This is a genomic window from Aminobacter anthyllidis, from assembly GCF_018555685.1.
Taxonomy (GTDB): domain Bacteria; phylum Pseudomonadota; class Alphaproteobacteria; order Rhizobiales; family Rhizobiaceae; genus Aminobacter; species Aminobacter anthyllidis.
Window position 1 is genome coordinate 55,751 of sequence record NZ_JAFLWW010000014.1, and the last position, 57,671, is coordinate 113,421.

The window sequence follows — 57,671 nt, forward strand, 5'->3', positions numbered from 1 at the left end:
AGCCAAGCCATGCGCCAAGCATCGCCCCGCTTTGCACTCGATTACATGGCGACCCCCGGACTTGACGTCAGGGCACTTTTCGCTTTTGCCCGCGACCAGGGCCTAACCGATGTCCAGATCCGCAGCCAACCGGGCAGCAATGCTGTTGCACGCGGCATGCCGGCGGCGGACGTCCGGTCTGCGGCCGCCGACACAGGCGTTGGGATTATTTCCGTCAATGCCTTGCAGCGCTTCAACGAGTGGACCCCCGCCCGCAGGGCCGAGGCGAGCAAGCTCGCCGATTATGCGGCGGCCTGCGGAGCCAAGACGCTCATGCTGGTGCCGGTCAACGACGGCTCCTGGCCCGCCAATGTCGAGCGCCGGGGCGATCTCCGCGTCGCCTTGAAGGCGCTCAAGCCGATCCTCCAGTCGCGCGGTCTGATCGGTCTCATCGAGCCGCTGGGCTTCCGGACCTGCTCGCTTCGATCGAAGAACGAAGCGGCCAAGGCCATTGCCGCCATTGATGGCCAATCCGTCTTCCGCCTCGTGCACGACACGTTCCACCACACGCTTGCTGGGGAGACGTTCTTCTCCTGCGATCTGACCGGTCTCGTCCACATTTCAAGCGTGAACGATCCGATCCACTGGATTTACCCGGATCGCGTCCTGGTCGGTTCCGACAATGGCAGCCAGATCCGGGCACTGCTTGATGGCGGCTATGGGGGGCTCTTCTCATTCGCACCGTTTGTCGACGCAGCCCACCCGCTGGACGACCTCGCAGGCGCACTTGCCGCGAGCATCGCTCTCTTCCGACACGGGCTATTGACGCGAGTGCCGGCGTGAGACGCGGGAGTAAATTAGGGCTGCTTGGGGCGCCTTTTGGCGTCCCCCGGAGAAGTCATTCGAGACGCCTCCTGTAGCAATATCTCTCGCAGCCAGATGCTTGCCGGATCACTGTTGTGGAGGGCGGGCCATTGAACGGCCTCGGTGAATGCGGGAAGCGGCAGCGGAAGGTCGATGATCCGCAGGGGGAAGGTTTTTTTGAAATGCTGAACCAGCCGGAAGGGCATGGTCGCTATACGAGCTGTGCCTGAGACCATCGGCGGGATCATGCTAAAGGCCTGCACGACGATCTCGACACGTCTCTTGAGACCATGCTCAAGAAAAAACCGTTCCTCGATGGAGGGCTTCAGCGTCCGCCCGAACTTGACCGCAACGTGCCTCATCGACATGTATCTCTCGAATGTAAGCTGCCGTGGCAGCTGCTTGTTCGTGGAGCAGCCCACGCACACGAGCGTCTCGTCGAACAGCGCCGCTCTTGGATGGGCACCTGACATGAACAATTCTGGAAAAATCAGAAAATCGACGTCACCGCGCCGGAGAAGCTCATCGGGGTCGTCGTCGATAGGCAACAATTCGAAGCTGACGGCGGGTGCTTCGCGTGCAACCCGCTCCACGACCTTTTCAAAAAACACGAGTGTGGCGAAATCGGAAAGAATGATCCTGAAACGGCGATCGGATTGAGCCGGATTAAACGGATCCCAAGAGATAATCGAGCACTGGATTTGCAAGAGTGCGCTGCGAACTGCGGGGGCGAGTGTTTCCGCACGCGGGGTTAGAACACGTTCGCGGCCGCTCGTCGTAAACAGTTCATCGTTGAAATAGTCGCGCAGCCGGGCGACGGCCGCGCTCATGGCCGGCTGACTAAGGTTGATGCTGCTTGCCGCCGCCGTGAGGGTCCGCTCGGTCAGCAGTGCGTCGAGCACGACGAGAAGGTTCAGATCAAGGCCCTTGAAGCGCATGGCTTTCACTTATCCATAGCGTGGATGCTCGCGATCTAAACAATCGATTTTACCAAACTTCCAGGGCGCTGCATAGATGACCGCACTTGGCATGCGCCCGACCACGCCACTGCTTCTGCAGCGTGTGCTGGGAAATGACTTGCAAGTAGCCGGTCATGTCGAACTCTCCGCCTTCTTCCAAAAGGCCCATGGGCGACAGGGGCTTTCAGGCGGTTATAGCTGGGCCGGTGCAGGGCCGGAGGTTCGCGCAATCGGCTCTGATGTGCACGGCGTAGCGGCTCACTAGGACCTGCTGCGCCATTTCTTCACGGTTGGCGAGGTTGATTTCTTGGTAGGCGAACTCGGATCGTACAGGATGCATCCGGATCTTGAGAGACTCGGAATGAGCCATTCTATCCGCGTCACGCGTCCGGTGCTGCAGCAGCGTGGCATTCCATTCGCTTTTGGCATGGTTCGGCACCGGCTGCGAAACCATCTTGAGAGGTTCTGCAGAGACGGCCAGACGACCATAGTGCCGGGCGTTCCCCATCGCCACACATGATCGCGACCGCCAATGCGCTCGAGGTTTGCGATCAGGCACTGGGATTTTGTCCGCTCGGTTGCACCCAATCGGCCCTCCATACCACGCCGCGATCCGCGTGATTTTCGATCCTTTGCACCCCGCTCGCCGTGCCCAGAAACGGCAAGTAACAACTGCAACAGATAGGCTGGAGTCTGATGCTTGATCACATAAGAGCCGGAGCGAAGGGACGCGGCTCGTGCCCAGCAGGGACAAACAACCGAGACCTAAGCTTTGATTTCGCCAAAGGCATACTCATTACTTTGGTGATAATTGGGCACTTGTTACAATATTTAATCTACCAGGGCACCGACGCTTTCTGGCTGTCGCCGTATTTCAAGTCGATCTACATGTTTCATATGCCTCTTTTTATGGCGATAAGCGGATATCTTTCTTCTGGGGCAATTTTGCGAAAATCGTTCACCCAAGGTGTCGGTGAGCGGGCAATGCAGCTACTACTGCCAATGCTTTTTTGGTGTACGTTGATTTGGACGTTAAAGTCCGCAGTTATTTTTCCCATGAAGAGTTTAACTGATACATTGTTGGATTTGCCGACGGAGGTTATTGGAACCTACTGGTTCATATGGGCGGCATTTATTTCGTTCATTCTGATTAGAGTTCTTACAACTTTCAACCGTCTGTCGATATGGATCATAAGCGCATCTGCAATTGCGGTTGCATTCGCACCCATCACGTTATCAATAACCCCCTTGTTAAAATACACTTACCCATTTTATTGTTTAGGGTTCCTGTTTGCCCAGCCGATCGGATGGCAGAATGGAATCATCTGGCGTTACAAATCGATTTTTGTTGTCTTATTTTCGATAGCGGCTTTCATATGCTTCCTCGGGTGGGGCAAGGAGACTTATGCCTACAACAATCTCGTTTTAATTCATGATGAACAGTCAGCTAAACAAGTTTTGCTGATGTTCGCTGGCTCTTTAGCGGCTTCTGCGGTAGCAATGCAGTCTATGTTCCAATGCTGGAGACTTGTCTATTCGACTAGATTAGCTCGCTTTGTCGCGGTGCAGCTTGGTCAGAGCACGCTGCTGCTTTACCTGGTCCAGGGTGCCGTGTTTCGCCTCATGGATTTGATACAGTTTGGGGAAGTCTGGAATCTCACGACCAGATTCGCCTTCGCAACTGTGCTTGGAGTGGCGATTGTCGTCATAGCGATGGCAATTCGCAGGATTGCGCGCGACCTCGGATATGTGTCGCGGATCGTTGTCGGAACGCCGCCACGCCCAAGTCTGCTCAAATCTCAATCTGTAATCAATTAGCCACGTGAAAAATTCGCATCTGTAATCAACATGTTTCATAGCTCCGGACCTATCCGATCGACTGTTGTACCGGTCGGCCATTCGCTCATCTGCCGCGCAATCCCCATAACCGCGACGAGTACGTCCTCCACGCGCGCGGGCGGCAGGTCGGGACACAACACCTCTGAGTGGGACCGTAAACGAGCGCCCATAATGGTCACGATGACAAACAACCACGTTACGGACAGATGAGGCATGCGTTTCAAAGGCCTTGATCTGAACCTTCTCGTCGTGCTCGACGCACTGCTAACCGCGCGCAACCTCACGGCCGCGGCAAGCAGCATCAACCTTAGTCAGCCGGCCATGAGCGCGGCCGTCGCCCGGCTGCGCGACTATTTCAACGATGAACTGTTTACGATGAGCGGCCGCGAACGCGTTCTAACCCCGCGTGCGGAAACACTCGCCCCCGCAGTTCGTGGCGCACTCTTGCACATCCAATGCTCGATTATTTCTTGGGATCCGTTTAATCCGGCTCAATCCGATCGCCGCTTCAGGATCATTCTTTCCGATTTCGCCACACTCGTGTTTTTTGAAAAGGTCGTGGAGCGGGTTGCACGCGAAGCACCCGCCGTCAGCTTCGAATTGCGGCCGCTCGACGACGACCCCGATGAGCTTCTCCGGCGCGGTGACGTCGATTTTGTGATTCTTCCGGAATTTTTCATGTCGAGCGCCCATCCAAGAGCGGCGCTGTTCGACGAGACATTCGTGTGCGTGGGCTGCCCCACGAACAAGCAGTTGCCACGTCAGCTTACATTCGAGAGATACGTGTCGATGAAACATATTGCGTTCAGGGTCGGCGGTGCCCAGATGCCATCCATCGAGGAACAGTTTTTGCTTGAGCATGGTCTCAAGAGACGTGTTGAGATCGTCGTACAGGCCTTTAGCATGATCCCGCCGATGGTCTCAGGCACAACTCGTATAGCGACCATGCCCTTCCGGCTGGTTCAGCATTTCAAAAAAACCTTCCCCCTGCGGATCATCGAACTTCCGCGGCCACTACCCACGTTCACCGAGGCCGTCCAATGGCCCACCCTTCACAACAGTGATCCGGCAAGCATCTGGATGCGGCAGATAATGTTGCAGGAGGCATCCCGCATGTGAAGTCGCGGGCACTCCTGGTCTTAGTCTAGATTTACTCAGCGCCTCATACGGGTGCGAACCGGCGTGCAAAATTGGGTCTGACTCAAATTCGATGATTTTGCATGACGGCGTGGCACGTGTTTCCCCACGCTGGCAGCCGGCAACACCAAAAACATGAAGTGGAAGAAGTACTTTTACCGCAAGCTATGCGAGGCTGAAGGTTTTCGCCATGCGCGGCACCGAATTGCGGGGATCCTGAGCGTGAGATAACTCCTCTCGTCGTCCTGCCGAATTCCGGTAAGCCGCCTTACCGAGGGCAGGCGGCGCTTGAGATTCCGCCGCTGGAAATCCGCCGCGCGGGGCTGTCGACGTTCAATCGCGGCTGGATCACAGTTGGTGAATACAACTACGATATCGCCGAACGATCCTCTATTTCGGGCCGAATCAGAAGCTGCGGGGCATGTTCGGCCCCGAGCTTCATGTAAGAGATCAGGCGCGCGATCCGCCCGATGCTCGCCGCAAGACAAAGCTGCATAGACCGCACGTTCTGACCGTTAGCAGCGGCCTTTGTGGCCACGTCGCGTGTTCTCGCCTGTTGGAGGATCTTTCAGAATTCAGATGGTTATACCCACACTGCAGCGGCATTGTCGCCATGCCAGAGCGGTCGACGGCGAGGCGGTCCGGTTCGGCACTCTCGTAGTTTCTCTCGTCGGCACCATCATTCGAAACGCCCCCGCCGGTCGAAATCGACCGGACAACAGCGTCCGATCACCCGGAGACGAGGCCTGCAACCGCCAAAAATCGTGCGTAGGATCGCACCGCGCGGCTGATGATTGCATCTTTCCCGCGCTGCACTGATGGCCTCTCTGTCAGGTGGTCTGAGGTTCGCGCTTCGGGCCGAGCAAGAACACTGTCAGGGCGCCGAGAAACGAGGCAACGGCGCTGTAGGTAAGGGCACTGGCGACGCCGGCATTGTCCATCAGCAGTCCGCCGAAAATCGCGCCCGCTGCGATGGCCACCTGGAACGTTGCGGCCATCAGCCCACCGGCGCTTTCGGCCTGCTCGGGAGTGGCGTGCAGCACCATCCATGTCTGCAGTCCCACCGGCACCGCGCCGAAGGCAAAGCCCCATACGGTAACCGCAATCGCCGTGGCCCAAGCCGATGCTCCCAGCGTCAGCAGCGAGACAGTGGCCATCGCTATAAGCAGGGGCGGCAGGGCCGCGGCTGCCTTGAGGCTGTGCTCGGCCAGGAGTCCGCCGGCCAAATTGCCGAAGAAGCCGCCGATGCCAAAGGCGAGCAACACGAGCGAGATCGTCTCGATATCAAGCGCGGGAAACTTCTCAAGGAAGGCGCGGATATAGGTGAAGCCGGCGAAGTGCCCGGACGCGACCAGCAGGACGACCAACATCGCGACTTTGATCATCGGATTCTTGGCCACATCCAGCAGACTGCGGAAGCTCGTCACTCCAATCGGAGGCAGCCTCGGAATGGTTATGAGTTGCACTACCAGCGTAACGGCGCCGACGACCGCAGCGATCATGAAGGCGGTTCGCCATCCCCAGATGTCGCCGACATAGGCGCCGATTGGAGCCGCGCAAACGGTAGCGCAGGTAACGCCGGTGAGGATGATCGACATGGCGCGCCGCAGGAGGTGACTTGGAACAAGCCGCATCGCCAGCGCTGCCGAAATTGACCAGAACCCTCCGAGTGCTATGCCGAGCACGACGCGGGCGGCTAGGAGAACCGGCAGCGACCCCGCGACGGCCGATAGAACGTTCGACAGGATCAGCAGCAGCGTCATCGCCCATATGACGATCCTGCGGTCCAGGGGCCTTGTGATGACGGCCATCGTCGGCGCCGAGATCGCCCCCACAATGGCGGTCGTTGTCAGCGCCTGTCCAACTGCACCCTCGGTGATAGAGAGATCATGCGCGAGCGGCGTCAGCACGCTGGCAGGCAGAAACTCTGCCGTCACAAGCCCGAAGGTGCCTAAGGCAAGCGAAATGACTGCACCCCATGCGGGACCAGACCGTTGATCTGGCTGTTTTGGGTCATGCAGAATTCCGTCCATGAAGCCCGTAGCGGATTCGGTCATCAACAGGGTCTCCAGTTTGGATGTGCTGCAAACTCGGGTTGCTGCGTTGACCCGCATTAACGCCAGAAGCGCCATTCCCTGCGGCATTGCACGGACGAGGGGATGTTCATCGCTTCGCGATATTTTGTGACGGTGCGGCGCGCAAATCGATGGCCCTTTCCTTGGGCCGGACGACGATGTCGTCGTCGGAAAGCACGTCGCCACCTTGGGAGGACGCGCTCGCGACGGTGAAAAAATACTTCAGTTCGAACACTTCGCGCGGGGTCTGCATGTATGTGTTCGACGTCACCCGGCTTACCGTCGCCTGATGCACGTCGATCGCGTCGACGACAGTCCTGGGCCCGAGAGGCCGCACTTGGTCGATGCCGTGTTCCAAAAAAGGCATCCTCCTGGCGGAGGCGGGTAAGCGACAATTGGGTGAGCGCCACGGCTCCGTCAGTCTCGAACCAGCCATAGCAAATCAGATACCGGAGGAGGGACGTCTGGAGGGGACGTTCGGCGCCAATGTGCACGGTCTCCTTGGGCGCTTGTATGGAACTTCGCGTTTTTGCCATGGATCTGTTCATAGCTTTCTACGTGCTTTGGTGGGCTCTAACGGATAACAGCAAGCGCTATGCCATTTCACTTGGGGGCACCGAATCGGACTATCTTTTGCCGAAGCCCTGTCGGCTTGAGCAGGGGCGCCGTGCCTTGACCGAGACCGAGCGCGCCGCACAATCGCGTGGTCACCCGGACCGAGCAAAGGTGCTGTACTGTCGGAGTAGTCAGAACTTCCGCACCGGCTAGGGAAGGCGAAAACCGTTCCGGACGGGCCGAGCCGATGCATTGCCGCACGCCGGCGGGCACTGCATCGACCGCGTAAGGCTTTGTCTCTAGCGTGTAATTGCGTGCGCAGGCTGCGATCTGCGAAGACGCGGCCGTCGCGCCTCTACCATCGCGCTGTTGATGTTCCCCCTGTCGAGGAAGGCCTTTGACACCTTCGAGCTCTTCAGCACGGCGCGCCGGTCTCCACGCGGTGAGGATCGAGTCCGGTTGGGCGTCCCGGCGCTCGCATGATTGAGATTCCTTGATTTGCTCCCTCGTGCGCGCCTATCCGAAAACATTGTTGTGTCCCGAAGGCTGACAAGAATGTCGCAAGCGCGACCAAAAGATCGCCACGGCCCACAGGGGCAATTGCGACCAGTGGCCTTCTTCGGAAATCGGGGGAGCAATACCCTTTCCTCGTCGACTTCGGACGCGGGCTCAGCCGTGCCCGCCGCGCCGCTAGGAACGACCTAACCTTGGCGGATGGCGGCTGGCCGATCATCCGGGTATGTCCGCGTCGATAAAAGAAAAGCGTCTGGTCTCAGCCAGGCGGACCTCGCGAAGGCCATCGGTATCAATGTGGTCGAATTCCTCGATCACGCCGAGACGATCGGTTTCGCTCCAATGGAACCTGCTGGCGCGGATTCGACCAAGTTCCCAACCGAAAACACACGAAACGCGGTGGCTTCCGACCGCCGATCAATGGGCCAAGGCCCGGTCGCTGTTTACCCCCGAATCGTCCGCCATGCCGAGGCGGCTCGTCGATAGCCGCGGGTTGGCGCCTCTCCGGGGCGCGTTGGCTGCACGTTCCGCCCTCTTGGACTCCGCCTCCGGCAACAACATCGCCGCCAAAGCTCGCCCTTGTCAGTGCTCGATTACCACGCCGAGATGCCTGCTGGAGCTTCCGGTGCACGGGCACATTTATCGATCCGGCACGGTGTTGAGCGTGCGGAACCCGCCGCACGCGTTCCGATCGCCTGTTGTGCTCATCCGATCACGCGACCTGTCCCCACACGTCTTGAGGACCATTCCCCTGCGGCTGGCTCATTGACCTATGGGCGGTTCCAGCCCGCCCGAAACCCTCGCCACCAGCTTTTTTCCCCGCCGCGTGACGCGGCTTCCTCGCGCCGCTTCGCTTCAAAAAAGCTGCCCGCTCGGGTCCTTCGCTGCCGCTGCGGCCCTGCCGGGTTCGGGCGGTCCGGACGCGCCCATCACGGTCCGCCATCGCAGGGGAATGGTCCCCGGCGACAGCAAAAGGAGACAGGAAAATGACCGCGATCGGTTACGTCAACAAGCAGGAAAACGGCAGCTACAAAGGCCAGCTCAGGACGCTCAGCGTCCGCGCCGACATCGATATCGTGCCCAATCGGAGCAAGTCCGCCGACAACCATCCCGACTTCCGGGTGCTGACGCAGGGCGTGGAGGTCGGCGCCGGCTGGATCCGAACCGGGGAGACTTCCGGCAACGACTATGTGAGCTTGTCCATCGCCGCACCGGAGTTCGGTCCGCGTAAGCTCTACGCCAATCTCGGCCGCGCCGCCGGCCAAGACGATCAAGACACCTACGCCGTCATCTGGAACCCGGCCGACTGACCGGCCGGCTCAAGCCCTCGCGCCGCAACTCGGCGCGGGGGTTCTCGCCGACGCTCGCCCGAAGGGGCGGCGAAAACTCCCACCCGACTCTTCGCCCGTCCCCAGGACGACCTCGCTCGCCGATCCTCGCGGTCGCTTGTCCGAAGCGAAACGAGGACCATCATGGACGACGAAAACGACCGCGCGGCCCGCGCCAAGAAGGGCAGTCCGTTTCTGAACACCGCGCAGGCTGCCTTCTATATCGGCCTGTCCCAGCGCACCCTGGAAAAGATGCGGCTGACCGGCGGCGGCCCGAAATACCGCAAGCACGGCCGCTATGTCCGCTACCACATCGACGAACTCGACGACTGGTCGAAAGGCCGCCCGCCAGAACCTGGCTCCGACGATGACAAGGGCGGTTCCGGCTCAGCCGACGAGGGAGACCGCTCATGAGCCAGCGGCCTTCCATCCATCTGATCGGCAGCCGTTTGCGGCGCGTTCGGGCGCGCAAGGCAATCGCCATCGCCGCGATTGGCCTGAGCCTGACAGGCTTCACGGCGCTCCCAAAGCCGTCTCCCTTGCTGGTCTGGAACGCCTCGGCTAGCGCGCCGGTCGGTCTCTATCGCGTTGGGTCTGGCACGCCTGCGCGTGGCGATCTTGTGCTCGCCCGCCCGCCTGGCTTCGTTGCCTATCTCGCCGACCAACGCGGCTATCTGCCTCGCGATATACCGCTGGTGAAGCGTCTCGCCGCGCTGCCGGACGAGCATGTCTGCGCCTTTAGTAATGCCATCATCATCGGCGGCGAGATCGTCGCCCGTCGGCTCAAAATCGACACGCAAGGCCGTCCGCTGCCCTGGTGGAACGGCTGCCGAGCGCTCGCCCATGACGAGGTTTTCCTGCTCGGCAACGAGAAAAATCACTCCTTCGACAGTCGCTATTTCGGGCCGGTGCCGGCCGAAAACATCATCGGGAGGCTGGTGCCGCTATGGACCGAGTGACCCTCCTGATGCTCGGCATGATCGCCGTCGCGCCATGCGCCTGTTCCGCCTCGACCGGCGCTGAGCCAGCCGTCATCTCCCAAAGTCCGCAGCTGCAACGATGGCAGCACTTCGTATCGGAAGCAAGCGCACGCTTCCACATTCCCCAGGCCTGGATTTGCGCCGTCATCGATGCCGAAAGCCGCGGCAAGACCGTCCTCGATGGCCGTCCCATCACCTCCCGCGCCGGCGCCATGGGCCTTATGCAGGTGATGCCCGGCACCTATCAGGAGATGCGCGTCGAGCACGGTCTGGGAGCCGACCCGCACGATCCGCGCGACAACATCTTGGCCGGAACCGCCTATCTCAGCGCCATGTATAAGCGTTTCGGATTCCCCGGCCTGTTTGCCGCCTACAACGCTGGACCCGAGCGCTATGAAGGCCATTTGAAGCTTCGAAGGCCGCTGCCGAAAGAGACCGTTGCCTATCTGAAACAGCTTGAGGCGACGGGGATTTCGGCGGCCGACATGAACGAATTCAAAGGCCAACCCACAACTTCAAAGGGGCGGAACGCTCCCTCCGGACGCTCTTTGTTCTTCCTTCGCGGCGGTGTTCGCGCCGGTGAAACGAATGGCGGCCTTTTCGTGCCGCTCGGCAGGGATCGCCCGCGGCCAAAGAAGCACAATGGCTAGCGATGTTGAGGGCATCCGGGAGGGGCCAGGGACGCTTAAGGCGAGGGGCGAGGGGCGCGTAAGGCAAGATAAAGGCACCGCCTCCAGAAGGAGGCGAAGTGTTTGTCTGCACATCGTTTTTCCCGGAGGCTGCCGGTTGTGCCAGGAGGGTGGGTCGCGGCAAGCCTCGATTTTGCTTGAAGTTGGCCGGAGGCCCCGATGCAAGATGACGAATTCACGCCGAAGCTGGGCAAAATCGGCTCGCGCGACTCGAAGGCTGGCAAACGTTACGCCGGCCAGGTCCGGGCGGCGATCAACCGAGCCGGCGGCAAGCCCCAGCACGGGGGACGCTTCAACGGAAGCCGGACGGGGCGAGGTGGAGCGGCCGCTACGCTGCTCAAGTCACGCGACCGGTATGCTGCTTTTCGGCAGCGGCGGGTTGTCGTCAAGGCTCGCGTCGTCAAGCTCGCCGGCAACGGCCAAAACGGCGCGCGTGCGCACCTGCGTTACATCCAGCGCGATGGCGTCACCCGGGAAGGTTCGCCTGGCGAGCTCTACGGCGCCGACAAGGATCGCGTCGACGGCAAGGACTTCCTCGACCGTGCTGATGGCGACCGGCATCAATTCCGATTCATCGTCGCGGCAGAAGACGGCATCGAGTATGACGACCTCAAACCGCTCACGCGGCGCCTCATGGCGCAGATGGAAGAAGATCTCGGCACGAAGCTCGACTGGGTTGGCGTCGACCATTTCAACACTGGCCATCCGCACACCCATATCATCGTTCGCGGCAAGGACGATCGCGGCGAGAATCTCGTCATCGCGCGGGAGTATATTTCAAGTGGAATGCGCGAGCGGGCGGCGGAGCTGGTCAGCCTTGATCTCGGTCCTCGCACCGATCGCGAAATTGAACATCGTCTGCGCCAGGAAATGGAGCAGGAGCGCTTCACCAGCATTGACCGGCAGCTGCTACGCATGCGCGATGACGACGGACATGTCACGCCGGACGGCCGGGACGCCTTTCGCCAGACGCTGCATCAGGGACGCCTGCGCAAGCTCGAGCGGATGGGGTTAGCCGATGAGATCGGCTCTGGCAGGTGGCGTCTGGACGACGAGCTTGAGGCGACGCTGCGCTGCATTGGCGAGCGCGGCGACATCATCAAGACCATGCATCGCGAGCTGACCGGCAAGGGGCTCGCCCGCAGTGCTGCCGATTACATTGTGCATGATCGACCGGAACCGCTGGCCGCACCTATTGTCGGTCGCGTCGTCGTGCGTGGGCTGGCCGACGAGATCAGCGACCGGCATTACCTCGTCGTCGACGGTGTGGACGGGAAAAGCCATTATGTCGATATCAGCAAGGGCGAGGCCACTGGGCCGACGCCCGACGGCTGCATCGTGCGTGTCACCCCGAGGAACATCGAGCCCACGCGGGTTGACCGGGCGATCGCCAAGATCGCCGCTACTCATGAGGGCCGCTATTCCATCGACATTCACCTCAAGCATGATCCGTCCGCCACCGAACGCTTCGCCGAAACCCATGTGCGGCGGCTGGAGGCGATCCGCCGCGCGACCGGCGGCGTGGAGCACGAGCCGGACGGAGCCTGGATCATCGCGCCAGATCACCTCAACCGTGTCGCTGACTATGAGCGCCAGCGGGCCAGGCCGAGCCTGTTGTTGTCGACAAGCTCTCGTCAATGCCGCTGGAGCGACAGGTCCGTTCTGACGGCGCCACCTGGATTGACCGGCAGCTGGTTGCCGACCGACCGGAAGCCTTGCGCAACTCCGGCTTTGGCGGTGAGGTACAGGAAGCGCAAGTCCGCCGGCGGCAGTGGCTGATCGCGCAAGGCCTCGCGTATGAAGAGCAGAATCGGACCGTCTACCGCGCCAACATGATTTCGATCCTGCGCCAGCGCGAGCTGAACCGTGTCGCCGGCCAGCTGTCGGATCAGCTCGGTCTCGCGTATGCCGAAGCGCAGCCTGGAGATCGAATAGAAGGCACGCTGCGCCGATCCGTCGACCTTGCCAGCGGCAAGTACGCTGTCATCGAGAAGTCGCGCGAGTTCACGCTGGTGCCATGGCGACCAGTGCTTGACCGACATCTCGGCAAGGAGGTTTCCGGTGTGGTGCACGGGGAGGCCATCTCATGGACCCTCGGACGCCAGAGGAGCGGACAGAGCGTTTCGTAGTGGCGGCGCGGCGTGAAAGAAGGTACTGCACGTCTCATCGAAACCGTGTCACCTTTGAACCGCCGTGGCAGCCTCAAAACCGAACGTTAACGGGCTTCGAATGACAATAGGATCGTCAGGAGAGGGGCAGCTTTTTGCACCCTGCCTCTGGCGCTGGTTGCCAATTGGCTTATCATTAATGGGAAACAGCGCCGCATTGGGGACGAGTCGAGCGCGGAAGGTAACGGAACAATGGCGCGAACCGGCATCGCACGGAAGGATGACGATCTTGGCTTTTCCAGCGACCGTGCCTCGCTGCCGCTTCAGGCGCTTGTCGCCGAGGCGCGGGCCCAACAACAGAACGGAATCGCTGAGCGACTAGTCGACGCGATCGACGCAGATCGTAGGAAGAGGTCCAGTGCGCCGAGAATGCGTGAATACGCCATCCCGCCAGAATTGAGTGACGCACTGGTCGAGCTCAAGCCGAGCCGTAGGCTCAAGGATCTCGTCCTGGCACCGGAGACGTCGGGGGAAATCCAGGAATTCATTGACGAGTATTCGGAAATCGGATTGTTGCGGTCCCACGGTCTCGAGCCGCGGCATAAGGTGCTGTTGGTCGGGCCGCCCGGGACGGGCAAGACCAGTCTGGCTGAAATACTCTCGCACGAGCTGCGGCTGCCATTTTATGTCGTCCGGTATGACGGACTTATCGCCAGCTATCTCGGCGAGACCGCGTCCCGCCTTCGCCGGCTCACTGATTTTGTCGCCGGGCAGTCCTGCGTGGTGTTTTTCGACGAATTCGACACGGTTGGCAAGGAACGGGGCGATACCCAGGAGACCGGAGAAATCAAGCGCGTCGTGAGTTCGCTTCTGTTGCAAATGGATTCGATACCCACGAACTGCGTGATTGTGTGCGCCACCAATCACCCCGAGCTCTTGGACCGTGCCGTGTGGAGGCGCTTCGAGCTTCGAGTGGACGTGCCACTTCCACGTCCGCAGGAAATATCCCAGTGGTTTCATCGGCTCCGGAAAGACTACGGTGACTCTATTGCCTTTATTGAGGAAAAATTCGTACGCACATTGAACGGCCTGAATTTCTCAGATATCGAAGCCTTCACTTTAGACGTGAGAAGGAAGGTCGTTTTGTCTCGCGGAAAACTTGCCGCCGACCAAGCGCTGCTTGAAGGTCTGGCCAAGCTCCGGCGGAAACGGTCAATTCAGGGGGGGGCTGAAGATAGTAGACCGGCCGATCATACGCATTCGCCGAAGCGAAAACGTGCTCAAGCGCTTAAAGGGGAGCCGAAAGGCTCGCTTCCCGAGGGCTCGCTCCTCTGAGGAACAATCCAGGAGGCTGGCTCCGGGCATCGCCCTCCTAAAGGAATCACTAGAAGCGGGGGCAACCACGAATGCAGCGTTCGCTTCTCCCGAACGGGCCTTGGTGTTCGAAACCATCGGTCCGGTCGAGCGGTTCGTTGCGGCCGCCGAGCAGCTTGGATTCGAGTGGCTGACCGAGGACTATGTCGGCTCAGACCCCGACCCTGTCACTGATGACGATGCGGACCAGGACGACGCGGGAGATGCCGACTCCGCTATGTCTCGCCTCTACCTCACCATGCCGACCGAAAACGGCATGCGCCAGCTGCTTGCCATGTGGCGGCGGTTCGAGTCGAAGCTATCGCCTCGCGAAGACGAAAAGGATTGGTGGAAAATATTCGGCTACCTTTCCAAAATCCGGGTGTGGAATGCTTCTGACAGGATTGAACCGGCCACCCAGTTCTTCATCCACCGCCGTCTCGCGAAGGATCCGCAGGCGCCGGTGCGGCTTGAACTCGATCTGTGGTTCCACGAGAACGAGGAACTCCGCAAGAATGCGAAGCAGGCGCTCGAGGGCATCCTTTCAGCGGTGGGTGGCAGAATTGTCGATTTCGTGACGATCGAGCCCATCCGGTACCAAGTGGCACTGATTGAGGTCCCGGCCCAACAGGCTAGCGCGATCAGCTCCCGCACCGGGCGCTTGGCCAATGCCGACCCGATCATGTCGATCCGGCCCCAGTCGCTATACGCCACCAGGCCTCTCTCCGAGCCGGACTCTGCGGTGACTAGCCTGCGTGAGGGCGCAAATGACGGACTGCGTCCCGCGGTGGCCGCGATCCTGGATGGCTATCCAATGCAGAACCACGCCCTGCTGGATGGGCGGGTGGATGTCATCGAGGTTGACGTGCCGAGCGCCTCGGTTCCCGTCGCTCGGCGATATCATGGTACTGCGATTGCTTCCCTGATCATCCACGGCGATCTGGCAAATGGAGAGGCGCCACTGACGAGAAGGCTCAAGGTGGTTCCTGTCCTGGCCGCACCACAGCATCTCAATGACGAGCGTACCCACCAGGACCTTCTTCCTATCGGCATCATCTTTCGGGCGGTCTTTGCCCTGAAGGAAGAGCACCAGCAGGCTGGGCCGGCGGGGCCTGACGTCCTGATCATCAATCACTCCATCTGCGACGCAGAAGGGCCTTTCGTGCGTCGGCCAACTCCCTGGGCGCGACTGCTTGACTGGCTATCGCACAAATACGGCATCCTGTTCGTCGTCAGCGCCGGAAACATAACAGCACGGTTTCCCTCCGGATATCAGGATCAGGCATCGTTCAACGCAGCTTCGCCCCTGGAACGACAGATCGCGCTCATTCGTGCGGTCGAGGCAAGCAAGGGCATTCGCGGTCTGCTCAGCCCTGCCGAGGCCATGAATGTCCTAAGCGTGGGTGCCGTGCATGCGGACGGGGCTGGCGCCTGCCCTTCGGACACTATTGACCCATTCGCGCCGATTGGCGTTCCAAATCTCGGATCGGCGATCGGCCCCGGGATCAATCGTTCACTCAAGCCGGAAATTGTGGACATTGGAGGTCGGCAGGTCGCTAGGGCGGCCGATCACGCCGATGGGCACCTCGTCTGGCCGGACGAGATCGGACACATTGGCCTGGAGACGGCAGCACCCGACCCTTCGGCAGGATCTGTTACGCGTACCCGTCGCTCGACCGGAACGAGCAACGCAGCAGCTCTCGTAACGCGTTCGGGTATCCAGATTGTCGACGCTCTCGAGGAGGTCCTGGCCGAAGATGGGGTCAGCCTGCGGGATTTCAAAAGGGCGGCTCTCGCCACGAAAGCATTGCTGGTGCACGGCTCCCAGTGGGGCGATGCCGGGACCTTGCTGGACGCCTCCTATCCACCGCCGGGTACGAAACAATGGCGGCGGCGCAGGGCAACGGTCACGAAATTCCTAGGATACGGCAAGCCGACGGTCGAGCGGGTGATATCAGGTGCGGTCAACCGTGTCACCCTGCTTGCCGATGATGAGATCAGCCACGAGCAGCTTCACGAGTACCGCATTCCAATCCCAACGAGCATGATCCGCTCAAGGGAGATCCGTAGGATCACGATGACGCTCGCATGGCTGCCCCCGATTCATCCAACCTCCATCGCCTATCGAGGTGTGATGCTGGACGTCGTCGACCAGGACGGAAAGCGTAAGTTCTGGCGAGGTGTGAAGACGATCATGCAGCCCCATCCGGATGATATAAGGCGCGGAACCGTGGCGCACTTCATCCTTGAGGGAAGCAACAGCACTGCCTTCATGGACTCCAGCGGGCTGTTCATAGGAGTCCAGGCGCGCGCCAACCACCGGAATTTCCAGCAGGCTGCGGTTCCCTATGCGCTCGCGGTGACGTTGGAAGTCGGCGCCACCGTGCGGGAGGATATTTACGCCTCCGTTCGCGAGGCCATCCGGCCAAGGCCGCGCGTACGTGCTTGAAAGGGGACCGAATGGAATTCGACAAATCAGATTGCATCGGAGCCAAGCATCCTTTGGAGATCGCCGCCTATCTGGAGGAAATCGGCGATCACGAAGCGGCTTCCCGTTTCCATCAGCTGGGGGCTCGAAGTCAGGCGATCAGCGTTCCCTTCTTCACCAACGACCAATGGGCTAACACTGGCGCGGCGATCGGGTTCATTCCCGAGAATGGATCTTCGGCGGGAGATAGACTGGACATCGTTCACGCAACGTCGATGGCGCCCGATGAAAAGCTCCAAGGCGCGAGTTTGAAAATCACCCTCGATCGGTTCTACGTTCACAACTATCCGGGCTCCGGCCGCCACGAGATACTGTGCGAATTTACGGGGAAGAACCAGGCTGGGAGCAAGTCGGAGGAGATGCGATTTGCGTTGAAGACCATCGCCACTGACGGTAGCGCAGCCCCGTTGCTAAGCTTGCCCATCTTCGTCGGAGTGAACATTGGCAACGACGGCCTGAGCTTCGAAGGGCGCACCATCAACGTTCGCAGCGGCGGAACCGACATGCTGGTGGAAGCGCTGGATAACTCTGCTTTCAAGGAAGGGCTATCGCTTCTGACCACCGCGCAGCCCGTGCTAGTGCCCTTCGTTCAGCTCGCCAAGGGCGTTGTTCGTGCGATCGAGAAGCAAGGCAACAACCGGCCTGTCTTTTCATTCGGTCTGGGCTTGGATTTCTCGAAAACTGCCACTTCCGCCAAATTGCGGTTAGGCTCATATGTCGTTGTGCAGACAAATGAGGTCGGCTGGAATTGGAGCGATTTCGTCTTTAGCAGGCAGAGCGGAACTGTCGCTCCCAAGCTCAGCGGCGCTTCCCCCATCGCTCTCAATTACATGATCTTTGGGGTCACACGAGCCGGTCAAGCAGCGCCTTGAGCGTCCAGGGGGGAACATGATTCAATGCAGCAAAATCACAGAACCGTGTGAGAAGCTGTGCTCGATCATGTCCTATGATGACTCTATTGACGGATTTGGCAAGACGGGTTTGAGCGTCCGAGAATCCGCATCTCTCCTCGGCAGGAAACCCAATTCCATCTCCAAGAGTCGTAAGCATGAGGAGGTCCTGGACTGTCTGGGGGGCATCGCCACGTTGCCGGCTGAGCTGCCTATCCTCGATGTTCAAGTCAGCCCGGTTTTCGCACGAGTAGGCCTATCGGCTAAGAAGCCACGCGGCGCGGCAGCCTTGGCGAGTTCGGTGGCGACAAACAGATCGGCTGTAGTTAGGCGCATGGGATTTGCACCCGATCTTACACGCACACGGACGCAGCCCGGTGCTCCTTGGCAGTGCGCGAGCCTTACCAAAAAGCCGTATGCCGCTGGGGCTCCTGTTTATCACAGGCTTGTTCAGCTAAAGGTCGGTCGATCACTGCGTGATAGCCATGACGTAGGCTCCGCAAGGATTCGTCGAATCATTGTCGATCGGACCCCGGTGGCGTTAACGGCTGGTCTGCTCCTTTGTCGACTCGCTATTGCCAAGCCATTCCACAGCATGAAAGCCGCGGATGATCCTGCAGCCAGAGGATTGGCGTGATGCAGGGCGAACTGTTCGAGCCTCCGACAATGCTTCTCCGAGAAGCTGTGCTCGGTCGCAACGGCGTCGTTCCACTCATTGTCATTGGCTGCGGCCGAAAGAAGCGCCAAGAAGCCGCCCCCGCAGATCAGCTCTATACTTCGGACCGATTCAAAAGTTGCATCAATCTTGTTCGATCGCTCGGCGCGCCGTACGCAATTTTGTCGGGCAAACACGGGATCGTCGCGGGCGAGATGGTTATCGCGCCGTATGATCTCCATCTCCCCGATCTGCCTGAAGCCAATCAACGCGATTGGGCTGAGCAGGTGCTTGATGCGCTTGCTGCTCGTGCCGAAAGCAGGCAGGTGACGCTGCTTGCTGCTAACGAATACAGTATGCCGTTGCTGGAGCTGAACAGGGCCAGGGCCTCTCCGTTGGATATCGTCGCGCCCTGGTTGGGCCTTGAATACTCTGACCACGCCATTTGGCTAGCGGAAGCAAAACGAATGGCCGCAAGGATACAGGACCTGGATCGGCTCTATAATTGGATTGGTGAAGAGCGTATAGCGGACCGTGTGTTCTCGTTCAGGGAACTTTCATCGAGATCCGTGCCAAAACGCGGGGTCTACATATTCCTGGACGGCGCCGAACGGAACTTCCGAGGCGCTGGTTTCCGAGTGGTGCGGATCGGTACCCACGCAGTTAGCGCTGGCTCGCAGGCTTCCCTGCGGGGTCGATTGCGCAATCACCTGGGACCTTCCAGTCAGATCGGCAACCATCGTGGCTCCATCTTCCGTCTGCACATTGGTATAGCGATGCTGGAGGCCGGCCCCGGCCATGGCAGCCTTGCGACTTGGGGTGAGGGTCAGGACGCGCGCCCCGAGGTGAAGAGTTTGGAGATTGCGCATGAGCTTGCGGTCTCGCGATATCTTCAGGACTTAGAGGTGGTTCTGCTTGAAGTTGATGACGAACCTAGCAAGGAAAGCTTGCGCGCTAAGGTCGAGATGCAGTTGATTGCACTATTTAGCGAATCAATGCGCACAATTGATTGTCCCGGTCCTGACTGGCTCGGCCTCAAATCTCCTGTAGCGCAAATCCGCCAATCTGGACTATGGAACATCCGTGGGATCGGGGGGAAATATGATCCAGCCGCAGCGGGCTCAGTCGCCTCGATATTTCGAGGTCTGAATAATGGTTAGTGACCTTCATGCCGCCATCGCGCGACAGCCGCGTCTCCCGCGATTTTTGTGCCACCTCTACCAGAGGCTGAGACTGCAACGGCTGAACCTGGTGACTGGAGCCGGAATTTCAATCGACGCCAAGGTGCCCGGGTGGCAGGATCTATTGAAAAGGCTTGCGGAGATTCAGGGCGGCCTCCCTGATGATTTAGCAGCACACGTTGCGGCGGGACTCCAACCTGAATATCTCGGACAGATCATCTATCATCGCTTCAGGGGGGCATGTCCTGTCACGGAGCCGGCAGAGCTTAGGTCCGCAACGGTCGAATATGAATGGGGCGACGCTATTCACAAGGCGATCTATGAGAAGGTCCCGCAAACAATCGCCGAGGTCATACAAACGCATCCCTATCTCGCACAGCTGCGTGATCTGTCTCGCAAAGTATCACTGGTAATAAATTTCAACTTCGACGATCTTCTGGCTGATGCGATAGGGGAGCAGGTAAAGCAAAGCGCTTTTGGCAGCGAGTCCGGTAACGCCCTAAGCGTCACTTGGCAACCGCCTCTTACCGATCGAGGGAATCTGACGACAGTTTATCACGTCAATGGAATATTGCCCCGTGTCAGCCTTAAGAAGCGCAGCCCCCAACTGATATTCACGGAAGATTCTTTCGCGGATGCTCGTGCACGTTCCCCCGGTGTCAGTTCTGAGTATCTGTTCCTTCGCTTTGTTCAAAACACAATGCTGTTGATTGGTCATTTGCTTGCCGATAGCTCACTCAAAAATTACCTACGCCTCAACCGGGATAAGAGCCCAGCTAACCATCACTATATGATATACTGGATTAAAGAAGAAGGGGTCCTATCAGAGGCGCGAAGACAGGACATATTCGAGGCCAATCTCAAGCTCTATAACCTGGTAACGATATTTCTCACGTCTGCTGAGATCAGAGATTTTCTCGATATTCTTAATCTTGATGAAAGAGGGTTCAGCGAAACCGTGGAAACGCTTGGAAAGGATCGGCGCTCTCGGTATCACTATTATATAGTGGGGCCTGTCGCCTCCGGGAAATCGACATTGCTCGAGCACTTGCGATGCTTTCAAACACACGAAGAATGGACACGGCCACCTCCTCGTGAAATGTATATGGCGTCAAGTAAGATCACTGAAGATCAGCAGAAAATCGTAGATCAATTCATATATTCTGAACTGAAGGAGAAGAATCGCCGTATGCATGCGGCGACGGCGGGGCTTCATTTTATGGATCGTGCCCCTTTGGATCTTTATGCCTTCTCTAAAGGCGATGACGAGAACAAGGTAAAGTCTCATGCATTGCGCGATCTAGTAACTCGAGATCAGCCTCTTCAGAAAGGAGAGATCATTTTTATCGAGGCGGACTCCAAGACGCTAGTGAAGCGAAATATGGCGCGAGGTCGCCCTCCGGAGGAGGCGGGCAAGCAACCCTATTTTGATGCACAGACTATGACCCTCAAAATGATCTACAATCCGTCGTTTGTCCTCTCAACCGATGAGAACAGTCCAGGTGACGTTGCTCGCAAGGTGGCTCGGCACGTTCTATTCGAGGAATATGAACCGACCGAGCTCAACATGATTATCGCCCGCTATGAATGATGCTCGAACGTCCATGCGTATCTATCTGGCAGCGCCACTGTTCAATGACATTGAGCGCAGCTTCAATGAGCGGCTGACAAGCCTTCTTGAGCCTATGGCGCACGTTTTTCTTCCTCAACGCGACGGAAAGCTCATGCGCGATCTAGTCGATGGAGGGATGCCATTGGAGGCTGCGAGGCAATTGGTGTTTGAGGCGGACATCAATGCGATTAGGAGGTGCAATTATATCGTTGCTGTACTGGACGGTCGCACGATTGATGAAGGCGTGGCATTTGAAATTGGCTACGGTCGGGCGCTCAACAAGGTGTGCCTTGGTCTCAAGACCGATGATCGCACATTGCTACCCTCCGGCGACAATCCCATGATTATTGCAGGATGCAAGAAGATTTTTGCTAACACCATCGAACTCGTTGCTTGGTTACGCGGGGGATTTCTCTCGGCACGCGACGCAGGTTGAAGGGGCGGCACGCTACCCGAGTCATGATGGCGGGGTGTTCGTCGATCCGCAAAGAGGCGCATCACGCTGCGGATTCGCTGGAGCGACAGGTCAGCTTTGACGGCGCCACCTGGATTGACCAGCCGCTCGTTGCCGACCGACCGGAGGCCTTGCGCAACTCCGGCTTTGGCGGTGAGGTACGGGAAGCGCAAGTCCGCCGGCGGCAGTGGCTGATCGCGCAAGGCCTCGCGCATGAAGAGCAGAATCGGTCCGTCTACCGCGCCAACATGCTTGCGATGCTGCCAGCGCGAGCTGAACCGTGTTGCCGGGACTGCCTTGTGTCGAAGCCCGGTCTGGAGAACGAGTAGAGGGTACGCTACGCCGGTCCGTCGAGCTCGCCAGCGGAAAATATGCCGTCGTTGAAAAGTCGCGAATTCACGCTGGTACCATGGCGGCCGGTGCTCGAGCGGCACATCGGCAAGAAGGTGTCCGGGATCGTGAGCGGGGAGGGGATATCATGGACGATAGGTCGGCAGAGGAGCGGGCCCAGCGTGTAGTTCGCCCTCGTCACGAGCACAAGCCGCCGGCCCTGGGATCGAGATATCCGCGTCTGCTTAGGGGGCGGAGACATCGCTTAGCTGTTCAACGCGCTTGCCGTATTTGCGCCTGTAAGCGGCAATGAAATCGTCATCGCTACAGATGCAGCGGCCGCTGGAATCTTTGGCCTTCGGATCGTGCAAGTGGGAGCCAAGTGGGCGCAGAAGATTCACCCGAGTGCTCGTCGTCGGGCCCACGGGAAAACCGGCGCTATGTTTGACGAGCTCGGCGGCAAGCATAATCCCGGCAAGCGCTGACTGGAAGGCCATCGGAACCACGGTTCGAACGCGGCGACTTCCATCACTGAGCTGGAACACCAGACCGCCGCAGATAGCCTGCTGATAAAAGGAACGCAGGGGCTGGCCAACAAACGGGGCTAGCGGTTCAAACGGCACAGCCATCGCTGTAGCCACCCGAACTACAAAGTCGTTGGGAACTCCGGCATTGGTCTGCAGGAGCGTTTTCACCTGCTCGTGTGCTTCCGGTATTCCGAGTTCCTCGGCAATCAGCTGGTGCTCGTCCTTGGATTTCCCGGACGGCAGGTACATGCAACAAAGGCAAGCTTGGCCGTCATCGAACCCGTGCCGCGAGATGCCGAGGTCGTGCTCCTGCGTCCAGGCATTCGCGATCCATCGGGGCAGAGCACCTTGGACCGCCAGACGGTCGGCGGCGGTGTCAAGCGCCACACCCACTCGGTCGAAGACCCAGTCGCCCTGGCGCGCAACATATTCTGCCCACGTCAGCGGGTGCGCCTCGACCCCAAGGGCCGTCGATCTAAAGGCGGTGGCTGCAAGAACCGCCTTGGACATGCCAATCTCCGCCTGGCCGGCCAAGGCGTAGCGCTGCAGGTTTGAGAGTTCGATTGCTTCGTGATCGATTACATGCAGACGACCCGTGAGACCTGGTTGTCTCGCTAGCGCCCAAAGCGAGCCATGGCCTATCGCACCGAGCCCAACGAGGTGCGTTTCGCCAAGGTCGACAGGTATGTCGATCGGGCCTGCCTCGCCGGCTTTGGTCTTGTCGTAGCTGTATAACGAGAGGTCGATGGTTTCGTCTAACTCGGCGCCGGTCAGCTGGGCGGCGAAGATGGTTCGAAAGACGTTGGCGGCGCCGAAGCAACTGGCGGCGCCAGCTCCATAGGGCAGCAAACTCGAGCCGGAGCCCACCGGGTCCGTACGCGACAGCTTTGCCGCCCAACCGTCCGATCCCATGAAAAAGGTCGGGCACCGGAGTGGTGGGCGCGTCACCCCTGCAACTACGCAGATGGTGGCAGACTTGCCGGAACGCCGGATGCCAACTTTTGGATTTATCGACTTTGCCAAGCGCTCCAGCGCTTGGGCTTGAGAGCTTGCCGCGCTGCCCAGCGGGAATATCGCCAGAACTGGATAGAGCCTGGCGAGCAACCTCACCGCAAGATCTAGTGTCGCCTGGCCTTCGGCGCAGGAAGCGGCTTGATCGTCAAAGGCGACGGCCACGACCTGCTTTTCAAGATCTGCTTTAAAGTCCTCCAGATGAAAATCGGCTAGGACCTGAGATGCCGCCGTGGCGGCGCGGTCGATGAAGTTAGCGAGTGCCATTGTTCAACTCGTTATTGTGATCATTCGCGACAGTGCCGCGGAAGGGAGCGCATTCCAGTTGGCTTTTCCGTCGAGCCGATAGGCGGCGACTCGAGCAAAATCGAAAGGCTCGCGGGCGAAATTCGGCACTACCAGCGACAGACACCCAACCGTGGTAGCAACCGCATAAGCATCGTCGGTCGTCGAATGGTAGGCTCGGCCCGGATGGCTATGGATCTGGGCCAAGAGTTTCAGGCCGCTATTGTAGAGCCAGACATTAAGCCGGTGCAGTTCCTCGGCCGGAACCATCACGCAAACACCATCGCCCGTCCGAATGTGACGCTGCGCCGGGATAACGGTCTCTGTTACGGCAAAATGCTGGTCTTGCTGAACGCCGACCCAGAGCGCCATCCCCTCATTGCCCTCGCGACCGACCGAGCGCAGATGCGCATGCACAGTCGAGATGCAGTGGCGCGGGAGCGTCACTGTCGTTACATCCATCAAAACGCTCATTCCGGGATGGCGGATGGGGGTACTACCATCGCTCCCACTGAGATTTGGAACTGATACTGTATCTGCTCCACGGGGCCGGTCCCGTACTTGATGATCTTGTCCAGGATAAAGGCCAAACAGCCTTCGCCAGAACCCCGGTGGAGAAGCCATGAGTCACCTGAATGGGCTGGATTGTCGTGGTATTCCCGGACGCCTGCCATGCACAGGAATGGCGTATGTTCCGCACTGTTGGCCTGGAGGAAGTCCGATGGCGACAGAGCTTTCTGCTGCATGAGGACCGAAATCATATCCGGTGGGGTTCCGGGTAGATGCGGTCGTCTGAGCATACTTAGCAGTAAATCCTTGCGGGCAACCGGCCGGCGGGTAAAGGGGTCGACGAAGACTACCGACGGAGGTCGGAGGTCGTAATTGGAGAAGTCGATCTCGACAGCTGCACCGATTATCTGTGGCCTTATCTTGGGCGGTGCGAAGATGAAGAAGGTAGTAGGGAATCTCGCCTCGATCAGGAAACAACCCTGAGCCCGGTAAGCGCCCGCTTGTGTTTGGAACCAGCCGATATGCCGATCGAATTTCGCTCGCGAGACCGCAGGGTCCACAGTCTGGATTTCAGGCACCTGCTACACCCGCCTTTAGGCTGAGGAACAGGGTCACAATGTTCGCGAAACCGAAATCGCCAACTTTTTTGTCAACGTCGAGCAGGTTGCCGGCCTCATCCTTGAATTCCCAATTCTCGGCCGGCTGGGCGACGTTCTGCGTGTTCTCAAGGGCTTTGGCACGAACGACGTGAAGGGGCTGGTTGGGATTGGCTTCGACCTGCGTGGGCTGGCCGTTCACCACCACCGTGATCTCGATCTTGCCTGGCCCGCCGCCGTGATCGCCCTTACCCGAATCCTTCGACATTTGTCCTACTCCTGTGGCTTGCCAACCGCCCCCAGGCGCTTGTGCCCACCTGCTAGTGAGACCGGCGATCTTCAATCGTCCACTCGGCGCCACGGGCCGCGAGTACGCAAAAGACAGGGGATAAGCTACCGAATCGGTGCTACCTTCTTTTATGCGTGACTTGAGCGGCAAGTAAACGGGCTGAAATTGCGCTTCACAACTATAATCGATTAGAGCAATACGAAAATATTGGCGATACACCTATTTCATGTGCTCTTTCACGCGCCTGCTCCATTGACAGCCCCCTTGCAAGTCCGCCGGCCGGTATGATTTCAGGTTCGATTGGGCGGGCGCTGTGACGGTTTGGCTGCGGCGGCTTCTAGCCGCTGCAATCTTGACGGAGGGTTTATCGAATAGGCAATCACGCGGAGCTTTAGAGTTGGTGATCCGAGCTCGGCCTATTCGAAAGGTGGCTCGGAAGCAGGTCGCCGTGACCAACTCCGGGTACCGGGATAGTCGCGACGAGAAGACGGGACTGTCCGGATTGACGTGAGTGGCTGCACCGAACCGTCGTCCGGGTGTGCCCGCCGAGTGATGTTATCCAGGTAACTTGTTGCGAGTGGAAAGAGTAGAGTTAAGCGACTGATAAGGCAATTATCATTCGAGTTATCGGCGCGACAGGAGCAGCGCTTTTTGCCCATTTTTGTTGCCAAAAGCGCCGCCATGATTCATCGTGCTTGCATTCTGCGTGACAAACCCTCTCCGCACCACCACGCCACGCTTGCCGGTGCCCCTTCAACCGCGCCGATGGCAACGGTGCCGGCCTGGCTGCGCCGGGCCACCCCGAATGCGCAAAGCCTTGCGGGAAAGGCGTGGGGCTAAATGCCCTTGAGGATGTCGCGCTCGCCGCCGGCGCTGCCATCGGCGCGCTCGACGCGGCGGTCCGCCGGCAGAAGCGGTGGGCCGGCGCCTGGCGGCAGCGGCTGGCGCTTTCCGCGGCCGCGGCAACGGCGAAGCAGGCCGGCCGCGTCGCATTCGTCTGAAAGGGATCGGTCATCACAAGAGACGTCAACGTGCGTGGAAAGAGCGCTTACCCACCCGGGCACGTAAGCAATCGAACGTTCGCGCGACTCGTTTTATGCCAAATCCAACATTTAGAGTTGCGGTCCGAGACCCATCCTTCTGTTTTCTTGTGGCTTTCGCCTTTTGGCACGGCATGTGCTCAGACCTCCGTACTTACCGCGGGGAAGAGAAATCATACAATGTCTACGCTCATGGAAACCGAGGTCGCTGCTTGCCGGAAAAAGGGCCTGATTAGTTTGATCTTTCATCTCCTCGGACTGGATCAAGGTGTCCCGGACCACTCAATCCCTGAGCCGTCGAGCCGGACCCCCAGGGTATCCACGGCCAACTCACCCCCTTCGTGTCCATATCCTCCATAGTCAAGGGTTGCGATTTCGTGAATCTGGCGACTGGGCCGGTCGAGAAGCATGGCGCGCCCGCCGATCTGGAGAAAGCACAAATGGAGTCGATGGTGATACTTTGCCAATCTCGCATCTGAGCTGACTAGAAGCGATCGATGAGGGTTACTGGTCAAGCTGCTCGACCAGACCCCATTAAGTGGTCTCCGATGGCCGAAGGTGGTTCCGCATGAGGATAAGGTTGCAAGTTGATGAAAGCCCGCAGATTTTGATTTCTGATCGCATCTCTGCGGCCGTTAACTCGATGACCAGTTCGGAAAAACGCATCGCACGGGTTTTCCTTGCGAGATATCCAACAGTCGGTTTGGCAAGCGTGACCGAATTCGCTAAGAAGGCCGAAGTCAGCGCACCCACCGTGCTTCGCTTCGTCGCAAGGCTCGGTTTCGATGGATATCCGACGTTTCGCAGCGCATTGCGTGATGAGATAGAGGTTAGCCAAAATCACCGAATAAAGAACCCGCAGATTAAAGTTCTAGCTACGGGGAGCCACTACGGCAATGAACTGCAGGAGGTTGTGCGGTCGACGATGGCGGAGCTCGACACTGCTTTGGTCGAACGGGTGGTCGATTTGTTCTCCGATGATCGGCGCAGTATACACGTCTTAGGAGAAGACGTAACAAAATCTGTCGCCGGCCATCTATTATATTATCTTAGAAAGATGAGGCGATCAGTCTTTGAGATACCAGCCGCGGTCCAAGAGCGCGTGGACCGAATAATAGATCTCCGCAAGAAGGACATTGTGGCCCTGTTTGACACCGGGCATCACCGTACTGATGTGGTGACGACAGCGCGTATATGCTCTCAGCGAGGCTGCACCGTTGTCCTGTTCACCGATCAATTGATGTCAGAAGCGTCCGAAGTCGCAACGCATGTCTTTCGAGCAAAAGTCGTGACGTCTTCCTCCTGGGAAAGTCTATTGGGCCTCAACGCTATTGTCGAGTCGATCGCGCTGGCTCTTGATCATCGCCTTTCAGCCGTTGTTCGTGAAAGGGCTGAAACAGTAGAGCTGTATAGGAGAGAGTTCCATGAACAGGCAATGTCGACTGATCGTGATCGATAATGAGTGGATGCCGAGCATGTGCAGGATGGCAAGCAGCCGCTTGAACAGCGGGATCAGCGCCGCGGCGCCGGCGCCGACCTGGTCGGCGAGCGTCGACAGGCTGAGCGGCACGCCTTCGCGGGCATAGCGTTCGGCCTGGCGGTTGAGCGGCTGATGCTGGCCGAACTTCTCGAACAGGATCATCGCCAGCAGGCGGGACCGGCCCCAGCCACGAGGGGTCGCGTGGAACGGCGCCGGAGCCAGGCTGATCGCCTCGCAGTCGCGGCAGGTGAACTTCTCCCGCACGTGCTGGATCACCTTCCATTGCCGCGCCACCAAGCGTCTCGGTGATATCCTCACCCAACTTGCGTAGCCGATGACCGCCGCAGCAGTGGCAAGCGGTCGGTGCCGGCTCGACCACGCGTTCGCGCGGCAGATGCTCGGGAAATGGCTGGCGCGCGTCGGTCGCTTGCGCACATAAGGCGCCACCTCGGTGGTCCGGGCCGCGGCCTGTTCGGCGGCGATTCCGCCTTCCGTTGCCGTGCTCTCAAGTTCCTCTAAGGTGAGTTCCATCTGGTCGTGCAGGCGGGCGGAACGTTCAGAACTCTGACCATGCAGCGCCCGCTGCAGCTTCCGGATCCTCAGATGCTGATGTGCGATCAGCGCTGCATCATCCGATGCCTTGGCTTTGGCGACCGCCAGTTCGGCCTCGACCAGCGCAGCGCGCGCGGCCGCATCTTCGGCTCTGGCCAGCGCTGCGGTGTGCGCTTTCTCTACAGCGTGACGCTCGAAAGGGACTGGGCGCCTGAAGAGGTTCTGCCGCTTCCGAAGAAGCCGCAAAATCTGCCGATCATCCTCGGTCCCGAGGAAGTTCAACAATTCCTCGGCTGTGTGCTCGACATCAAACATCACGCGATCCTGACCACGTGCTATGCCGCCGGCTTGCGCATCTCGGAGGCGATTCAGCTGAAGCCCACGGACAGCGACAGCCAGAGAATGGTCGTCCGTGTCGAGCAGGCCGCTACGTGATGCTGACGCCCAAACTCCTGGAAATCTTGCGCAGCTACTGGAAGGTGCGCCGACCAGTGGCGTGGCTCTTCCCCGGCGACCGCGCCGGCGAGCCGATCACCAGGGATGCGGTGCGACATGCGTGTGCTAAAGCGCACGACCTCTCCGGTTTGTCCAAGCCGGTCACGCCGCACAGCCTACGGCACGCCTTTGCCGTCCATTTGTTGGAGGCCGGCGCTGACGTGCGCACCATTCAACTGCTGCTCGGTTCTCGCCACCACCGCCCATGACCTGCGATTGCCACCAACAAGGTTTGTGCCACGTCGAGTCCCTTGCGGATGGCGCGCTCGAGGCGCTTCGGATTGATCTGGGTATCCTGGTTCTTCGTCTCCATTTGTTCGCCATCACCTCACTTCTCCCTGACCAATCCGAGAGCCCGTTAGGCTGCCTGCGGCTCGTAACGCGATCCGTCCCTGAGGACGGCGAAGATTGTTCTTGCCATGCGATGCGCCAAGGCGATGGCGACGACCTTCGCCTTCTTGTTCCGGTTCAACATGCTTGATAGCCAATCCGATCCCGGCTCGCTCTTGAACCTACGGCGTCTAAGCATGATCTGCGCCATCGCGCCCAGATACAGTAAACGTCGGACATAACGGTTGCCCATCTTCGAGAGCCGGCCCACCCTCTGCTTGCCTCCGGTGGAGTGCGGGACACCGAACTCCGTCATGTGGCCCCGGATCGCATCAGCCGGACGCATGCCAATCCCCTGAAGCCTGCGCCCCCAGTCGTGAGAGCCTGCGCAAGCCTCCGTGCCGGTCAGGCATCGCGGACGCTTCTGGAAAACGCCAGCAACTGACTGCGGCGAAGTTGGCGGCGGACAACAACCCGACCGCTCTCATCTACACCATGGACCTGGAAGACACTCTTTGCGAGGTCGAATACCGACTGTGGCAAGCGCCGACACGGATTGCCCCTCTATGCGGGATGATGACTTCCCGACTATGGCGCAATGCGACGCCGAGCAGGAGCCATCCACATCGGGTAATCGCGGGAGCGAGTCGCCCAGAGAACCAATCATATCCTTGGAAGGTGGCTGTTCCCCGTAAGATGGAAATACGGGCTGACGACCTGACGCCGCCATGGCGCTCGCCGGGAACCCCTATGACGGCCATACCTTGGCAACGGTCATCCCGGACATGCAACGGATCATCGGATCCGAAACGCAGCGCATCCTCGCCGACGCCGGCTACCGCGGCCATAACGCGCCGCAAAGCCATATGTTAAGGGTCTTCACCGCCGGTCAGAAGCGCCGCGTGACACCGGCCATCAAGCGCCAGATGCGACGACGATCGGCTGCCGAGCCGGTGATCGGCCAAATCAAGAGCGAACACAGAATGGGTCGCAATTACCTCGCCCATGCCCAGGGCGGTGCGATCAACGCCATCCTGGCGGCCGCCGGCTACAACTTCTCCCTCCTGCTCACTTGGCTGAAGCAATTTTTGTGGCTCTTGATCGCTGCGCTTCACATCCGGCCGAAGCAGCTTACGGCTTAGGACACGGATTGTTCACGGTCGACCAACTACCTTAACGCCGCAGGATATGAACCGGATTAAACAGACGTGCTCTAGCTGTGGAGCCTCAACAGGTTGTCCTCGGTCAAGGCGAGGCGGCTGATAGGCGTTTTTGATTTTAGGCTGCCATGTGGGCGATGCCAATTGTATCTGTGCAGCCAGACGGGCAGTTCGGCGGCACGGTGATCGGATGTCGGATAGGCTATGGCGTAGGCCCATTCGCGCAGCGCCGTCTGGATGAATCGCTCGGCCTTGCCATTGGTCTTGGGCGTATAGGGCCTTGTGGTGACGTGCTTGAGGCCGAGATCGCGGCAGGCGTTGGCGAAAGCCTTCGATCTGTAGCAGGAGCCGTTGTCGGTCATGACGCGGGCTATGGTGACGCCGAGGCTGGCGTAATAGGCCACCGCCGCCTTGAGGAAAGCGATGGCGCTCTCCTTTTTCTCGTCGGGCAGGATTTGCGAGAAAGCGATACGGGAAGCATCGTCGATGCAGACATGGACGAACTCCCAGCCAGCGCCGCGCGACTTGCCCTTTTGCGGATCGCCGGTGATGCGATGGCCGACTTGGCTGAAACGTCCGAGCTTCTTGATGTCGATATGGATCATCTCGCCGGGATGCTCGCGCTCATAGCGTCGGATCGGTTCGGCCGGCTCGATATCCCTGAGCCGCGACAGCCCGGCACGCCTGAGAACCCGGCTTACGGTGGCAGGCGAGACGCCGACCTCCATGGCGATGTGCTTGCCGGTCAGCCGTAGGCGGCGCAAGGCGACGATGCGCTCGGCCACTGCCTGTTCGGTCATGTCCGGCATGACGTTGGGCCGTGACGAACGGTCGGCCATGCCGTCACGACCTGCGGCCTTGTAGCGCTCGGTCCAACGCGCCACGATCTTGGCCGACACGCCATACATCCGCGCCGCATGGGCTTTGGAAAAACCGCCTTCTATCACCGCCAGCGCCATCTCCTCTCGACGCAGCGGCGTGAGACGGGCATTCTTGTGGATGTTCATTCGGACCCTCCGCTGAGTGCTGAAGCCTGGTAACTCCAGTCTCCTCGGTTCGGTCCGAATGGACAACCTCCTGAAAGCTCACATCTAGCTCTGTCCCTGATCGACGCGCCGGGCCGTGATCATTTCCGCCTCGTAAGGCATTGCAGCCAATCGCTTCTTATTGGCATGTCTGTCGAAGACCTCATACAGTTGTGCCATTAAGCGTGAGCAGCCTGTTGCAACCACAGCCTTTTGAACGATCGTGAAGGATAGAGCGCGACGCATGAATGTTTCGAGGTTGATCTGCTCGTCATATACAAAAGCTTTCATCTCTACATCTTGAAAAGCTGACAGACGCTTCAGTTCCCCGCTGATGTCGATTTCCGCATAACCGCCTTCTGGTTTCGAATGCCGGTGCCTCCGATAAGTTGGCAGCGCATCTTCAATGGCGGAAAGAAAATCGCTGGCAAAAGCACTGCCCCGTTCGAAAGGTTTGTATTGCACTAACGCCAGGAGACCGGTCGCCATCAGAACGCGGTCCGCCTCCTGATAAAACACTGGGCGGTTAAACCGATGGACAGCGTTGGCCGCCGTGAGCAGTTGAACCGAGTGGTCAGCGACTGGCAGATTTTCGGCAACTCCATCCATATAGGCGACCGGCATTCCGTCAGGTGTCTGTGAGGCCGCGTGCCGGCGCATATCTTTGTTAGGCTCAAGGGCCATGATCCTGTAGGCAGGGCCGAGGGCATTAGATATACAACGTGTAAACAGGCCTGTTCCTGCCCCAACCTCGACTACCGTCCCGCCTGTCGAGGCCCCAAGCATGACCCGTAACTGCTCGGGAACGGCTGAAGGGTACTCTGGACGGTACTGGTAATAGTAGGCAAGGCCATCGAAATCGTCCCATGGGCTGGGGACATGGGGAGAGGGGGCGTGATCCGCTGTATTATTTTCCTTGAGCATTCGTCCCTCCAAATGCGAAATCTTCGGCAACCGCAGTTGAATGTCTGCGGAGGTTCGCCTCGATGACTGCCAGCGCCTTCTCAAGTAGTGCGTCATCCGGCGGTTCAACGAGGCCTGCCCGGATCGCTGCGGCGGAGTCGAAATTTGGCGCGGCGCTTGCCCGTTGAGAGGATTTCTCAACGGAGCGGCATCGTAATTCTGACGCGTAGGTCGACCGAGAATGCCCTGGGCCCGTGGGGCTCCAGCTCGAGGGCGCTGGTGGCTTCAAAGAGCTGCCGTGGCTTTGACGCCTGATCAGTCCGGCCCCTGCCCGGCGAGCACGGCGACCAATGCCGTCAGCTACACCAACCCAGCTGAAACTTGCTTTGAGCCAAGCCATTCCGTTGATGGCTTGAGTCGCTGTCTGAGCAGGCTGCGCCCTTCGCATTGAAGCTCTCCAGCCTGAGGCCAACCAACGTGAATAGCGAAAACGCAAGCACGCACTGGTACGGCGTCTCAGCAAATCCATTTTAGATGCCGCAATTTAGACGACCAGATCAGATCCACAGCACCTGCAGTGCACCCGATTAAATATATTCTTCGAGACCACCGTCCCTCACGGTATCGAGTGTAAAGCAGTGGAACCCACCTCCAAAGAGCCGGCGGTGCCGGTGACGCACCGGCACAACCGTGAACTTGTGACGCTCTAGGAGGCGAATTAGTTCTGGGCTGGCTTCATTCGCGATCACCATCTCGGGACTAACGGACAGCACGTTCATATCGATGTACAAGCTGGTTAGAATAAGATCATCGCTTTCATAAATTGGGAAGTTATTTTCCTGAGGGTCCGGAGCGACTATCAGTTCCCACTTTTTAAAATCATCCGGGAGATAGTCAGCTACCTGTTCTGATCTTACTAGCAGTGTGCCGGGGCGCAATGCTAAGACCATGCTGTCGATGTGACTGTCGCTCAATCGGTCTATTCGGTGAAACCTGAATCGCCCCTCGAAATGGCGCTGGAGCCAATTGTAGGCTAACGCATGGTTTTCGGTTGATACATTTACGAGGACGTCTCGCCCAAGTCGTAGGCATTGCGCGCCATCAATCATCATCTCGAAGCCGACGTCGTAAGGCGCAGACTGCGGGTTTTTAATTGATTCCATCAGCCCTCCATCGGTGAGTTGTGCATATGTGGGATCAAACGAGGAATCAGTCATGATCGGCCTCGGCATCACTGACCACCGAGCACCTTTACGAAAATATTCGGCGAAGATCGGCGTCAGCAGCTGCGTTTCGAAATAACGCGAGCGCATCATCGGTGCCGTCTCAACGATCTCGTCGCCGAGTACCAGGGACATGTCGCGGACATTGAGCGCCGGGATCACAGCGGCCCTCCAGGCGAGGGTTTCAATTTCCGTCGTAGATGGGTTTAGTTCAAGGGGACGATGGACCATTATACCAAGTGACTGCAGCGTCGAGACAATTCCGTCGACGTCCTCGTTTAACTCATCGACGTATCGCTGCTTAATGGCCAGTTGCTTGCGCCGAGGCCCATTTCCCGGAGCAGTGACCGACGAAACCCGTGGGTAATACCACTCGCGGCGACTTTTTAGATTGTCAAGAAAGAAATATTCGAATGAGAGTTCGCGTTCATGTGACGTGTAATTTGCCGCAGATCCAACGATCACCTCTCGCAGGTGCGACCATTCATCGTAACTGTTGAGCTTCATACGTTGCTTCCTTGTTTAGAATTCAAGTAGGATGGAGAGTCGTGCCGCTCGCCCGGCCGGCGGCGTATACTACGCGCCCTAAGCCGGGATCGAATTGGCAATCTCGCACTACTCATCAATCGTAACTCAGGAGCAAAGCCATGAGGACTACCTGATCTGGTGGTTTGAATGCGTGATCTTTAGAACGAATCGAAGAACGCTAGAGCGCCAAGTTGACGGCCGCGATGACGTCGTCTGGGTCAGCTTTCCAGATGAACACAGCCAATGGAGCTAACAAGGACATTCTGCTTTCGACCGAATGGATTGCACGAGGTGATGAGGTGATGCGCGCGGTGATGCAGGGGGTGCACGAGGCCGAGATGGACGGGGCGTTGGGTGCTCGCCGAAGAGCGAGCGCACGCGGGAGCGGCTGGGCCGCGCGAGCATAAGAAGCTCTCCATCGCAGCATATCCCAGACATTGCCCCACCTGCTCATAGCGTGGAAGAAAGTGTCCCACCCCCCTACCCGCCAAGGAGCAGGAGCCCCGCTCCCGAGCTCGTGCGGAAGTGGGGAGGGGGGCGGCGGCGATCCGCGCATGCGGATCCGCGTTGATCCTGCACGACGCGCGTCGGAATCGGCAGCTCGGAAGGAAGGACGGGGACCGTTGTCCCCGTGCGAGGTCCCTGCGAGGGGACAGCGGGAAGCGCCCAGGAGCGGGGCTCCACTCAAAAAGATGGTCGCGGGTCCACCATGTCCGGTCAGACTGACTGAGGCTCGATATCGTCGAGCCATTGCTTGAGTGCATTCAGAATGGGAACGCTGTGTTTCTGGCGAAAGCGGCGAATGCTATCGGCCTGCGTTTCGCCGTAGTCCGTCTTTTCGTCCTGCGCCTGCCTTTCAACCCGGTAGAGGCTGTTCGAAGAACCGGAGCGCCGTGTGCCAGGGCCTGGCGATGCCCGGCAGCCGCAGATCGGTGAGCGTCAGGGACAAGCGCGGGGTATCGACAGGATCGTTGGGTCTCATGCCGTGGCCTCCACGCTGCTGCCGATAAGCCTGTCGTAATCGACTAGTTTACCCAGATTGAGGCTGATCTGGCGGAACACAGGCCGGATCGCGAACCGGGGGCGCATGCCGTCAAGCGTCGGCACGTTTCCGGCATCGAGCTCGCCCTGGATGGCGTGGGCGAGTGCGGCCTGGCGCAGGGAATGAATGACGTGACGGTAGTTCACGACATGCTTGGTGGGGCCGAGCTCGATGACGCTTGCAAAGCTCACGAAGAATGCCGACAGGGCGCAAGCCGGGTTCGCGCCGTCGCCCATTCAGATTGACGAGATCCCAGGCTGATCGCACACTGGATGGTCATCTGGGCGCTGTCGGTTGCGCCAATCGGGCGGCGGGTATCGCAACTCTTCTGGGGTTATCTACTTAAAAGAGCCGCTGGCCCTTCTACGTGGCGCGTCGGTGATTGCGATTGCATATGGGGCCTCAAAGTCGATCACCAAGACCGGCAGTCATTTTGAAGCTGGCGCGGTTTCACACGGCTCCGGCCAACGGGAGCTGAATCCTCGCGTGCGCGAGTAAGCCTTCCGCGAATGAGAGCTGAGGGGGTGGGTGCCCAATTCCACGAAAGCTGTTGCTCCAGCCTGGTCGTCGGCACTTACTGGTCTGACGGCTTGAATCCGCACTTTTCCGCGATTGCGAATACACCTTTATTTCTTCAAATCATGGCTCAGCGGCCGGGCTGCGGATCATATGGCGCCGAGGCACCACGCCAGTATGGATTTCTGCGCGTGCAGGCGGTTCTCAGCCTCGTCAAAAACGACGGACTGCGGTCCGTCAATGACTTCGTCGGTTACCTCCTGGCCGCGATGGGCGGGCAGGCAATGCATAAAGAGTGCATTGCTTTTGGCCCGCATCATGAGCTGTTTGTTCACCTGGAAGGGCTGGAGGACGTTGCGTCCGGGCGCCTTATCCTCCGAATTCATGGAAACCCACGTATCCGTTATAACGCAGTCGGCCTCGGTCACCGCGTTCTCCGCATCATGGCAGAGCATGATACTGGCGCCTTGATTCCGAGCCCAATTGAGAAACCTATATTTGGGTTCCGAACCGAGCGGGACGGCAATTTTCATACGGTAGCCAAACCGGGCCGCGCCCTCGACAAAGGAATGCAACACATTGTTCCCATCACCCGTCCAGGCAAACGTCTTACCCCGGACCGGACCGCGATGGTCCTCGAAAGTCATGATGTCCGCCAAAATCTGACAAGGATGGGTGTCGTCAGTCAGGCCGTTGATGACCGGCACAGTAGCGTGCTCGGCCAGTTCCAGAAGCCGCTTGTGATCAGTTGTCCGAACCATGATTGCGTCAACGTAGCGCGATAGGACCTTTGCCGTATCCCCGATTGTTTCGGTTCGGCCGAGCTGCATTTCAGTAGCTGACATCAACAGAGTCTCGCCACCGAGATGGCGCATGGCTACATCGAACGAAACGCGGGTCCGCGTGGAGGGTTTCTCGAAGATCATCCCCAGCATCTTGCCCGTAAGCGGCTTGTCAGCCTCGCCTGCCTTGGTTGCGGCCCTCCGCCACATTGCGTCATTCATTATTCCGCCCAAATCGTGGGCGGAAACGGCCGACAGATCGAGAAAGTGCTTGGCTGCCATAGTAACCTGTCACGATAAAGTGTATTTACTTTGCACACCCGGACGCGGCTCGAACGTATTGTAATCGGACGACCCTTGTTAAAAACATAACTCCTGCGAGAACTCGCTTGATAGCCGATTTCTGGGGTTTGCAGCGGATAAACATAGACGTCCTACAGTTATACTCCCTACAGCGCACCTATCAATCTTGGTGAGTCTCGCACTGCCAGCTAGAAGCTGCGTCGTCGAATCGAATCGCTGCACATGGAACGTGGTCAAGATCGCAACGGCCCTGCGTCTCAATGCTTTCCGAGAGGTTATAACGGTGGTCCTGGGCCGCGGCCCTCACTTAATCGCTGCAGCTGCCAAACAAACCGGCGGGGCTCTGGTTCCAAGGAATGGACCACAGTCCGAACAGATCCTTCCTCCGGCGAAGGACGGATAGGAAGAATTCAAGCAGAGCGTGGACGAGACCTTGTACGGGCACGAGCACCAGATCGGACAGCGGAGATCGCACCCATCAGCCGACTGATGGGTGTTGTCTGCTTCCCCGGCTGGAGATCTCCAGAACTGTCCAGATCGCCCGCATTGTCTGCTCCGGCCACATGGTCGAATGGCCGAGCCGACTTCTCACGCCACATAACAAAAACTGCTCGCAGTTTGGCCTACCAAACTAGGTAGTTGAACGACATCACATCTTCGTTAATTTTTAATAATCCCGTTCGTAGCGCTACAAAAATATCTGTCAATAATCCAAACTATAACGCAACAAATGCCATCCAACTGTGATACATATATCACTGCTACTAACTCCGGAGATATTAATATGGACAACAGACTATTTGGCAACTCAACCCCGCCTTTAGCGGATTATGTTCTAAATGCCGCGAATGCGCCAAGAGGAATGTCGTACCTACTGCTCTATTCTGGCGGACTGGATACATCATGTTGCATTAAATATATCCGCGACGAGCTTAATGGAACAGTGCTCGCGTTAACATGCGACGTTGGCCAAGTTGAAAACTTTGATGAAATCGGCGGTAAGGCTGTTACTTTGGGAGCTGAATATCTATTCAAAGACGTAAAGTCTGATTTCTATGCGAGGTATATATCAAAGGCGATTCGGCTTAATGCTCGCTACTTCGACGGGCATCCTTTGGCATCTTCGTTGAGTCGACAGATTGTCAGCGATTGTGCGGTGGAGATCGCAAAGGAGAGGAATTTGGCGGTCATCGCCCACGGTGCGACCGGCCGCGGCAATGATTCATTTCGGTTTGATAATGCGATATTGTCCCGTTTGGAAGGCGTGAAAATTCTCGCCCCTATTCGTAATAATCAACTCGATCGCGATAGGGAGATCGCGTTCGCCCAGAAACATAACATTCCCGTATCGGCGACTCGTGAGAACCCTTACAGTATCGATGAGAACATGTGGGGACGGGAGATTGAGGCAGGGCCTCTCGACGATTTAAGTTTTCCGCTTCCTCGCGAGGCTCTCGCATGGGTGAAACTTCAGCCTTCGCCAAGCGGACAGGCTCGCGTGTCTATTGAATTCGAAGGGGGTCTTCCGGTGCGCTTCGAATTCAGCGATGAGAATGGAAGGGCTGAAGTTACGGACATCGTGAAGGCCATTATGACGCTAAACACCTTTGCCGGATCCCATGGCATCGGTCTATACGACCACTTGGAAGAACGAGCGTCAGGCGTGAAGGTCAGAGAGATTCACGAATCGCCGGCAGCTACGTTGATAATCAGAGCACACCAGATGCTCGAACATGCGTCTCTCACTTCAATTGAGCTGGCAACAAAGCGATATCTTGAGACGCGTTGGATTCAGTCTATGGTGTCCGGGCGAGTAGATCCCGTTGTCTATTGTATTGACGAATTTGCAGAAGTAGCTAGCCGAAGAATTTCCGGCGGTGTGACATTTAAAATTGCGGCAAGTCATTGCTTTATCGAATCGCTGAGGCCAGTTTACGGACTTGACTTCCATTCGATGTATGGCGGCGATAAGGATGTTGGCTACAATCAGGATTTGGTAGCTCCTGCAATCGAGCTAATGGATGGGCCAACCCGGCAAGCGCTTAGGAATCACAGAATGGCTTCGAGTATCATGCGAGACTGAACCGCGCCGGGTTGATAGGAGGCTCCAATTCCTGAGAAGGTGGAGCCATGACAAGCAAGACGACCAACAAGTTCTCTCCCGAGGTCCGAGCCCGTGCGGTGCGGCTGGTTCTGGATCACGAAGGCGAGATGCCTCGCGGTGGGCGGCGGTGTCGTCGATCGCCGCCAAGATCGGCTGCACGGCGCAGACGCTGCATGAGTGGGTGAAGAAGGCCGAGCGCGACAGTGGCGTGCGAGCCGGTGTGCCTACGGATGTGGCGACGAAACTCAAGGCTTTGGAACGCGAGAACCGCGAGCTTCGCCAGGCCAACGAAATCCTTCGCAAGGCTTCCGCGTATTTTGCCCAGGCGGAGCTCGACCGCCGGTTCAAGCCATGATCGCATTCATTGACGATCACCGCGAGGCGCATGGGGTCGAGCCGATCTGCAAGGTGCTGCCGATCGCCCCGTCGACCTACCACGACCATGTCGCCAAGCGCATCGATCCCTCCCGGCTGTCGGCTCGGGCGAAGTGGGATGAGGCTTTGAAGGATGAGGTCCGACGCGTGTTCGAGGCGAATTTCCGCGTCTACGGCGTTCGCAAGGTCTGGCGGCAGTTGCAGCGCGAGGGCTTCGATGTCGCCCGCTGCACGGTTGCCCGCCTGATGAAGGCCATGGGCCTCGAAGGCATCATCCGTGGCAAGCCGATCTGCACCACGGTGAGCGACAAGGCGGCACCATGCCCTCTCGATCACGTCAATCGCCAGTTCCATGCCCCGGCGCCGAACATGCTGTGGGTCTCCGACTTCACCTACGTCGCGACCTGGACGCGCTTCGTCTATGTCGCCTTTGTCATCGACACCTATGCTCGCCGGATCGTCGGCTGGCGGGTGAGCCGGACGGCGCATGCTAGCTTCGTTCTGGACGCTCTGGAACAGGCTCTCCATGATCGGCGGCCCGTGCAGGGAAGCGGGCTCATCCATCACAGCGATAGAGGCAGCCAATACGTCAGCATTCGATACACCAAGCGCTTGGCGGAGGCCGGCGTCGAGCCTTCGGTGGGCAGTGTGGGCGATAGCTACGACAATGCTCTCGCCGAAACGATCAACGGCCTCTACAAGGCCGAGGTGATTCATTGACGCGGACCATGGCGCTCGTTCGAGGCCGTCGAGTTCGCGACGTTGGAATGGGTCGACTGGTTCAACAATCGCCGGCTGCTGGAGCCCATCGGCAACACCCCGCCGGCCGAAGCCGAGGAACGCTATGCCATGCTGGAAGAACCAGCCATGGCCGCGTGCCTCAAACGAAACGGCCTCCGGAAAACCCGGCGCGGTTCAAGCTTGACGTCGGACAAGTCGTACCAGATCGACAGCAGCATCGCCTTGAACAAGGCCTCTGGCGGCCAGGCAGGCTCGCCCTTCGAAGAGCAGGAAATCACACAAAGGGCCTGATCGATCGGCACCCAGTCAATCAGTCTGGCAAGCGCATCCAAAGACGAATGCTAGCCGCGATCAACGGCAAAAACCAAACTTTTCCTGACCAATGCGCCGACGTGACATCGCATCCCTCAATCCATTGTACTGATTGAGAGAATCACAGATCAACACGCCAGTCCAGACACCCGCCCACAGGTTCTCCTAGGCCTTATCAAAATAGCCTGCACGAACGGCAGCTCCGATAAGGTTAACTGCCAATCGTCCTGCGACAATGGACGTGATGTTATTAATATCACGCGATGGAGTAACCTCCACAATGTCCATTCCTACTACTCTTCCCTTGGAGACGAGCCCATGAAGCAACCTTCTGCATTGGTGAAAAGTGAGTCCACCAGGCGCAGGTCCTTCGACTCCGGGGGCCACTGAGGGATCAAGTCCGTCTGCATCGATCGTGATGTAATATCGTCCTTTAGAAGGGATTTGATCGAGTACCGCATCGATGCCACGATCGTGCACCTCGAATGCAGGAATGATATGTGCACCGTAAGCCGCCGCGGCTTCGAACTCTTCGCTGCGGCCACTCCCCTGCGCCCGGATACCAATTTGGAAGATATTGCCGATGTGCGGCAACTCAGATGCGCGACGAATCGGACTAGAGAGACCGTCACGCACTCCGTTGACTTCGTCTCGCCAGTCAATATGCGCGTCGATCTGCACTAGAGTGATTGGCTCTCCATGAAGCTCAGATAGAGCCCGAAAGATGGGATTGGGGATACCGTGATCTCCACCAAAAGTTATCGGCAAAGCTCCGGCACGCAGTATTTTACGCATCGCCTCTTCTGCTTTGGCAAAATGTCCACCCCCGGGGATTTCTATGTCGTAGGGCACATTCCCAACGTCAGCCGTTCTGATGGGACGGTTGTCGAAAATGGGGCCACCGACGTCGAAGTCATAGCGCTCCAATGCCCATACTGCCTGTTTGCTCACCTGCCGGATGACATCAGGTGCTCGTGTTTGATCGTTTGACAACGAATCCGGCGCGTATGCGCTACCGTAAGGAATTCCCATAAAGACAATATCAGCAGCGAGATTATCCAAATCGGTTGTCACGTCAGAAAAAAGGAAACTACCAAAAGCACGATCTGGTGGTACTGTTAGCGGCAATTTATCCATGTTTGATCCTTTCGTTGATCGGCCCGCCTGATCTATCGCTGATGTGGGCGTAAGTTCCTGCACATAAGATTGGCCCATGTTCTATAACCATTGGCCCCTGCGCTAGCAGAGCACTCCGAGTTATAGCCGATATTGTAAAAATGGGAGCGTTCGGCCTGACTCCGTTTCTTTCGAAGGTGCTACGGTCTCATGCCTAGCTTAAGGGGCTGTAGAGGCTTGCCTATCCTTTGGGGATGAGAAAGTCCGCGCGCTCCAACAGTTCCGCTTTGCCGCGTTCGATTGGCGTCGATGCTCGCCCAAACGTCGACAGCGTAGGACGGAATAGGGTTGAGCGTCGTCGTCATCGATGGAACAATGACTTAAGATTAGTGTCTCAAGACTTGACTCAAAAACAACTTCGTCCGTTCATGCTGAGGATCAGAGAAGAAGCCATCAGGTCGACCCTCCTCCACAATGCGGCCCGCATCCATGAAGACTACTCGGTCCGCAACTGCTCGCGCAAAGCCCATCTCATGAGTGACACAGACCATTGTCATACCCTCATGCGCAAGGGTTGTTATGGTCTCCAGCACTTCCGCTACCATCTCAGGGTCGAGAGCCGATGTCGGCTCGTCAAAAAGCATCACGGTCGGCTGCATACTGAGTGAACGAGCGATCGCGACACGCTGCTGCTGGCCGCCAGACAATTGAGACGGAAATTTATTCGCTTGTTCCGGAATTCGAACCTTCTTCAAGTAATGCATAGCCCGATCACGCGCTTCTTTTTTTGGAACCCCATTGATCCACATAGGGCCTGCCATGCAGTTCATCAGAACCGTCATGTGAGGGAATAAATTGAAATGCTGAAAGACCATGCCGACTTTGCGGCGCACTTCAGCGATATCGCGCATTTTGTTGTGCAGGGAAATTCCATTGACCGTGATATCTCCCTTTTGATGGGCTTCCAGCCGATTGAAACACCGAATGAGCGTGGACTTGCCAGAACCGGATGGGCCACAAATAACAATCCGCTCGCCCTTCCTCACCGTTAGATTAACGTCGTGCAGGACTTGAAATGCACCATACCACTTGGATACGTGTTTTACCTCGATGGCGTTCTCTCCGATCACCTGACTTTACTCCTGTTGTAATGGCGCTCAATACGTGCCTGGACGATTTCCATGCAGGCAGAGAGAATCCAGTATATTAGAGCGACCGCAATCAGCATTTCCATATGTTTAAAGGTCGCTTGGCCCAGCGCGCGCGCGAGGAACATTAGCTCCCAAACCCCGACAATGGATACGAGCGAACTGTCCTTCAGCATGGAAATGAATTGGTTTCCAGTCGGAGGAATAATTACGGGAAGCGCCTGTGGCAGGATAATTTTTCGCATCGTCAGGCCAAATCCGAAGCCGATCGACCGGGACGCCTCCCATTGTCCTCGATCGATGCTCTGGATACCTGCACGAAAGATCTCGGTCATATATGCGCCGTAGCAAAGTGAGAGAGCAAGCACACCCGACGGCACGGCATCGAGAACGACGCCCAACTGCGGAAGCCCCAAGTAAATTAGATACAGTTGCATAAGCAGAGGAAGCCCGCGGAAGAACGATGTATAAAAACTCGCGATTGCATACGCGAAACCGTTTCCAGAGAGCTTTGCGACAGCACCAATGATGGCAAGAATGGTAGCGAAGAAAATCGACACTGCGGCAACGTAAAGCGTTGTGAATAGCCCTTGAGATAACAATATAGGTAACTTGTCCCAGATAAACGGCAGACTTAGGTCGAACGCATTGAAGAACGCTAAAAATGACAGAAGTAGTTCAACCCAGACGGTTATCACCTGCGCTTTAAATGGTATAAAGCCAATCACAATAACATTCGCGCAGAAAAGTAAAGAGAGGACAAGTCCAGTTGCAAAGCGACCGTAGAGCCCGCTGGTCAATGGCTCGCCAATCACCGCTCGCATCAGTTCGCCCATCCAGGTATCGGTAAAGTTTATTGCAGAGCAAATGGCCATAACTACTGCAAAGACTATCGCCACAAACCACGGTCTGTGAACAAGCGCCTCCGAGTCGACAGTATCGTTGTACAACATGAGTTGATATCCAGGACAAAGCGGACCGCTTGACGGTCCGCTCTGTGTTACTACTGTTGCTTTGCAGTCGTGACGTCTCGTCCAAACCACTTCATTGAAAGCTCAGACAGCTTGCCACTTTCTCTCAGCCCCTTAATCGCCTCGGTGATTTTTTGGTCAAGTTCAGCATCCCCAGGCAAAGTGGCGATGACAGCGGGGCCATACATCAAGCCACTCCCAAGTTGCTTGATCGGATATCCAGCCTTGATAGCGTCAAGGATGACGGAGTCTTCTGAGACAAACGCGTCCAGTCTCTTTCCGTCACCGATGCGAAGATCATCCAAACCATTATTAGACGTCTCGTAGGGCTTAATCTGACCAGGCTTAAACTGATAGTCGAAATTGGGAACCCCGATCAGCTCGTCCTTTTTGAAGTTCTGGCTGACGTAGTCATACGACATCGATCCAGCCAACGCGCCAACCAGCTTCCCGTCGAGGTCCTGAACTTTGGTGGCCTTGCTATCCTTGTGCACGGCAGCGACGATTACCGTGTATTCGTAGGTGGCCGGAAAGTTGAATATCTTCGCCCGATCCTTGGTGGGCGCCATCGCAGCGACGACGATGTCCCAGCGACCTTGCCATCTGCCTGAAGTGATGATGTCCCATGCCGGCGTTTCATACTTGACCCCAACACCAATGCGCTCAGCGACGAGCCTTCCTATATCCACATCGAAGCCGACCAGTTCCCCTTTATCGTTCAGAAACGAGTTCGGCGGGTAATTCGGAGACACAGCCACGGTAAGGGTTTTCGCGGCAAGAATCTTGTCGAGCACCTCTCCGGCGTTCGCCAATGAGGCGAACGATACCGCGATGATGGATGTTGCGAATGCGATCGTTCCCAATATTCCCTTCATAACTTCATTCCCCTTTGATTGATCGTTTTGCGGAAGCAGGGTCCGGTGGTGCAACAGCGCCGCGACCTGCTGCTGGAGATCGGCTCAAAAAAGCCGTCCTCATCTTTGTTATGAATTTTTCACTAATCGCTGTCAACAATAATTTCTGTACATTTCACTTCACCGTGTCGAGACGGACTTCCTCGCGAGAATGCACCAATTCTGGGGGGCAGGCGACCGCCTTCCGCAACCCTTCGCCTTGGTGCCAACCCTTCCGGCCTCGTTACACGGAAATCACAGGACGAGATATTGACGGCGATCTGTACAATCTATTACAGGATGTGCGATCGATAAACTACTCGGCCCGCAACGGAGTGGGCCATGGAAGGCCGCTTAGATGTCCGACCCCCAAATATTGATTGCCGATCGCATTTCCGCAGCCATGAGCTCGATGACCACCTCGGAGAAGCGCGTTGCCCGGGTACTTCTGGCCAGGTACCCGGCTATCGGGCTAGAGAGTGTGACGGCGTTTGCAGAGCAAGCTGAGGTAAGCGCGCCGACTGTATTGCGCTTCATTACGAAGCTTGGCTTTGGCGGCTATCCCGATTTTCGGCGAGCGTTGCGAGAGGAGATCGACGACAGCCGAAAGTTCCCCTTAACAAGGCCGCGCCCAACAAAAATAGACGTTGGCAGCGACTTCGGAAATGAACTGCTGGAAGTCGTTCGGGCGACGCTGGGCGAAATCGAACCTGCTGTGGTTGACGAAGTTATTGAGCTACTCGCCGACGACCGTCGAAGCGTCAATGTTTTGGGGGGGGATCTAACTAAGACTGTCGCCGGACACCTTTTGTATCACCTTCGTAAGATGAGACGCGCTGTATTTCAGTTACCGGCCGTCAATCAGGAGCGTGCTGATCGACTCATTGACCTTGGAAAAAAGGACATTGTCATCCTATTCGATGTTCGGCGTTATCAGGATGATGTCGTTACGACTGCTCGTATCGCCTCTCAACGAGGATGTACTGTTATCCTTTTTACTGACCAGTGGATGTCAGAAGCCGCCGAAGTGGCTACGCACGTCTTTCGCGCGAAAGTAGAAACTTCGTCGCCTTGGGACAGCTTGCTTGGCCTTGCCGCCATTGTTGAAACACTCGCGCTAGCTTTGGATCGCCGCCTTTGGTCTGTCGTAAGACCTCGGCTGGAAGCTGTGGAGCGATATAAAATCAACTTGACGAGCCGGAACAAGTCGCCTGCGGGCGACAAAGATCAACGATCAGACGGACCCGATACGGCCGTCTTCGAAAGTCGCTCGAAAAAGCCCGCGGTGTGACGGATCAACATCAGTCGGTGAGCCAAGAGCCAAGCTCGGCTGTGGGATGCGGGCTACCGACTGCGGCGGCGATTTTGTCGCATCATAGAGAACTCACGAGATAGATGAGAACAGCACAATGACAAGTATTAAAGATCTGCTTCTCTCCGGTCTCTCAAATCGCGAGAGCGAGATGGTGCACTTTTTGCGCCGTCTCATCCAGACCCCCACGCCCAATCCACCAGGGAACACGACAGCCGCTATGAACCTCGTTTTGCAGTTTCTATCAGAGCGTGGCATATTTTACGAAGTCGTCGAACCCAATGAAGGCATGCCGAACCTCATCGCGGAGTTTAGTGGAGGAGGGGGCGAGGGGCCGCGGCTTGTCTTGAATGGCCACCTTGACGTGTTCCCAGTCGGGGACCTTTCCCAGTGGTCACATGATCCATGGGCCGCAGTTCAGGCTGACGAGTGCATATTTGGCAGGGGTGCCTGTGACATGAAATCTGGCACAACCGCGCTTGTTTTTGCGTTCGCGGAACTCCACGCGATACGAGAGCATCTCAAAGGCTCACTTGTTCTTACGGTGGTTTCAGACGAAGAAACATTCGGGCCGTGGGGCGCGCGCTATCTCATTGAGCACAGAAAAGAAGTTCTAGGAGATTGCCTACTTAGCGGTGAACCAACAAGCCAATACGCGGTGCGGTTTGGTGAAAAAGGCAGGCTTTGGGCGAGGATCCGCATCCGAACACCGGGCGCGCACGGAGCTTACGTTCATTTAAGCCGCAATCCTATCACCATTGCATCTGCCCTAATAGCGGAACTTCAATCGCTGCAAGAAATCCGCGCTCCAGCAGATACTCCTCTAACAATCACGCTTCAAAAAAGCGCAGCTACGATTGACAAGGCCTACGGGCACGGCGCGTCAAGTATCATTTCGTCGACGACGCTGAACGTGGGAACGATCAAGGGCGGTGTTAAGATCAACATGGTGCCGTCAGAGTGTGAATTTGAGGTTGACATCCGCACTCCGCCGGACGTACCGCATTTCACGGTAAAGGACCGTCTGAATGAAATCGTAGCGAAGTTTCCCGAGGCCGAGATACAGGTGTTGGACGACGACGCTGCAAGCACTTCTCCACCAGACCACCCAATGGTTCGTGCGTTGATTGAGAATTCGAAGCGAGTCTCCAACGTCGAGCCAAGCCCGATCATCGCCCTCGGTGGATGTGATGCGCGCCTCTGGCGCTACGCAGGAATACCGGCATTTGTCTACGGGCCATCTCCGACGGGGATGGGAACGGCTGATGAGTTAGTCCGCATCGATGAGTTCTTGCATATTGCTAAGACGCATACGCTAGCAGCCTTTGACTATCTATCTACAAAAGTCGACTAGGTACCCTAAACTAATGGAATGGCTGTAGCAGCCAATTCAATCATTCTACGTCATTCTACTCTTTCGGAGGTTTGATACTTATGGCGCAAGATGGAAAGTTTGATAATGTCGGTTCGACGGCTACGAACGTCGTCGATGGGTTCACGATGGTTGCGGTCGGGGACCTCATGATGAGGCGGCCAGTAACGACTAATCAGCGCAACGGCTTTCAGCCAATTGTCGAAAAACTTCGGAATGCCGATGTCACATTCGGCAACTTAGAGACGAACATCTTCGACATCCGCGCGTTCAAAGGCAGCCCTCAAGTCAACGGCGATTCCTATCACGTGGCTTCGCCGGATCTTGGACCCGAGTTGAAAGCAATGGGATTTAACATCCTGTCTTATGCAAACAATCATACCTTCGACTGGGGGCTTGAAGGTATGCGCGAGACTGGCCGAGTGCTCGATCAGAATGGTATCATTTACGCGGGTGTAGGTGAGGATCTTGCCCGAGCTGGCGCTGCCCGCTACCTCGAAACTACACGTGGTCGAGTGGCGTTGGTAGCCTTCGCTGCAACGTTCCCGCCGATGGCGCGGGCGGGCGATCCGGCTGGTGAGGCGCCAGGTCGCCCAGGACTGGCAGCTCTTCGTTTAGCTCATAGCGTTGTGATCCGACCGGAGATGCTCACGAGTCTTAAGCAAATACGCAAGGAGTTGCCTGACCCCCTTTGCTGTGAAAACGAAGACCAAGTCGTCATCGCTGGGACAACGTTCAAGTCTGGTGAAAAGGTCGGTTATAGCTTTGAGCCCGACGCGCGTGATGTAAATGAGATCCTACGAAATGTGCGCGGGGGAAAGCAGTACTCAGACTTCCTAATCGTCAGTAACCACGGGCATGAGCCGGGAGAATGGAGCCAGGAGCCGCCCGATTACGAACAATCATTCGCGCGAGCCTTGATCGATGCTGGGGCTGACGCATATGTCGGCCACGGACCGCACCGACTGAGAGGTATCGAGATTTATAAACGGCGGCCTATCTTTTATAGCTTGGGACATTTCGTTTTTGACAACCTTCAGTCCGTTCAGGGAGCAGACTATTACGCCCGGTACAACAAAGACCCGCGGGTTGATACAGTTGCCGAGTTGCTGGTTGAGTCGATGAAAGACTGGGCTCGAGTCGACGCTCTCGAGAAAGAGCCGCCGAACAGAGAGGCCTTCTATCAAAGTATATACACCGCAAGCCGATTTGAGCAAAATCAGCTTGTGGAACTGAAGCTCTTTCCGGTTGGACTCGGTTATTCAGAAAGGCTGGCCAACCGCGGCGTGCCGCGTCTCGCTGCCCAGCCGGAGGCTGAAGCTATTCTGGCACATCTACAGAAGCTCTCAAGGCCATTTGGAACCGATATTACGATCGAAAATGGAGTTGGGATCATAAACGTGGCCAAATAGTTCGCCACAACTTCCCGCCTGAAAGCTCACAGCAAGCCTGATGAGAAACAAGGAGTCGGCGGCGTGCTCTCAGTAGTGAGCGCATGAGCGCCGTGATGCACAGGAAGAGGGTAAGACCGAGTGTCCGCTTCTGCCGGCGAGGTGGCTCGCCCTACCTGCGCGTCCGAGGGTTGCTTCTCTATTCGGCGTGTTGAAGTCGCGCTTTTGGAGGCTTCTGCTTCCCCGGCGTTGCGCATCTTTCGGGAGGCCTTGCTTCTCTCCGGTCGGCGCTTTGGACTTACCCTCTCTAAGCTTGAACAGTGCGTTTTGAAAGGTCCAGTTGTCTCAACAAGATGGTCCACAGCAACTGGGATGTTACCACTACACTTTCCGGACTGGATTGATCGATTGATCAGGGCATCACATGAGTTCCTTGGCCAGCGTCATTAACCGCGCCGGGTTGGGGCGCGAAGCCTTGGATCTGCTAATTGAGGCAGTTGCCGTCGAGGAGTTCAAGCAGCCGAGCCAAAACGCGGAGGTGCTAATGTTTCCGATTGGGCGCCGCTTCTGAGGCGATCTCCATGGTGGCAACCATGAACGTGATGTGCAAACATCCTCAGAATATTGCCCGTCAAGGCATGAGCCGAGTCGGCAATCGAATGGGAGGCCGAAGCCTGTCGCCCACAACCTCTGAATTTCGCTGCGCCTATTGTCATCGGCGGCAGCTATTCCGGAATGGCCGCCGCCCGGCAGTTCCGCCGCGCCCGCGCCAGGTTCTGGTGATCGACGCCGGGTTGTGGCGGAACGCTTTTTGCCAGCCATTCGCCTGCCTTCCTGTCCCAGGACGGCGTCGATCCGGCCGAGATCACGGAACGGTCGCCTGATTAGCTTTCGCGCTACGCGACGCCCTGGTACGACGGAACAGCCGAACGGGTGAGAGGAGCCGCGACGGTTTTGGGTCCTACTAGCTGACGGCCCTCCGCGGAGGGCCGTCGAGTCTTTTTCGCTGCCGGCGTTTGAGATGCGCTGCCAAGGGTCAATGAGCTGGCGGAGATATGGGAGAACAGCATTCCACCGACCCTGATGTATGGCTGTGAACTCTATCGGGACGGCTCGGCGTGATTGGTGCCGATCCTGCTCGGCCCACCAGGCACTTCGCGTGTCCGAATGAGGAGGCGCCCGCTGCTTTGCCCTGCGGGGCAAATGCTCATTTTTCCAAATCATTGCATATATCCGTGCTAGGAAGGTCCGAATTGCAAACGAAAACAATGGGGCGAGGCTTATGATGTTGAGCTGTAGCCGAGGCAAATCGCCTGCACAGCTTTTTCGCTATCTATCGGCCAAGTGGCCTGCGGCGTTCAATCCGAAAGCGCCCAGGCCGCTCAAGATCGGCATCCATCGTGACATTCGAGTGCTCGACGGCGAACTGTCTGATGATGAATTGAGGAGAGCCCTGCTGGCGTATACCAAGATGGCCAGATACTTGGCAAGACTGGATGCCGGCGCCGCACGGATCGATCTCAATGGCAAGCCGGCCGGCATGGTCTCGGATGCGGACGCGGCGACCGCCAAGGCTTTACTTTGCGCCCGCAAGGACAAACAAAAGGGCAAGCAAACGCCGGAGCCAAGGGTAGAGCCTCAAGCGCCACCCAAACCAAAACTGAAGCGAACCGCCGTCTTCAAGGCGAAGAATACGGCCGACAGCCCGACCGGCATAGTCGTTGAGACCAAGCGTCGCCGGTCATTCCGAAAGCCGATGACTTGATCGCCGCTGAGCGATGGCTCTTGTCGACCGGGACAGCCCCTCAGGGTCGGAGCACATGGCGTCCGCGCCAATCCGAATTGCCGCGATCGCAATGGAGCTGCCGCATGCGCGAAAAACGGACCGGTCGGTCATCCCTTCTTCGAGATGAACGAAGGCCGGACACTATTCCGATGTCGTTCTGGCCGGCCCAGATTGACTGTGGCCATACTGCTGCTCGACCTCCTCCCAAGTGAGGACCTTGGAAAGAATGGGAAGCATTTGGCAATTCAGCGCGCAGGCCTGGCAGCGCCAGCTTCTGCCAGGCGATCGCCCTCAGGCGTGGCGGCAGGTTGAACCCGAGCAGGCGGCAAAAGGGACGCCGCGGGCGCTCTGGCCATGGCTGTCGACATATTGGCGCTGGATCTCGACGTTGGTGCAGTGTCGCAGAACGCCTTGATCATCGCGGCGACCTCCGAAGACGAACAGCGCTTGAGCTGCGAGAAAATGCAGGTCGAGCCCTTTTCGACATGCCAGTAGATCATCACGGCGCGACCGCCATAGCGGACATGCCATTCCGTCATCAGGTTGCCGTCCCAAGCGCCGAACATCTTGGGCCGTGCCGGCTTCGCCCCAGATGGCGGTGTTGCGGATCGCCTGTGTTGCATTGGCAACGAGCCCGCAAGCCGCCTCGAGCGCGCCCGGAGCAAGCACGTGACCCCTGAGCCAACCAGGAGCCCTCCTATGGGTCAATACGGTCAGGTCGCCTGCCATCATTCTACGACAGGACAACTAATAAAGAAGGTGTCGCCGGTCTGGCGTCTGACGACCGTATACTATCCGACACTGTTTTGTCGCCTTTGTTGGGTCCGCGACACCGGGCTATTTCATCGAGCTCTTGTCTGCCTCAGGCTAATCCCCTGAAAAGCAATCACAATGTTTTTCTTCTGCTGGGTCGGCCAAATTGGCACGAGTTTTGAAACTCCTTCGTTGGGAGCCGGGAGCCGACGACCGATCTTCATTTCGTGGATGACACCGCGATCGATGGAACGAAGAAAGAAAAGCATAATGTCAAATCCGCATCAGATAGCATCCTATGGCAAGGGGGCCTTGGCGAAACCGCCCGTACCCAAACAGGCTGCCAACCTTGTCGACGCTTGCGCAGGAAATCTTGATGGCCGGCTGCGACTCAAGGGCCCACCACACTCGCCTTAATCCTGAACTCGAAGGCGCAGGATAAAGTTCTGCATCTCGCCGCGCGGTATGCCTAGACAGTTACACGTTGGCCGATCTTGACATCGAGTCGGGCTACTCCCCGGAGGACGTCTACGTGCCGTCGTAATCATTCGCTGCCCGCAGCGCCTTCCGCCCTTCCATCGCTTAGAGAGTGAAGTGCCACCATGTCCGAACAACCCTTGCCGACGCTGCCGATGTGGCGCGTCGATCACATCGAGCCCTCGCCTGAGATGTTGGCGCTACGCGCCAACGGTCCGATCCACCGCGTACGCTTCCCGTCCGGGCACGAAGGCTGGTGGGTGACAGGCTACGACGAGGCCAAGGCGGCGCTGTCCGACGCGGCGTTTCGGCCCGCGGGAATGCCGCCGGCGGCATTCACCCCGGATTCGGTGATTCTCGGTTCGCCGGGGTGGCTTGTCTCGCACGAGGGGGGCGAGCATGCCCGGTTACGCACGATCGTGGCGCCGGCCTTCAGCAACCGCAGGGTGAAGGTGCTCGCGCAGCAGGTCGAGGCGATCGCCGCGCAGTTGTTCGAGACGCTGGCGGCCCAGCCCCAGCCCGCCGACCTGAGGCGCCACCTCTCCTTTCCGCTGCCGGCCATGGTCATCAGCGCGCTGATGGGCGTGCTCTACGAGGATCACGCCTTTTTCGCCGGGCTGTCCGACGAAGTGATGACGCACCAGCATGAAAGCGGCCCGCGCAGCGCGTCGCGCCTGGCCTGGGAAGAACTGCGCGCCTACATTCGCGGCAAGATGTGGGACAAGCGCCAGGATCCGGGCGACAACCTGCTGACGGATCTGCTCGCGGCGGTCGAGCAGGGCAATGCGACCGAGGAAGAGGCGATCGGCCTGGCGGCGGGCATGCTGGTGGCGGGGCACGAGAGCACCGTCGCGCAGATCGAATTCGGCCTGCTGGCCATGTTCCGCCATCCGCAACAGCGCGAACGCCTAGTCGGCGATCCATCCCTGGTGGACAAGGCGGTGGAGGAAATCCTGCGCATGTACCCGCCGGGCGCGGGCTGGGACGGCATCATGCGCTATCCGAGGACCGACGTGACTATCGCGGGCGTGCATATTCCCGCGGAGAGCAAGGTGCTGGTCGGCCTGCCGGCGACGTCGTTCGATCCGCGCCATTTCGACGACCCGGAAATCTTCGACATCGGACGCGACGAAAATCCGCACCTGACGTTTTCGCACGGGCCGCACTACTGCATCGGCATGGCGCTGGCCAGGCTGGAACTCAAGGTGGTGGTCGGCTCGATCTTCCAGCGCTTTCCCGCGCTGCGCCTGGCCGTGGCGCCCGAAGAACTGAAGTTGCGCAAGGAGATCATCACTGGCGGGTTCGAGGAGTTCCCGGTGCTCTGGTGACGCGCGGACGCCGCCCGGAATCGCGATCTACTCCGCAATTTGCCGGCGCGCCTAGCGCGCGCCGGTCAGATCAGCCAGCCAACAGGTAACCAAGATGGACGTGCAAGAAACCAAGGCAGCATGCCGGGACGCCTTCGCCGAACTTGCGTCGCCAGCGTGCATCCACGACCCGTATCCGTTCATGCGGTGGTTGCGCGAGCACGATCCGGTGCATCGCGCGGCGTCGGGCCTCTTTCTGTTGAGCCGCCACGCCGACATCTTCTGGGCGCTCAAGGCCACGGGCGACGCGTTTCGGGGACCGGCGCCGGGCGAACTGGCGCGCTATTTCCCGCGTGCGGCGACCAGCCTGTCACTCAATCTCCTGGCGTCCACGCTAGCGATGAAGGAACCACCGACGCATACGCGTCTGCGCCGGCTGATCTCTCGCGATTTCACCATGCGCCAGATCGACAACCTGCGGCCGAGCATCGCGCGCATCGTCGCGGCGCGCCTGGACGGCATGGCGCCCGCGCTTGAGCGCGGGGAGGCGGTGGACCTGCATTGGGGATTCGCGCTGGCCTTGCCAATGCTGGTCTTCGCCGAACTGTTCGGCATGCCCCAGGACGACATGTTCGGGCTCGCTGCCGGCATCGGCGCCATTCTGGAAGGCCTGAGCCCACACGCCAGCGATCCCCAGCTCGCTGCGGCGGACGCGGCCAGCGCCAGGGTGCAGGCCTACTTCGGCGATCTCATACAGCGCAAGCGCACCGATCCCCGCAACGACATCGTGTCGATGGTGGTCGGCGCACACGACGACGATGCCGACACGCTGTCGGATGCGGAGTTGATCAGCATGCTGTGGGGCATGCTGCTGGGCGGCTTCGCCACCACTGCTGCGACCATCGACCATGCGGTCCTGGCGATGCTCGCGTATCCCGAACAGCGGCACTGGCTGCAGGGAGACGCTGTGGGGGTGAAGGCATTCGTCGAAGAAGTCCTGCGCTGCGACGCGCCTGCCATGTTCAGCTCCATTCCGCGTATCGCCCAGCGCGACATCGAACTGGGCGGCGTGGTGATCCCGAAGAACGCGGACGTGCGCGTGCTCATCGCGGCCGGCAATCGCGACCCGGACGCCTTCGCCGATCCCGACCGCTTCAATCCCGCGCGGTTCTACGGCACCACTCCTGGCATGTCGACCGACGGGAAGATCATGCTGAGCTTCGGCCACGGCATCCACTTCTGCCTCGGTGCGCAACTGGCCCGGGTGCAGTTGGCCGAGAGCCTGCCGCGCATCCAAGCGCGCTTCCCCACCCTGGCATTGGCCGAGCAGCCGACCCGGGAACCCTCCGCGTTCCTTAGGACGTTCCGCGCGCTGCCGGTGCGGCTGCATAAGGGGGGCTGAGATGCGCGTCGTGATCGATCAGGATCTATGCGGAACCACCGGGCAGTGTGTGCTGACGCTGCCGGGCATCTTTCGCCAGCGCGAACCGGACGGCGTGGCGGAAGTGTGCGTGGCGAAGGTCCCGCAGGCGCTGCACGCCGCGGCGCGGCTCGCGGCCAGCCAGTGTCCGGTCGCCGCCATTCGGGTCATCGAAAGCGACGCTGGCGAGCGCGCCAGCGCCGACCCTGCGCCTTCTCCGGCGCAGGCTGAGCGGCATGCCGCGAAAGACCAACGCAACCCAGGAGGACGGTTTGAAGGCAAGGTGGCCGTGGTGACCGGCGCCGGCGCCGGCATCGGCAAGGCATGCGCCCTCGCCATCGCGCGCGAGGGCGGCAGAGTGGTGGTGGCCGACATTGATGGCTCGGCGGCCGTCGCCTGCACCGCGAAGATCGCGGCCGAAGCGGGCCACGCGCTGGCCCTGGCCATGGACATCGCCGATGCGCAGGCGGTGGCAGCGCTGTTCGAGACGGCGGAGCGGCACTTCGGTGGGGTCGACCTGCTGGTGAACAACGCGAGCGCCATGCATCTGACACCGCGCGACCGCACGATCCTCGACCTGGACCTGGCGGTCTGGGATCAGACCATGGCGACCAATCTGCGCGGCACGCTGCTCTGCTGCCGGCAGGCCATCCCACGAATGATCGCCCGCGGCGGTGGCGCGATCGTCAACATGTCGTCGTGCCAGGGGCTCAGCGGTGACACCGCGCAGACGTCCTACGCGGCGTCGAAGGCGGCGATGAACATGCTGTCGGCCTCGCTCGCCACCCAGTACGGTCATGCGCAGATCCGCTGCAACGCGGTTGCGCCGGGTCTCATCATGACCGAGCGTCTCCTCGCCAAGCTGGACGAGTGCATGCAACGGCATCTGAGCCGGCACCAACTCCTGCAGCGCGTCGGCCGCCCCGAGGACGTGGCCGCGCTGGTGGCGTTCCTGCTCTCCGACGATGCTGCGTTCATCACCGGCCAGGTCCTGTGCATCGACGGCGGCATGCTGGCGCATGTGCCGACGTACGCCGACGGTGGCAACAGCCGCGCCGCGCGGCGTGCCGGCGACACCGCCAAAGCGGCCGCGGCGCCGCGCTGCTGATGGACATGCTGCTCAACCCGCTGGACCGTCGGCACCGGCTGCGGGACGACATCCCGGTCGTGCCCGGCGCTTTCCCCCTGGTCGGACATCTTCCCGCCATCGTATGCGACCTGCCGCGCCTGCTGCGGCGCGCGGAACGGACGTTGGGCAGCCACTTCTGGCTGGATTTCGGCCCTGCCGGACACCTGATGACCTGCGTGGATCCAGATGCGTTCGCACTGCTCCGGCACAAGGACGTGTCCTCGGCTCTGATCGAAGAGATCGCGCCCGAATTGCTTGGCGGAACGTTGGTCGCCCAGGACGGCGGCGCGCACCGGCAGGCGCGCGACGCGATCAAGGCGGCCTTCCTGCCCAAGGGGCTGACCCAGGCCGGCATCGGCAACCTGTTCGCGCCCGTCATCCAGGCGCGGGTGCAGGCGTGGCGCGACCGCGGCGACGTGACCATCCTGCGCGAGACCGGCGACCTGATGCTCAAGCTCATCTTCAGCCTCATGGGAATCCCAGCGCAGGACTTGCCGGGATGGCATCGCAAATACCGGCAACTGCTGCAGTTGATCGTCGCGCCCCCGGTCGACCTGCCCGGACTCCCCTTGCGGCGCGGCCGCGCCGCCCGCGACTGGATCGACGCGCAGTTGCGCCAGTTCGTCCGCGACGCGCGCGCGCATGCCGCGCGCACTGGGTTGATCAATGACATGGTGAGCGCCTTCGATCGCGGCGACGATGCGCTCTCCGACGACGTCCTGGTCGCCAATATCCGCCTGCTGCTGCTTGCCGGTCACGACACCACCGCCTCGACGATGGCCTGGATGGTGATCGAGCTGGCGCGGCAGCCTGGGCTATGGGACGCCCTGGTCGAGGAGGCGCAACGCGTGGGCGCGGTGCCGACCCGGCACGCGGACCTGGCGCAGTGTCCGGTCGCCGAGGCGCTGTTCCGCGAGACGCTGCGCGTGCATCCGGCGACCACGCTCCTGCCGCGTCGCGCGCTGCAGGAATTGCAACTCGGCCAACGGCGCATTCCTGCGGGCACCCATCTGTGCATCCCGCTGCTGCATTTCTCGACCTCTGCGCTGCTGCACGAGGCGCCTGATCAGTTCCGCCTGGCACGGTGGCTGCAACGCACGGAGCCGATCCGGCCGGTGGACATGCTGCAGTTCGGTACCGGCCCACACGTCTGCATCGGTTACCACCTGGTATGGCTGGAAATGGTGCAGTTCTGCATCGCCTTGGCACTGACCATGCACAAGGCCGGGGTGCGGCCGCGGTTGCTGAGCGCCGTCGAAAAAGGTCGGCGCTATTTCCCGACCGCACATCCGTCCATGAAAATCCGCATCGGATTCTCATGAGCTGGCATCGCATGCCCCGTGTGGCGAGGCAGCTGCGCCGGCGACGCGCGGCAATGCTGCACTTGGCGCGCGCGCTCGGTGCGACGCCGCCAACACCGCGGCGGCTCGGACGCTCGCCGTGGCCGTGCCAGGTACAAGGACATGAACGACATGCAGACCGATTCCACGCTACACGACGACGCGCAGGCGCGTGGCGCATCCGGCAGGCTGCCGCCGGAGATCTGGATGCAGGACGGCGCAAGGCGGGTCGAACAGGCGCTGGCGCGTCTTCTCTGCGCCGAAGACGACGGTGAGACCGAGCTGATGGCGGCGATGCGCTACGCCACCTTGCATGGCGGAAAGCGCACTCGCGCCTTGCTCTGTCTGGCTACCGGCGCACTGGCCGACACGCCGGCGCACATGCTCGACGATGTCGGCGCCGCCATCGAGATGATGCACGCCTGTACCCTGGTCCACGACGACCTGCCCGCAATGGACGATGACGTGCTTCGCCGCGGCCTTCCGACCGTGCACGTCAAGTTCGGCGAAGCCACTGCGATCCTGGTCGGCGATGCGCTGCAGGCGCACGCCTTCCTGACCCTGGCGAGCCTGGATGCGCCGGGCGACAACCGTATCGCGCTCGTGCGCGAACTGGCGCAGGCGGTGTCCGCCGAGGGTGCCGCAGGCGGGCAGGCCATGGATCTGTCGCTGGTAGGAAAGCACGTCGAGCTGGACAGGATCGTGGCGATGCACCGGATGAAGAGCGGAGCACTAGTGCGCGCGTCCGTTCGCATGGGCGCGCTATGCGCCATCGCGGAGGATGCCGCCCACGCTGCGCTGTACTGTGCGCTCGATCGCTACTCCGCCTGTTTCGGCCTGGCGTTGCAGGTGGTCGACGACATTCTCGACGCGACAGCGGATACCGCGACGTTGGGCAAGACCCCCGGCAAGGACGCGGCGGCGCAGAAGCCGACCTGTGCGTCGATCATGGGGCTGCAGGCAGCGCGCCAGTTGGCGCTGGATCTGTTGCGCGACGCCGGGGAGGCCATCGCCCCGCTGGGAACGCGTGCGGAACGGTTGGCGCAGATGCTGCAGCGGGCCAACGCGTATCTGTTCAAGCACGCGCCATGCGCATGAGCGCGCCGTCCGCATGGAGTCGCCCCTGTGCCGCTGCGAT

General features: G+C 58.9%; 40 protein-coding genes, 16 pseudogenes and 1 other annotated feature. Of the genes and pseudogenes, 33 read left to right on the forward strand and 23 right to left on the reverse strand.

Going from position 1 to position 57,671, the window contains the following annotated elements; genetic code table 11:
• The first annotated feature begins 9 nt into the window (after positions 1 to 9).
• Entirely contained in the window at positions 10 to 822 is an 813-nt protein-coding gene (locus J1C56_RS30315) for a TIM barrel protein (protein WP_246592167.1), read from the forward strand.
• A 14-nt stretch (positions 823 to 836) separates the two neighbouring features.
• On the opposite strand, the gene J1C56_RS30320 is transcribed toward J1C56_RS30315, so the two are convergent.
• Positions 837 to 1,781, reverse strand: a complete 945-nt coding sequence (locus J1C56_RS30320) for a LysR family transcriptional regulator (protein ID WP_214393649.1) — start codon at positions 1,779 to 1,781, stop codon at positions 837 to 839.
• 91 nt (positions 1,782 to 1,872) lie between these two features.
• On the opposite strand from J1C56_RS30320, the pseudogene J1C56_RS30325 reads away from it, so the two are divergent.
• A pseudogene (locus tag J1C56_RS30325) lies at positions 1,873 to 2,322 on the forward strand (GNAT family protein).
• Positions 2,323 to 2,498: 176 nt separating this feature from the next.
• Positions 2,499 to 3,620 carry a nodulation factor fucose acetyltransferase NolL gene (nolL, locus tag J1C56_RS30330; RefSeq protein ID WP_214393650.1) on the forward strand — a complete coding sequence of 374 codons (1,122 nt, stop codon included), beginning with the start codon at positions 2,499 to 2,501 and terminating at the stop codon, positions 3,618 to 3,620.
• A gap of 35 nt (positions 3,621 to 3,655) precedes the next feature.
• On the opposite strand, the gene J1C56_RS33540 is transcribed toward nolL, so the two are convergent.
• The gene (locus J1C56_RS33540; protein ID WP_214393651.1) at positions 3,656 to 3,943 is read right to left on the reverse strand and encodes a GNAT family protein; all 288 of its coding nucleotides are present in this window, start codon (positions 3,941 to 3,943) and stop codon (positions 3,656 to 3,658) included.
• On the opposite strand from J1C56_RS33540, the gene J1C56_RS30340 reads away from it, so the two are divergent.
• A complete protein-coding gene (locus J1C56_RS30340) occupies positions 3,855 to 4,760 on the forward strand; it encodes a LysR family transcriptional regulator (protein ID WP_214393652.1) in 906 nt (301 codons plus the stop codon). The genes J1C56_RS33540 and J1C56_RS30340 overlap by 89 nt on opposite strands.
• Positions 4,761 to 4,880: 120 nt before the next feature.
• Positions 4,881 to 4,987, forward strand: a pseudogene (locus tag J1C56_RS30345) (nitrogen fixation protein NifQ); the annotation flags it as partial.
• 621 nt (positions 4,988 to 5,608) lie between these two features.
• Here J1C56_RS30345 and J1C56_RS30350 read toward each other — a convergent pair.
• Positions 5,609 to 6,835: an MFS transporter gene (locus J1C56_RS30350; protein ID WP_214393688.1), complete on the reverse strand. Its 1,227-nt coding sequence runs from the start codon at positions 6,833 to 6,835 to the stop codon at positions 5,609 to 5,611.
• A 56-nt stretch (positions 6,836 to 6,891) separates the two neighbouring features.
• Positions 6,892 to 7,214: pseudogene (locus tag J1C56_RS30355) on the reverse strand (RNA polymerase factor sigma-54); the annotation flags it as partial.
• 1,693 nt (positions 7,215 to 8,907) lie between these two features.
• Here J1C56_RS30355 and J1C56_RS30360 point away from each other — a divergent pair.
• The 12 genes and pseudogenes from J1C56_RS30360 to J1C56_RS33835 all read left to right on the forward strand — a co-directional run bounded on the left by J1C56_RS30360 (position 8,908) and on the right by J1C56_RS33835 (position 22,177).
• Positions 8,908 to 9,231, forward strand: coding sequence for a DUF736 domain-containing protein (locus J1C56_RS30360; RefSeq protein WP_006328923.1), 324 nt, complete (start codon positions 8,908 to 8,910; stop codon positions 9,229 to 9,231).
• Positions 9,232 to 9,393: 162 nt separating this feature from the next.
• Entirely contained in the window at positions 9,394 to 9,663 is a 270-nt protein-coding gene (locus tag J1C56_RS30365; RefSeq protein WP_069091175.1) for a helix-turn-helix transcriptional regulator, read from the forward strand.
• The gene (locus J1C56_RS30370) at positions 9,660 to 10,208 is read left to right on the forward strand and encodes a S26 family signal peptidase (RefSeq protein WP_214393653.1); all 549 of its coding nucleotides are present in this window, start codon (positions 9,660 to 9,662) and stop codon (positions 10,206 to 10,208) included. The genes J1C56_RS30365 and J1C56_RS30370 overlap by 4 nt, the downstream gene beginning before the upstream one ends.
• Complete coding sequence (locus J1C56_RS30375) at positions 10,196 to 10,879, forward strand: lytic transglycosylase domain-containing protein (RefSeq protein WP_214393654.1); 684 nt, start codon at positions 10,196 to 10,198, stop codon at positions 10,877 to 10,879. Before J1C56_RS30370 ends, J1C56_RS30375 begins: the two co-directional genes overlap by 13 nt.
• Before the next feature lie 198 nt (positions 10,880 to 11,077).
• Positions 11,078 to 13,047: pseudogene (rlxS, locus tag J1C56_RS33545) on the forward strand (relaxase/mobilization nuclease RlxS).
• A 231-nt stretch (positions 13,048 to 13,278) separates the two neighbouring features.
• Entirely contained in the window at positions 13,279 to 14,361 is a 1,083-nt protein-coding gene (locus tag J1C56_RS30385; protein WP_214393655.1) for an AAA family ATPase, read from the forward strand.
• Positions 14,362 to 14,464: 103 nt separating this feature from the next.
• Positions 14,465 to 16,828, forward strand: a complete 2,364-nt coding sequence (locus J1C56_RS30390) for a S8 family peptidase (protein ID WP_338001535.1) — start codon at positions 14,465 to 14,467, stop codon at positions 16,826 to 16,828.
• A gap of 11 nt (positions 16,829 to 16,839) precedes the next feature.
• Positions 16,840 to 17,739, forward strand: a complete 900-nt coding sequence (locus J1C56_RS30395) for a hypothetical protein (RefSeq protein ID WP_214393657.1) — start codon at positions 16,840 to 16,842, stop codon at positions 17,737 to 17,739.
• Positions 17,740 to 18,393: 654 nt separating this feature from the next.
• Entirely contained in the window at positions 18,394 to 19,572 is a 1,179-nt protein-coding gene (locus tag J1C56_RS30400) for a GIY-YIG domain-containing protein (RefSeq protein ID WP_214393658.1), read from the forward strand.
• A complete protein-coding gene (locus J1C56_RS30405) occupies positions 19,565 to 21,184 on the forward strand; it encodes an SIR2 family protein (protein ID WP_214393659.1) in 1,620 nt (539 codons plus the stop codon). Before J1C56_RS30400 ends, J1C56_RS30405 begins: the two co-directional genes overlap by 8 nt.
• A gap of 13 nt (positions 21,185 to 21,197) precedes the next feature.
• On the forward strand, positions 21,198 to 21,641 hold the full coding sequence (locus J1C56_RS30410; RefSeq protein ID WP_202324009.1) for a nucleoside 2-deoxyribosyltransferase: 444 nt from the start codon (positions 21,198 to 21,200) through the stop codon (positions 21,639 to 21,641).
• A gap of 26 nt (positions 21,642 to 21,667) precedes the next feature.
• A pseudogene (locus tag J1C56_RS33835) lies at positions 21,668 to 22,177 on the forward strand (DUF3363 domain-containing protein).
• 57 nt (positions 22,178 to 22,234) lie between these two features.
• Here the strand turns inward: J1C56_RS33835 and J1C56_RS30420 are convergent.
• From J1C56_RS30420 to J1C56_RS30435, 4 genes are read right to left on the reverse strand one after another with little or no spacing between them, the layout of a single operon-like run.
• Positions 22,235 to 23,794, reverse strand: coding sequence for an E2 ligase fold family C protein (locus J1C56_RS30420; protein ID WP_214393660.1), 1,560 nt, complete (start codon positions 23,792 to 23,794; stop codon positions 22,235 to 22,237).
• A gap of 3 nt (positions 23,795 to 23,797) precedes the next feature.
• Entirely contained in the window at positions 23,798 to 24,274 is a 477-nt protein-coding gene (locus tag J1C56_RS30425; protein WP_224713146.1) for a Mov34/MPN/PAD-1 family protein, read from the reverse strand.
• 8 nt (positions 24,275 to 24,282) lie between these two features.
• Positions 24,283 to 24,900 carry a putative metal-binding protein gene (locus J1C56_RS30430; RefSeq protein WP_214393661.1) on the reverse strand — a complete coding sequence of 206 codons (618 nt, stop codon included), beginning with the start codon at positions 24,898 to 24,900 and terminating at the stop codon, positions 24,283 to 24,285.
• On the reverse strand, positions 24,893 to 25,186 hold the full coding sequence (locus J1C56_RS30435; RefSeq protein WP_027033387.1) for a DUF2604 domain-containing protein: 294 nt from the start codon (positions 25,184 to 25,186) through the stop codon (positions 24,893 to 24,895). The genes J1C56_RS30430 and J1C56_RS30435 overlap by 8 nt, the downstream gene beginning before the upstream one ends.
• Before the next feature lie 786 nt (positions 25,187 to 25,972).
• Between J1C56_RS30435 and J1C56_RS30440 the strand changes: the two are divergent.
• Both J1C56_RS30440 and J1C56_RS30445 read left to right on the forward strand, forming a co-directional pair.
• Positions 25,973 to 26,196, forward strand: a pseudogene (locus tag J1C56_RS30440) (DUF1403 family protein); the annotation flags it as partial.
• A 619-nt stretch (positions 26,197 to 26,815) separates the two neighbouring features.
• A complete protein-coding gene (locus J1C56_RS30445; RefSeq protein ID WP_214393662.1) occupies positions 26,816 to 27,706 on the forward strand; it encodes a MurR/RpiR family transcriptional regulator in 891 nt (296 codons plus the stop codon).
• Here J1C56_RS30445 and J1C56_RS30450 read toward each other — a convergent pair.
• Positions 27,704 to 28,438, reverse strand: a pseudogene (locus J1C56_RS30450) (IS66 family transposase); the annotation flags it as partial. The gene J1C56_RS30445 and the pseudogene J1C56_RS30450 overlap by 3 nt on opposite strands.
• 9 nt (positions 28,439 to 28,447) lie before the next feature.
• Between J1C56_RS30450 and J1C56_RS30455 the strand changes: the two are divergent.
• A pseudogene (locus J1C56_RS30455) lies at positions 28,448 to 29,136 on the forward strand (tyrosine-type recombinase/integrase); the annotation flags it as partial.
• On the opposite strand, the pseudogene J1C56_RS30460 reads toward J1C56_RS30455, so the two are convergent.
• A pseudogene (locus J1C56_RS30460) lies at positions 29,133 to 29,657 on the reverse strand (transposase). The pseudogenes J1C56_RS30455 and J1C56_RS30460 overlap by 4 nt on opposite strands.
• Positions 29,658 to 29,829: 172 nt before the next feature.
• Here J1C56_RS30460 and J1C56_RS30465 point away from each other — a divergent pair.
• A pseudogene (locus tag J1C56_RS30465) lies at positions 29,830 to 30,246 on the forward strand (IS5/IS1182 family transposase); the annotation flags it as partial.
• Positions 30,247 to 30,317: 71 nt separating this feature from the next.
• Here J1C56_RS30465 and J1C56_RS30470 read toward each other — a convergent pair.
• The 7 genes and pseudogenes from J1C56_RS30470 to argF all read right to left on the reverse strand — a co-directional run bounded on the left by J1C56_RS30470 (position 30,318) and on the right by argF (position 36,565).
• Positions 30,318 to 31,271: an IS481 family transposase gene (locus J1C56_RS30470; protein WP_214393663.1), complete on the reverse strand. Its 954-nt coding sequence runs from the start codon at positions 31,269 to 31,271 to the stop codon at positions 30,318 to 30,320.
• 84 nt (positions 31,272 to 31,355) lie between these two features.
• Complete coding sequence (locus J1C56_RS30475) at positions 31,356 to 32,213, reverse strand: class I SAM-dependent methyltransferase (protein ID WP_214393664.1); 858 nt, start codon at positions 32,211 to 32,213, stop codon at positions 31,356 to 31,358.
• 566 nt (positions 32,214 to 32,779) lie between these two features.
• Entirely contained in the window at positions 32,780 to 33,922 is a 1,143-nt protein-coding gene (locus J1C56_RS30480) for a hypothetical protein (protein ID WP_246592169.1), read from the reverse strand.
• Positions 33,923 to 34,669: 747 nt separating this feature from the next.
• Positions 34,670 to 34,847 (reverse strand): annotated as a pseudogene (locus J1C56_RS30485) (IS66 family transposase); the annotation flags it as partial.
• Positions 34,836 to 34,925, reverse strand: a pseudogene (locus J1C56_RS30490) (IS21-like element ISRm9 family helper ATPase IstB); the annotation flags it as partial. The pseudogenes J1C56_RS30485 and J1C56_RS30490, both read right to left, overlap by 12 nt.
• Positions 34,922 to 35,155 (reverse strand): annotated as a pseudogene (locus J1C56_RS30495) (IS21 family transposase); the annotation flags it as partial. The pseudogenes J1C56_RS30495 and J1C56_RS30490, both read right to left, overlap by 4 nt.
• Before the next feature lie 495 nt (positions 35,156 to 35,650).
• Entirely contained in the window at positions 35,651 to 36,565 is a 915-nt protein-coding gene (gene argF, locus J1C56_RS30500; protein WP_214393665.1) for an ornithine carbamoyltransferase, read from the reverse strand.
• A gap of 805 nt (positions 36,566 to 37,370) precedes the next feature.
• Here argF and argG point away from each other — a divergent pair.
• Together argG and J1C56_RS30510 are read left to right on the forward strand one after the other, a co-directional pair.
• A complete protein-coding gene (gene argG, locus J1C56_RS30505; protein ID WP_214393666.1) occupies positions 37,371 to 38,669 on the forward strand; it encodes an argininosuccinate synthase in 1,299 nt (432 codons plus the stop codon).
• 47 nt (positions 38,670 to 38,716) lie between these two features.
• A pseudogene (locus tag J1C56_RS30510) lies at positions 38,717 to 39,941 on the forward strand (IS3 family transposase); the annotation flags it as partial.
• Positions 39,000 to 39,116: a sequence feature (AL1L pseudoknot), on the forward strand. It overlaps the preceding pseudogene by 117 nt.
• Here J1C56_RS30510 and J1C56_RS33930 read toward each other — a convergent pair.
• The 5 genes from J1C56_RS33930 to J1C56_RS30535 all read right to left on the reverse strand — a co-directional run bounded on the left by J1C56_RS33930 (position 39,908) and on the right by J1C56_RS30535 (position 44,228).
• Entirely contained in the window at positions 39,908 to 40,108 is a 201-nt protein-coding gene (locus J1C56_RS33930) for a transposase (protein WP_476561160.1), read from the reverse strand. The pseudogene J1C56_RS30510 and the gene J1C56_RS33930 sit on opposite strands and share 34 nt — an antisense overlap.
• Before the next feature lie 175 nt (positions 40,109 to 40,283).
• Entirely contained in the window at positions 40,284 to 41,255 is a 972-nt protein-coding gene (locus J1C56_RS30520; protein WP_214393668.1) for an agmatinase, read from the reverse strand.
• Positions 41,256 to 41,620: 365 nt separating this feature from the next.
• The gene (locus J1C56_RS30525) at positions 41,621 to 42,364 is read right to left on the reverse strand and encodes an amino acid ABC transporter ATP-binding protein (RefSeq protein WP_214393669.1); all 744 of its coding nucleotides are present in this window, start codon (positions 42,362 to 42,364) and stop codon (positions 41,621 to 41,623) included.
• Positions 42,361 to 43,335 (reverse strand): amino acid ABC transporter permease, encoded by a 975-nt coding sequence (locus J1C56_RS30530; RefSeq protein WP_214393670.1) that lies wholly within the window; start codon positions 43,333 to 43,335, stop codon positions 42,361 to 42,363. Before J1C56_RS30530 ends, J1C56_RS30525 begins: the two co-directional genes overlap by 4 nt.
• Positions 43,336 to 43,385: 50 nt before the next feature.
• Complete coding sequence (locus J1C56_RS30535) at positions 43,386 to 44,228, reverse strand: transporter substrate-binding domain-containing protein (protein WP_214393671.1); 843 nt, start codon at positions 44,226 to 44,228, stop codon at positions 43,386 to 43,388.
• Between the two features lie 376 nt (positions 44,229 to 44,604).
• On the opposite strand from J1C56_RS30535, the gene J1C56_RS30540 reads away from it, so the two are divergent.
• The 4 genes from J1C56_RS30540 to J1C56_RS30555 all read left to right on the forward strand — a co-directional run bounded on the left by J1C56_RS30540 (position 44,605) and on the right by J1C56_RS30555 (position 50,086).
• Positions 44,605 to 45,537 (forward strand): MurR/RpiR family transcriptional regulator, encoded by a 933-nt coding sequence (locus J1C56_RS30540; protein WP_214393672.1) that lies wholly within the window; start codon positions 44,605 to 44,607, stop codon positions 45,535 to 45,537.
• Positions 45,538 to 45,655: 118 nt separating this feature from the next.
• Positions 45,656 to 46,912 (forward strand): ArgE/DapE family deacylase, encoded by a 1,257-nt coding sequence (locus J1C56_RS30545; protein ID WP_214393673.1) that lies wholly within the window; start codon positions 45,656 to 45,658, stop codon positions 46,910 to 46,912.
• Between the two features lie 80 nt (positions 46,913 to 46,992).
• Entirely contained in the window at positions 46,993 to 48,342 is a 1,350-nt protein-coding gene (locus J1C56_RS30550; RefSeq protein WP_214393674.1) for a CapA family protein, read from the forward strand.
• A 1,261-nt stretch (positions 48,343 to 49,603) separates the two neighbouring features.
• Complete coding sequence (locus J1C56_RS30555; RefSeq protein WP_246592170.1) at positions 49,604 to 50,086, forward strand: ProQ/FINO family protein; 483 nt, start codon at positions 49,604 to 49,606, stop codon at positions 50,084 to 50,086.
• A gap of 204 nt (positions 50,087 to 50,290) precedes the next feature.
• Here the strand turns inward: J1C56_RS30555 and J1C56_RS30560 are convergent.
• Positions 50,291 to 50,716: pseudogene (locus J1C56_RS30560) on the reverse strand (Tn3 family transposase); the annotation flags it as partial.
• Between the two features lie 746 nt (positions 50,717 to 51,462).
• On the opposite strand from J1C56_RS30560, the gene J1C56_RS30565 reads away from it, so the two are divergent.
• The 6 genes and pseudogenes from J1C56_RS30565 to J1C56_RS30585 all read left to right on the forward strand — a co-directional run bounded on the left by J1C56_RS30565 (position 51,463) and on the right by J1C56_RS30585 (position 57,631).
• Positions 51,463 to 52,665, forward strand: coding sequence for a cytochrome P450 (locus J1C56_RS30565; protein WP_214393675.1), 1,203 nt, complete (start codon positions 51,463 to 51,465; stop codon positions 52,663 to 52,665).
• Between the two features lie 94 nt (positions 52,666 to 52,759).
• The gene (locus J1C56_RS30570) at positions 52,760 to 54,046 is read left to right on the forward strand and encodes a cytochrome P450 (RefSeq protein ID WP_214393676.1); all 1,287 of its coding nucleotides are present in this window, start codon (positions 52,760 to 52,762) and stop codon (positions 54,044 to 54,046) included.
• 1 nt (position 54,047) lies between these two features.
• A pseudogene (locus J1C56_RS33845) lies at positions 54,048 to 54,329 on the forward strand (ferredoxin); the annotation flags it as partial.
• Between the two features lie 18 nt (positions 54,330 to 54,347).
• Positions 54,348 to 55,172 (forward strand): SDR family oxidoreductase, encoded by an 825-nt coding sequence (locus J1C56_RS30575; RefSeq protein ID WP_338001536.1) that lies wholly within the window; start codon positions 54,348 to 54,350, stop codon positions 55,170 to 55,172.
• Complete coding sequence (locus J1C56_RS30580; protein WP_027033418.1) at positions 55,172 to 56,515, forward strand: cytochrome P450; 1,344 nt, start codon at positions 55,172 to 55,174, stop codon at positions 56,513 to 56,515. Before J1C56_RS30575 ends, J1C56_RS30580 begins: the two co-directional genes overlap by 1 nt.
• Positions 56,516 to 56,665: 150 nt before the next feature.
• Complete coding sequence (locus J1C56_RS30585) at positions 56,666 to 57,631, forward strand: polyprenyl synthetase family protein (RefSeq protein WP_019856502.1); 966 nt, start codon at positions 56,666 to 56,668, stop codon at positions 57,629 to 57,631.
• Positions 57,632 to 57,671: the final 40 nt, after the last annotated feature.

Bases quoted from the DNA above. Each gene is read 5' to 3' on its own strand.
- J1C56_RS30530 (WP_214393670.1), bottom strand. From the start codon at position 43,335: ATGTTGTACAACGATACTGTCGACTCGGAGGCGCTTGTTCACAGACCG.
- J1C56_RS30470 (WP_214393663.1), bottom strand. From the start codon at position 31,271: ATGAACATCCACAAGAATGCCCGTCTCACGCCGCTGCGTCGAGAGGAG.
- J1C56_RS30395 (WP_214393657.1), top strand. From the start codon at position 16,840: ATGGAATTCGACAAATCAGATTGCATCGGAGCCAAGCATCCTTTGGAG.
- J1C56_RS30475 (WP_214393664.1), bottom strand. From the start codon at position 32,213: ATGCTCAAGGAAAATAATACAGCGGATCACGCCCCCTCTCCCCATGTC.
- J1C56_RS30540 (WP_214393672.1), top strand. From the start codon at position 44,605: ATGTCCGACCCCCAAATATTGATTGCCGATCGCATTTCCGCAGCCATG.
- J1C56_RS30445 (WP_214393662.1), top strand. From the start codon at position 26,816: ATGAGGATAAGGTTGCAAGTTGATGAAAGCCCGCAGATTTTGATTTCT.
- J1C56_RS30340 (WP_214393652.1), top strand. From the start codon at position 3,855: ATGCGTTTCAAAGGCCTTGATCTGAACCTTCTCGTCGTGCTCGACGCA.
- J1C56_RS30375 (WP_214393654.1), top strand. From the start codon at position 10,196: ATGGACCGAGTGACCCTCCTGATGCTCGGCATGATCGCCGTCGCGCCA.
- J1C56_RS30350 (WP_214393688.1), bottom strand. From the start codon at position 6,835: ATGACCGAATCCGCTACGGGCTTCATGGACGGAATTCTGCATGACCCA.
- J1C56_RS30585 (WP_019856502.1), top strand. From the start codon at position 56,666: ATGCAGACCGATTCCACGCTACACGACGACGCGCAGGCGCGTGGCGCA.
- J1C56_RS30410 (WP_202324009.1), top strand. From the start codon at position 21,198: ATGCGTATCTATCTGGCAGCGCCACTGTTCAATGACATTGAGCGCAGC.
- nolL (WP_214393650.1), top strand. From the start codon at position 2,499: ATGCTTGATCACATAAGAGCCGGAGCGAAGGGACGCGGCTCGTGCCCA.
- argF (WP_214393665.1), bottom strand. From the start codon at position 36,565: ATGGCAGCCAAGCACTTTCTCGATCTGTCGGCCGTTTCCGCCCACGAT.
- argG (WP_214393666.1), top strand. From the start codon at position 37,371: ATGGACAACAGACTATTTGGCAACTCAACCCCGCCTTTAGCGGATTAT.
- J1C56_RS30545 (WP_214393673.1), top strand. From the start codon at position 45,656: ATGACAAGTATTAAAGATCTGCTTCTCTCCGGTCTCTCAAATCGCGAG.
- J1C56_RS30360 (WP_006328923.1), top strand. From the start codon at position 8,908: ATGACCGCGATCGGTTACGTCAACAAGCAGGAAAACGGCAGCTACAAA.
- J1C56_RS30435 (WP_027033387.1), bottom strand. From the start codon at position 25,186: ATGTCGAAGGATTCGGGTAAGGGCGATCACGGCGGCGGGCCAGGCAAG.
- J1C56_RS30535 (WP_214393671.1), bottom strand. From the start codon at position 44,228: ATGAAGGGAATATTGGGAACGATCGCATTCGCAACATCCATCATCGCG.
- J1C56_RS30550 (WP_214393674.1), top strand. From the start codon at position 46,993: ATGGCGCAAGATGGAAAGTTTGATAATGTCGGTTCGACGGCTACGAAC.
- J1C56_RS30315 (WP_246592167.1), top strand. From the start codon at position 10: ATGCGCCAAGCATCGCCCCGCTTTGCACTCGATTACATGGCGACCCCC.
- J1C56_RS30580 (WP_027033418.1), top strand. From the start codon at position 55,172: ATGGACATGCTGCTCAACCCGCTGGACCGTCGGCACCGGCTGCGGGAC.
- J1C56_RS30570 (WP_214393676.1), top strand. From the start codon at position 52,760: ATGGACGTGCAAGAAACCAAGGCAGCATGCCGGGACGCCTTCGCCGAA.
- J1C56_RS30420 (WP_214393660.1), bottom strand. From the start codon at position 23,794: ATGGCACTCGCTAACTTCATCGACCGCGCCGCCACGGCGGCATCTCAG.
- J1C56_RS30370 (WP_214393653.1), top strand. From the start codon at position 9,660: ATGAGCCAGCGGCCTTCCATCCATCTGATCGGCAGCCGTTTGCGGCGC.
- J1C56_RS30520 (WP_214393668.1), bottom strand. From the start codon at position 41,255: ATGGATAAATTGCCGCTAACAGTACCACCAGATCGTGCTTTTGGTAGT.
- J1C56_RS30555 (WP_246592170.1), top strand. From the start codon at position 49,604: ATGATGTTGAGCTGTAGCCGAGGCAAATCGCCTGCACAGCTTTTTCGC.
- J1C56_RS33540 (WP_214393651.1), bottom strand. From the start codon at position 3,943: ATGCTGCTTGCCGCGGCCGTGAGGTTGCGCGCGGTTAGCAGTGCGTCG.
- J1C56_RS30385 (WP_214393655.1), top strand. From the start codon at position 13,279: ATGGCGCGAACCGGCATCGCACGGAAGGATGACGATCTTGGCTTTTCC.
- J1C56_RS30320 (WP_214393649.1), bottom strand. From the start codon at position 1,781: ATGCGCTTCAAGGGCCTTGATCTGAACCTTCTCGTCGTGCTCGACGCA.
- J1C56_RS30405 (WP_214393659.1), top strand. From the start codon at position 19,565: ATGGTTAGTGACCTTCATGCCGCCATCGCGCGACAGCCGCGTCTCCCG.
- J1C56_RS30400 (WP_214393658.1), top strand. From the start codon at position 18,394: ATGCAGGGCGAACTGTTCGAGCCTCCGACAATGCTTCTCCGAGAAGCT.
- J1C56_RS30425 (WP_224713146.1), bottom strand. From the start codon at position 24,274: ATGGATGTAACGACAGTGACGCTCCCGCGCCACTGCATCTCGACTGTG.
- J1C56_RS30480 (WP_246592169.1), bottom strand. From the start codon at position 33,922: ATGAAGCTCAACAGTTACGATGAATGGTCGCACCTGCGAGAGGTGATC.
- J1C56_RS30365 (WP_069091175.1), top strand. From the start codon at position 9,394: ATGGACGACGAAAACGACCGCGCGGCCCGCGCCAAGAAGGGCAGTCCG.
- J1C56_RS30565 (WP_214393675.1), top strand. From the start codon at position 51,463: ATGTCCGAACAACCCTTGCCGACGCTGCCGATGTGGCGCGTCGATCAC.